At 73.2% G+C, this 54,352-nt stretch carries 34 protein-coding genes; 32 read left to right on the plus strand and 2 right to left on the minus strand.

Features of this window, described 5'->3' with window-relative positions:
• Window positions 1-173 precede the first annotated feature (173 nt).
• The gene (locus AC060K_RS18865) at window positions 174-902 is read left to right on the plus strand and encodes a GNAT family N-acetyltransferase (RefSeq protein ID WP_483766887.1); all 729 of its coding nucleotides are present in this window, start codon (window positions 174-176) and stop codon (window positions 900-902) included.
• Window positions 903-911: 9 nt separating this feature from the next.
• On the opposite strand, the gene AC060K_RS18870 is transcribed toward AC060K_RS18865, so the two are convergent.
• Window positions 912-1,601, minus strand: a complete 690-nt coding sequence (locus AC060K_RS18870) for a TetR/AcrR family transcriptional regulator (RefSeq protein ID WP_483766888.1) — start codon at window positions 1,599-1,601, stop codon at window positions 912-914.
• Between the two features lie 126 nt (window positions 1,602-1,727).
• Between AC060K_RS18870 and AC060K_RS18875 the strand changes: the two genes are divergently transcribed.
• Both AC060K_RS18875 and AC060K_RS18880 read left to right on the plus strand, forming a co-directional pair.
• Window positions 1,728-2,321, plus strand: a complete 594-nt coding sequence (locus AC060K_RS18875) for a DUF6230 family protein (RefSeq protein WP_483766889.1) — start codon at window positions 1,728-1,730, stop codon at window positions 2,319-2,321.
• Window positions 2,312-3,943: a DUF6114 domain-containing protein gene (locus tag AC060K_RS18880; RefSeq protein WP_483766890.1), complete on the plus strand. Its 1,632-nt coding sequence runs from the start codon at window positions 2,312-2,314 to the stop codon at window positions 3,941-3,943. Before AC060K_RS18875 ends, AC060K_RS18880 begins: the two co-directional genes overlap by 10 nt.
• Before the next feature lie 118 nt (window positions 3,944-4,061).
• Here the strand turns inward: AC060K_RS18880 and AC060K_RS18885 are convergent, their stop codons facing one another.
• Window positions 4,062-5,432: an isochorismate synthase gene (locus tag AC060K_RS18885; RefSeq protein ID WP_483766891.1), complete on the minus strand. Its 1,371-nt coding sequence runs from the start codon at window positions 5,430-5,432 to the stop codon at window positions 4,062-4,064.
• 110 nt (window positions 5,433-5,542) lie between these two features.
• Between AC060K_RS18885 and AC060K_RS18890 the strand changes: the two genes are divergently transcribed.
• The 29 genes from AC060K_RS18890 to AC060K_RS19030 form a co-directional block, all read left to right on the plus strand.
• Window positions 5,543-6,238 carry a demethylmenaquinone methyltransferase gene (locus AC060K_RS18890; RefSeq protein ID WP_483766892.1) on the plus strand — a complete coding sequence of 232 codons (696 nt, stop codon included), beginning with the start codon at window positions 5,543-5,545 and terminating at the stop codon, window positions 6,236-6,238.
• Between the two features lie 280 nt (window positions 6,239-6,518).
• Entirely contained in the window at window positions 6,519-7,826 is a 1,308-nt protein-coding gene (locus AC060K_RS18895) for a geranylgeranyl reductase family protein (protein WP_483766893.1), read from the plus strand.
• A gap of 13 nt (window positions 7,827-7,839) precedes the next feature.
• Window positions 7,840-8,202 carry an NADH-quinone oxidoreductase subunit A gene (locus AC060K_RS18900; protein ID WP_125773443.1) on the plus strand — a complete coding sequence of 121 codons (363 nt, stop codon included), beginning with the start codon at window positions 7,840-7,842 and terminating at the stop codon, window positions 8,200-8,202.
• Window positions 8,203-8,251: 49 nt separating this feature from the next.
• Entirely contained in the window at window positions 8,252-8,803 is a 552-nt protein-coding gene (locus tag AC060K_RS18905; RefSeq protein ID WP_483766894.1) for a NuoB/complex I 20 kDa subunit family protein, read from the plus strand.
• The gene (locus AC060K_RS18910) at window positions 8,800-9,564 is read left to right on the plus strand and encodes an NADH-quinone oxidoreductase subunit C (RefSeq protein ID WP_483766895.1); all 765 of its coding nucleotides are present in this window, start codon (window positions 8,800-8,802) and stop codon (window positions 9,562-9,564) included. The genes AC060K_RS18905 and AC060K_RS18910 overlap by 4 nt, the downstream gene beginning before the upstream one ends.
• Window positions 9,561-10,913, plus strand: a complete 1,353-nt coding sequence (locus AC060K_RS18915) for an NADH-quinone oxidoreductase subunit D (protein ID WP_483766896.1) — start codon at window positions 9,561-9,563, stop codon at window positions 10,911-10,913. The genes AC060K_RS18910 and AC060K_RS18915 overlap by 4 nt, the downstream gene beginning before the upstream one ends.
• Complete coding sequence (gene nuoE / locus AC060K_RS18920) at window positions 10,910-11,824, plus strand: NADH-quinone oxidoreductase subunit NuoE (RefSeq protein ID WP_483766897.1); 915 nt, start codon at window positions 10,910-10,912, stop codon at window positions 11,822-11,824. The genes AC060K_RS18915 and nuoE overlap by 4 nt, the downstream gene beginning before the upstream one ends.
• A complete protein-coding gene (nuoF, locus tag AC060K_RS18925) occupies window positions 11,821-13,158 on the plus strand; it encodes an NADH-quinone oxidoreductase subunit NuoF (RefSeq protein ID WP_483766898.1) in 1,338 nt (445 codons plus the stop codon). The genes nuoE and nuoF overlap by 4 nt, the downstream gene beginning before the upstream one ends.
• On the plus strand, window positions 13,155-15,746 hold the full coding sequence (locus tag AC060K_RS18930) for an NADH-quinone oxidoreductase subunit G (protein ID WP_483766899.1): 2,592 nt from the start codon (window positions 13,155-13,157) through the stop codon (window positions 15,744-15,746). Before nuoF ends, AC060K_RS18930 begins: the two co-directional genes overlap by 4 nt.
• Window positions 15,743-17,068 carry an NADH-quinone oxidoreductase subunit NuoH gene (gene nuoH / locus AC060K_RS18935; RefSeq protein WP_483766900.1) on the plus strand — a complete coding sequence of 442 codons (1,326 nt, stop codon included), beginning with the start codon at window positions 15,743-15,745 and terminating at the stop codon, window positions 17,066-17,068. Before AC060K_RS18930 ends, nuoH begins: the two co-directional genes overlap by 4 nt.
• Window positions 17,061-17,846 (plus strand): NADH-quinone oxidoreductase subunit NuoI, encoded by a 786-nt coding sequence (gene nuoI / locus AC060K_RS18940; protein WP_483766901.1) that lies wholly within the window; start codon window positions 17,061-17,063, stop codon window positions 17,844-17,846. Before nuoH ends, nuoI begins: the two co-directional genes overlap by 8 nt.
• Window positions 17,843-18,715: an NADH-quinone oxidoreductase subunit J gene (locus tag AC060K_RS18945; RefSeq protein WP_483766902.1), complete on the plus strand. Its 873-nt coding sequence runs from the start codon at window positions 17,843-17,845 to the stop codon at window positions 18,713-18,715. The genes nuoI and AC060K_RS18945 overlap by 4 nt, the downstream gene beginning before the upstream one ends.
• Window position 18,716: 1 nt before the next feature.
• A complete protein-coding gene (gene nuoK / locus AC060K_RS18950) occupies window positions 18,717-19,016 on the plus strand; it encodes an NADH-quinone oxidoreductase subunit NuoK (RefSeq protein WP_483766903.1) in 300 nt (99 codons plus the stop codon).
• A gap of 6 nt (window positions 19,017-19,022) precedes the next feature.
• On the plus strand, window positions 19,023-20,939 hold the full coding sequence (gene nuoL, locus AC060K_RS18955) for an NADH-quinone oxidoreductase subunit L (RefSeq protein WP_483766904.1): 1,917 nt from the start codon (window positions 19,023-19,025) through the stop codon (window positions 20,937-20,939).
• A gap of 11 nt (window positions 20,940-20,950) precedes the next feature.
• Complete coding sequence (locus AC060K_RS18960) at window positions 20,951-22,486, plus strand: NADH-quinone oxidoreductase subunit M (RefSeq protein ID WP_483766905.1); 1,536 nt, start codon at window positions 20,951-20,953, stop codon at window positions 22,484-22,486.
• Window positions 22,486-24,324, plus strand: a complete 1,839-nt coding sequence (nuoN, locus tag AC060K_RS18965; RefSeq protein WP_483766920.1) for an NADH-quinone oxidoreductase subunit NuoN — start codon at window positions 22,486-22,488, stop codon at window positions 24,322-24,324. The genes AC060K_RS18960 and nuoN overlap by 1 nt, the downstream gene beginning before the upstream one ends.
• Window positions 24,325-24,341: 17 nt before the next feature.
• Window positions 24,342-25,376: a polyprenyl synthetase family protein gene (locus AC060K_RS18970; RefSeq protein ID WP_483766921.1), complete on the plus strand. Its 1,035-nt coding sequence runs from the start codon at window positions 24,342-24,344 to the stop codon at window positions 25,374-25,376.
• 318 nt (window positions 25,377-25,694) lie between these two features.
• Entirely contained in the window at window positions 25,695-31,739 is a 6,045-nt protein-coding gene (locus AC060K_RS18975) for an Ig-like domain-containing protein (RefSeq protein WP_483766906.1), read from the plus strand.
• A 162-nt stretch (window positions 31,740-31,901) separates the two neighbouring features.
• Window positions 31,902-37,952, plus strand: coding sequence for an Ig-like domain-containing protein (locus AC060K_RS18980; RefSeq protein ID WP_483766907.1), 6,051 nt, complete (start codon window positions 31,902-31,904; stop codon window positions 37,950-37,952).
• 52 nt (window positions 37,953-38,004) lie between these two features.
• Window positions 38,005-38,979, plus strand: a complete 975-nt coding sequence (locus AC060K_RS18985; protein WP_483766908.1) for an AAA family ATPase — start codon at window positions 38,005-38,007, stop codon at window positions 38,977-38,979.
• A complete protein-coding gene (locus AC060K_RS18990) occupies window positions 38,976-40,313 on the plus strand; it encodes a DUF58 domain-containing protein (protein ID WP_483766909.1) in 1,338 nt (445 codons plus the stop codon). The genes AC060K_RS18985 and AC060K_RS18990 overlap by 4 nt, the downstream gene beginning before the upstream one ends.
• A complete protein-coding gene (locus tag AC060K_RS18995; RefSeq protein WP_483766910.1) occupies window positions 40,310-42,781 on the plus strand; it encodes a transglutaminase-like domain-containing protein in 2,472 nt (823 codons plus the stop codon). The genes AC060K_RS18990 and AC060K_RS18995 overlap by 4 nt, the downstream gene beginning before the upstream one ends.
• Window positions 42,778-44,430, plus strand: a complete 1,653-nt coding sequence (locus AC060K_RS19000) for an RDD family protein (protein ID WP_483766911.1) — start codon at window positions 42,778-42,780, stop codon at window positions 44,428-44,430. The genes AC060K_RS18995 and AC060K_RS19000 overlap by 4 nt, the downstream gene beginning before the upstream one ends.
• Entirely contained in the window at window positions 44,427-45,323 is an 897-nt protein-coding gene (locus AC060K_RS19005) for a PP2C family protein-serine/threonine phosphatase (protein ID WP_483766912.1), read from the plus strand. The genes AC060K_RS19000 and AC060K_RS19005 overlap by 4 nt, the downstream gene beginning before the upstream one ends.
• 10 nt (window positions 45,324-45,333) lie before the next feature.
• Complete coding sequence (locus AC060K_RS19010; RefSeq protein ID WP_483766913.1) at window positions 45,334-47,082, plus strand: FHA domain-containing protein; 1,749 nt, start codon at window positions 45,334-45,336, stop codon at window positions 47,080-47,082.
• Between the two features lie 22 nt (window positions 47,083-47,104).
• Complete coding sequence (locus tag AC060K_RS19015; RefSeq protein ID WP_483766914.1) at window positions 47,105-48,796, plus strand: serine/threonine-protein kinase; 1,692 nt, start codon at window positions 47,105-47,107, stop codon at window positions 48,794-48,796.
• A gap of 10 nt (window positions 48,797-48,806) precedes the next feature.
• Window positions 48,807-49,502: a hypothetical protein gene (locus AC060K_RS19020; RefSeq protein ID WP_483766915.1), complete on the plus strand. Its 696-nt coding sequence runs from the start codon at window positions 48,807-48,809 to the stop codon at window positions 49,500-49,502.
• A 1-nt stretch (window position 49,503) separates the two neighbouring features.
• The gene (locus AC060K_RS19025; protein WP_483766916.1) at window positions 49,504-54,027 is read left to right on the plus strand and encodes an FtsK/SpoIIIE domain-containing protein; all 4,524 of its coding nucleotides are present in this window, start codon (window positions 49,504-49,506) and stop codon (window positions 54,025-54,027) included.
• Window positions 54,028-54,152: 125 nt separating this feature from the next.
• A partial coding sequence (locus AC060K_RS19030) for a WXG100 family type VII secretion target (protein WP_483766917.1) occupies window positions 54,153-54,352 on the plus strand: 200 nt, incomplete at its 3' end.

Genomic DNA, 54,352 nt, shown 5'->3' on the forward strand with positions numbered 1-54,352 from the left:
GGGGTGGGGCCCAACTCCCCCCGCTTTCTGCCCCCCCACCCCAACCCCCCCACGGCTTGGGGAGGGGGCTGGGCGACACGCGCGGCGCGCGCCACTCCGGGGAGAAAAACTACATTAGTGGCGAACCTCACCTTCACTCGGTGAAGGCGTGATCGCGGGGATACGTTGTGCCCGTGACTGCGTCGTTCACTGTCGTGCGGACGCTCGGCCGGTCCGACGTCGCCCATGACATCCTCGCCGAGCTGCCGGAGTGGTTCGGCTCGGAGAAGTACACGCACGAGTACGTGGAGGCGGCCGACCGGTACGTCAACTACGTCGCGGCCGCCTCCCTGCCGGGCGGGTCCGGGCATGCGGGGCCGCAGGTGGCTGCCGCTGTCCCCGCGCCCGAGGCCACCCGCGCCGTGAAGCCCTCGACGGCCGGCCGCGGGCACGTGCCCGCGAGGCTCTCGGCCCCGCTCCCCGTGGCGCCGCTCGTCTCGTCGACGGCAGGAGCGGCGGTAGCCGCGCCCTCCCTGGTGGGTGCCCCGCTGCCGGTGGCGACGTCGGTGCCGCTGCTGGCTCCCGCGGTGCTCCCCGCCCCGCCCCTCGACGTGCACGACGCCCAGGGCATCCTGCTGCTGAACCACCGCTACCCGACGAGCGCCGAGGTGCACCTGCTCGCCGTCCGGCGGGCCCGGCACCGCACGGGGATCGGTCGTGCGCTCCTGGCCCAGGTCGAGGAGGACCTGCGTGCGCAGGGCGTGCGGCTGCTCAGCGTGAAGACGCTCGGCCCGTCCCGCCCGGATCCTGAGGGGTACGACCACACCCGGGCGTTCTACCAGGCGTGCGGTTTCGTCCCCGTCGAGGAGTTCCCCGACCTGTGGCCGGACAACCCCTGCCTGCTCCTCGTGAAGGTGCTGTAGGGCGGGCGTTCAGGCGCGGCTGGGCAGCTCGACGGCAGGTGCAGCGCCGAGCGCCTCGTCGCGCGAGGCTCCGCCGGCGACGGCGGCCTCGACGAGCGCCGCGGCCGACCCGGGCTCTGCTGCGCCGACGACGGCCAGCAGGCTGTGCTCGAGATAGCGCACCAGGTCCTCAGCGGGCAGGTCGGTGCCGATGCCGCCGTCGACGAGGGTCTGCTCGGCGAGGGCGACCCACGACCGCACGGCGATGCGCACAAGCGGCGTGTCGGGTGCGCCGAGCTGGAGCATCCCCGTGAGCGCACGCTCGGTCTGCTCGCGCCGGGCGTCCTCGATGACGGCCCGCACCTCCTCGTCGCCGCTCGCGGCACCGCGCACCAGGGAGTAGAAGGTGGGCCCGTGCTCGCGCACGTACCGGACCAGCCGCGTGAGGGTGTCGCGCAGGCGGGGGACAGGCGGGAGGTCGTCGCGCGGCTCCGACGCGTGCAGCATCGAGTCGCGGGCCCGGCGGACGATCTCCTGGTGGAGGCCGTTCTTCGAGCCGAAGTAGTAGTAGACGAGCCCGGTCGAGACGCCTGCCTCGGCGGCGATCTCCTCGACCGTCACGTCGGCGAGGGCGCGGTCGGCCAGGGTCGCCACGCCGAGCGCGACGAGCTGGTTGCGTCGCTCCTCGGGGCGGAGGCGGGTGCGCCGGCCGGTTGCCATGGGGCGAGCATATCGGGCAGGTCGCAGAGGAGCGCCGCGCGGACAATTGACGCTGAGTCAGTAATTGCCTAGGGTCTCGCGTGGACGACAAGGCTGTCGTTCCCGTTGCGTCCGAGGGGATCCCCTATGAAGCTCAGCAAGCTCACGGCGTCACGCAAGGGACGTGTCGCTCTCGCCGTCGTACCGGTCGTCGTCGCGTCGACGGTGCTCCTGGGCGGTGTCGCCCAGGGAGCCGTGCCCGTGGCGTTCACCGTGTCGGGTAGCCAGTTCAAGATCTCCGCCGACTACCTCGAGGGCGTCGGCTTCTCCCAGTACGCAGGCCTGGCGACCGGCCAGGACGGTGTGGAGCACCCCACCGCCATCGCGAACATCCGCGAGGCCAAGCTGACGAACCTCTGCCAGTCGATGGTTCAGGACACGCCGCTGGGCAAGGTCGGCGTGCTGATCAGCGCGGGCGCGGGCGACGTCCCCGCGAGCGCCACCGACCTGCAGATCGGCATGAACGACCTCCAGGGCACGGCCGTCTTCAACAACATCCGGATCGGCGTGGACGCGTCCACCGTCACCACCGACGCCAAGGGCGCGGCAGGCGACTTCGCCATGGACTCCGACACCATCACGATCGACGGTCTCAAGCAGGTCGCGTGGAGCACGCAGGCAGCGGTGTTCCAGCTCACCGACCTGAGCCTCAAGGTCACGGACGGTCAGGAGTGCTTCTGAGCCCGGGCGACGGCTCGGCGGGCGGCGGGCTCCGGGGCAGGGTCCGCGCGCTCGGCGCAGCCGCGCGCTCCACCGTCGCGATGCCTCGGGGCTTCCGTGCCTGGCGGAGGGAGCGGCCGTTCGTCGGCGGGCTCCTGACGATCCTCGCCGGCGTGGAGCTCCTGCTCTCCGGGCCCATCGACCTGGAGCACATGTCCGTCGCGTTCGGCGTCCAGGGTGCCCAGGCCACGCTCCTCCCGCTGGTCCTGATGGTGGTGGGCGTGCTGGCGGTGCTGCAGCCCGTCCAGCACGTGTTCTACGGCGTGGTGGCCCTGCTGATCTCCGTGTACACGCTCGTGGGCGTGAACCTGGGGGGCTTCTTCGTGGGCTTCCTGCTGGGCGTCGCGGGCGGCGTGACGATCGTGTCGTGGCTCGCGCCGAAGGTGGGTCACGACGCGGCAGCCGGTCCGGCTGCGGGCGACGCGGCCCCCGCCGAGGCGCCCGCCGCGGAGGCGGCGGACGAGTCGGCCTTGGCCGACCAGGCGTCGGCCGCGGAGGCGGCCAACCAGCCCGGCCCCGTGCCTGCCGTGACGCCCGAGCCGGAGGCGGCCGAGGCGCCGTCGGGCAGCCGGGCGGGAATCCCCCTGCCGCCCGCGCCGCCCGCGCCGCCCGCGGTGGACGCGGGCCGACGACGGGCCGCGGGCGAGCGCTCCGCCGCCGTGGTGCTGGCGGGTGTGCTGGCGACCGGCGGGCTGTCGGCGGCGCCGCTGCCGGCGGCCGCCGACTGCTGGGACCCCGTGCCGTGGCTCCCGATCGTCACGTGCCCGACGCCGTCCCCCACGCCCACCCCGTCCCCGTCCGCCTCGCCCAGCGGCGACGGCAACCCGGTCGACGACGTCGTGGACGGCGTCGGCGACGCAGCCGGCGGCGTGGTCGACGGGGTCGGGGACGCCGTCGACGGCGATCCCCCGGGCGAGCCTGTGGAGGGCGAGCCCGTGGAGGGTCCCGACGGGGCGGTCGCCGCGGCCCAGGAGGACGGCGAGATCCAGCCCGAGGAGGCGGAGGCGATCGTCGCGGAGGCGGTCGAGCTCGAGCTGGGCGAGTGCGTCGAGCTGGTGCTCGGCGGCGAGTTCGACGTGAACCTCCAGCTGCCCGGCGACTGCGGCTCGCCCGCCGACGGGAACCTGTTCTCCCTGCCCGGTGACCTCGAGAGCCGCGACCTGCACCCTCTGACCGGGCTCACGGGGATCGGCCTCGTGAACGTGCCGGTCACGGGCGGTGACCCCAACGGGAACGGGCGCCGGGACGTGATCCGGCTGTCGGCGAGCGAGCTCACCGTCGACGGCTTCTGGCTCAGGACGTACGCCTACGACGACCGGCCCGGCCATTCCGGCACGGTCGCCGGGACGGAGACCAACGCGGGATCGGTGGAGCTGCGGGGGAACGTCCAGATGTACGTGTCGTCCATCCACGCGAACCTGCCCGACGGGTCCGACCTGGTCGAGGTGGCCACCCGGGTGGCCGACGGCGCCTCGTTCGTGGAGATCCTGCTCGGCCTGGTGGACGCCCGGATGGGGCTGGTCGGCGCGACGTCGGACGTCCAGGTCTGGAACGGCTTCCGCGAGCAGGTCTGGAGCAGCTGAGAGCGATGTGCGTCGCCGAGAGAGGCGTCCGGACGCGGGGACAGGCCCTCCGGACGCCTCTCTCGGCGACGCCACAACCCCCCGGCGGCGGGACCGAACCGGAGAGCCACCCGCGCCCTCAGGCGCCCAGCGCGTGGCGCATCGGCTCCAGCTTGGCCTCGGACTCGGCCAGCTCCGCCTGCGGGTCGGACGCCGCGACGATGCCGCAGCCCGCGAACAGCCGGACCTGCCGGGGGTCGCGCGCCGACAGCTCCGCCGAGCGCAGCGCGATGCCCCACTCGCCGTCGCCGTCGGCGCCCAGCCAGCCCACCGGACCCGCGTAGCGCGCCCGGTCCAGGCCCTCGATCTCGCGGATCAGCGCGCGCGCAGCGAGCGTCGGGGTGCCGCACACGGCGGCGCTGGGGTGCAGCGCGGCCGCGAGGGAGAGGGACGACGGCGCCTCGTCGCCGGCCTGGTCGAGCACGCCCGTGACGTCGGTGGCCAGGTGCATGACGTTGGGCAGGTGCAGCACGAACGGCGCCTCCGGCACGTTCATCGACGTGCAGAAGGGGTCGAGCGCGGCGGCGACGGACGCCACGGCGTACTCGTGCTCCTCCAGGTCCTTGGACGACCGCGCGAGCTGGGCGGCCCGCAGCAGGTCGGCGTCGCCCTCCGGGCCGCCAGCCACCGCCGACCGGCCGATGGTGCCGGCCAGCACCCGCGAGGTGACCAGGCCCTTCTCGCTCCGCACGAGCAGCTCCGGCGTGGCGCCCACCATCCCGGCCACGCTGAACGTCCAGCACGCCTCGTAGGCGGTGGCGAGGCGCCCCAGCAGGAACCGCGGGTCGACGGGCCGCTCGGCACGTGCCAGCACGTCCCGCGCGAGCACCACCTTCTCGAGCTCGCCGGCCTTGATCCGGGCCACCCCCTCCGCGACGACCTCGGGCCAGTCGGAGGCGGCCACGGCGCCGTCGGACACCGTGACGCGGCCGGGCGAGGTGACGGGAGAGCGTGGCGTGGCCGCGAGGAGGGCGGCGCCCGGCGCGGGGGCGGCGTCGTCCAGGCGGGAGACGACAGTGAGCCAGGCCACCGTGCCGCGACGGCCCACCACCACCTCGGGAACGACGAGGACGCCGCCGGGGCGCGCGGGGTCCTCGTCCTCGTCGCCGGGCTCGGTGTCGTCGAACGCGAACGAGCCGAACGCGACCGGGCCGGTGCCGGGGAGGCCCACGTCGTCCACCACGACGGCCCGGGCGAGGACCGTGCGCCAGGCGTCCTCGGCGTCCGCGAACCGGCCGGGGCCCAGCGTCTCCAGCCGCAGCACCTCGCCCCAGCCCACCAGGCCGTCGCCACGGCGGACCCAGGCGAGCGGCTGGGTGTCGGGCAGCAGGTCGGTCAGGGCGGTGAGCCCGTCGCCGAGGTCGATCGGGACGGTGCGGACCACGAGCGTGGCGTCCACGGGGGACGTGTCGAGGTGCGGCGTGCTCACGCCGGCGGGCAGTGCGGTCATCACTCCTCAGGATAGGTCGGCCGGGAGGGCTCGCCGGACGGCCGTGGCAGGCCTCACACACGGCACGGGCCGCGCAGCCGCCGAGGCCCCGTCCGTGGAAAGATCGGGCCATGTCCCGAGCAAGCCTGGAGAAGAAGCCCGACGAGGTCGCGTCGATGTTCGACGGCATCGCCCGCCGGTACGACCTGACCAACGACCTGATCTCCCTGGGCCAGGATCGTCGCTGGCGCAGGCTCACCGTCGACGCCGTCGCCGCGATGCCCGGCGAGCGCGTGCTCGACCTGGCCGCCGGCACCGGCACCAGCTCGGAGCCGTTCGCGGACGGCGGCGCGTACGTGGTGCCGTCGGACTTCTCGCTCGGCATGCTCCGGGTCGGCAAGGAGCGGCGGCCCGACCTGCCGTTCGTCGCGGGTGACGCCACCCGCCTGCCGTTCGCCGACGCCAGCTTCGACGCCGTGACCATCAGCTTCGGGCTGCGGAACGTCGTGGACACCAGCGCCGCGCTCCGCGAGATGCTGCGGGTGGTGCGGCCCGGCGGGCGCGTGGTCATCGCGGAGTTCTCCACGCCTACCTGGGCGCCGTTCCGCCTGGCGTACCACGAGGGCTTCCTGCGGGTGCTGCCGGTGCTGGCCCGGACGGTCAGCACCGACCGCAGCTCCTACGAGTACCTCACCGAGTCGATCCGCGAGTGGCCCGACCAGGAGGCCCTCGCCCGGCTGATGCTCGGCGCCGGCTGGGAGCGGGTCGCGTACCGGAACGTGTCCGGCGGGATCGTGGCGCTCCACCGAGGCTCGCGCCCGGCCTGACCTACCCGCCCGCACCCCGCGCGCGTACCCGCCCGCCCGCACCCCGCGTGATCGGTAGTTCGGGGCATGATCGGCAGTTCGAACTGCCGATCATGCCCCGTTTTGCCGATCACATGACCCTGCCGCCGCCGGGTCCGCGCAGTGCCCGAAAAGTCCCAGCAAAAGGTTAGGACAGCCTTGCTGGTGAAACCCCCGTCTGTGTGGCTAGGGTGACGGTGTTGTGACAGGGTTCACAAGGCCCTGTCATCAAGCAGCGAGTTCACGACCTGGGGGTGAGCACGTGCGAGCAGCATCCCGCGACGACGCGGACGTCATCGTGGTGGGCGCCGGCCCCGCCGGCTCGTCCACCGCGCACTGGTGCGCGGCCGCGGGCCTGGACGTGCTGCTGCTGGAGAAGGGCGAGTTCCCCCGCGACAAGATCTGCGGCGACGGCCTGACGCCGCGCGCGGTCGCCGAGCTGGCCCGCATGGGCGTGGCCACCCGCGAGGAGGACGGCTGGATCCGCAACCGTGGCCTGCGGGTCCACGGCGGCGGCCGCAGCTACGAGCTCGACTGGCCCGACCTCACGAGCTACCCCGGGTACGGCATGGCCCGCTCCCGCATGACCCTGGACCACACCTTGGCGCAGCACGCGCAGGCGAGCGGCGCGAAGCTGCTCGAGCGCACCAAGGTCACGGGTCCGGTCCGCGACGAGCGGTCGGGCCGGGTCGCGGGCGTCGTCGTGCAGGGCCTGGACGCGGCCGGGCGGGCCGACGGCGAGCCGCGCGAGCTCCGCGCCCCCGTCGTGGTCGCGGCCGACGGCGTCAGCTCGCGCTTCGCCACGAGCCTGGGCATCACGCGCCGCGACGACCGCCCGATGGGCACGGCGGTGCGCGCCTACTACCGCACCCCGCGGCACGACGACCCGTTCATGGAGTCGCACCTGGAGCTGTGGTCGGGCGCGCCGGGCAAGAGCGACCTGCTCCCCGGCTACGGCTGGATCTTCCCGCTGGGCGACGGCACGGCGAACGTGGGGCTGGGCAGCGTCCACTCCACGCCCGCCCGCCAGTCCGCCGCGGGCATCGACTACCGCCGCCTCCAGGACACGTGGCTCCGCAACAGCGCCCCTGAGGGCTGGGAGCTCAGCCCCGAGGCCGCCACGGGCCCGGTCCGCGGTGCCGCGCTCCCGATGGGTTTCAACCGCGGCCCGCTGTACTCCGGCGGGGTGCTCCTCGCGGGCGACTCCGCGGGCATGGTGAGCCCGTTCAACGGCGAGGGCATCGCGTACGGGCTGCAGGCCGGCCGGGTCGCGGCGGACGCGATCGTCCAGGCCCGGGTCAAGAACACCGGAGCGGCCCGCGAGGCCGCCCTCGCCACGTACGCCGACCGCATGCGTGCGGACCTCGGCGGCTACTACACGCTGGGCCGCTGGTTCGTGCGGCTCATCGAGCACCCCGAGGTGATGCGGGTGTGCGTCCGGTACGGCCTTCCGCGCAAGGTCGTCATGCAGTTCACGCTCAAGCTCTTGTCCGACTGTTACGAGCCCCGCGGCGGCGACTGGATCGACCGCGTCATCGCCGGGCTCACCAGGGTGGTGCCTCGTTCATGAGGGAGATCCGAGCATGACCAACCCCTATGTCCCCGTCCTGGTCCTGATGGCCGTGGCGGCAGTCCTCGCGCTGGGCGGTGTCGCGGCGAGCGCCGTGATCGGGCCCAAGCGCTACAACCGCGCCAAGCTCGATGCGTACGAGTGCGGCATCGAGCCCACGCCCCACGCAACGGGCGGCGGGCGCCTGCCGATCAAGTACTACCTGGTCGCGATGACGTTCATCGTCTTCGACATCGAGGTGGTGTTCCTCTATCCGTGGGCGGTCGACTTCACGACCCTCGCGACGTTCGGGCTCGTGGCGATGCTGGGCTTCCTGGCCCTCATCACCGTCCCGTTCGTCTACGAGTGGCGCCGCGGCGGTTTCGACTGGGTGTGACGTCTGACTAGTGCGGCGCCCACGGGGGCCCCGCGAGTAAGGAAGCGCAATGGGTGTCGAAGAAGCTCCATCAGGTTTCCTGCTGACGACGATCGAGGATCTCGCCGGCTATCTCCGCAAGGCCTCGCTGTGGCCGGTGACGTTCGGCCTGGCGTGCTGTGCCATCGAGATGATGGCCGCCGGCGCGCCGCGGTACGACCTGTCCCGGTTCGGCATGGAGGTCTTCCGCGCGTCGCCGCGCCAGGCCGACCTGATGATCGTGGCGGGCCGCGTGAGCCAGAAGATGGCGCCCGTGGTGCGCCAGGTCTACGACCAGATGAGCGAGCCCAAGTGGGTGCTCTCCATGGGCGTGTGCGCGAGCAGCGGCGGCATGTTCAACAACTACGCGATCGTGCAGGGCGTGGACCACATCCTGCCGGTCGACATCTACCTGCCCGGCTGCCCGCCGCGCCCGGAGATGCTGATCAACGCGATCCTCGCGCTCCATGACCAGATCCAGCAGTCGCCGCTGGGCGTGAACCGGCGCGAGGCCGCGGCCGCGGCCGAGGCCGCCGCGCTGGAGGCCACCCCCACGTTCGAGATGAAGGGGCTCCTGCGATGAGCGGCGCCATGCTGCCCGACGGCGGCGGCCCGGGCGGCGACGTGGTCGCCCCTCCCGCCGGGGCCACGCAGCTCGAGGTCGTCGAGGTCCGCAAGGGCATGTTCGGCGTGGGCGACGCCGGCGACACGTCCGGCTACGGCGGGCTGGTGGCACCCGTGGTCATGCCGGGCCCGTCGGCGCGTCCTTACGGCAGCTGGTTCGACGAGGTTGTCGACGTCCTGGCGGAGGTCCTGGCCGAGGGCGGCCTGGCGTACGACGACGCGGTCGAGAAGGTCGTGGTGGACCGGCACGGCGCCGCGACGGCCGACGCGCCGCAGGTGGAGCTCACGCTGTACGTGCGCCGCGAGCACCTGGTACCCGTGTGCCAGGCGCTGCGCGACGACCAGGACCTGCGCTTCGAGATGTCGCTCGGGGTGTCGGGCGTGCACTACCCGCACGAGACGGGCCGCGAGCTGCACGCGGTGTACCACCTGGTGTCGATCACGCACGGGCGCCGGCTGCGCCTGGAGGTGGCCGCCCCGGACGCGGACCCGCACGTGCCGTCGACGGTGAGCGTGTACCCGACGAACGACTGGCACGAGCGCGAGACGTACGACTTCTTCGGCCTCATCTTCGACGGCCACCCCGCGCTGACCCGCATCGAGATGCCCGACGACTGGGTGGGGCACCCGCAGCGCAAGGACTACCCCCTCGGCGGCATCCCCGTCGAGTACAAGGGGGCCACCGTGCCCCCGCCGGACACGAGGAGGTCGTACTCATGAGTGCGCCTACCGCAACCCCCCGCGCCACGCGCTCCGCCGACGACGACCTGGCCTCCACCGTCCGCGCCTTCGAGGCGTTCGGCGACGGCGACTGGGACGAGATCGCCCGCGAGGCGGTGGGCGAGGAGCGCATCGTCGTCAACATGGGCCCGCAGCACCCGTCCACGCACGGGGTGCTGCGCCTGATGCTCGAGATCGACGGCGAGACGGTCACCGAGGCCCGGGCGGGCATCGGCTACCTGCACACGGGCATCGAGAAGAACATGGAGTTCCGGACGTGGACGCAGGGCACCACGTTCTGCACCCGCATGGACTACGTGGCGCCCCTGTTCCAGGAGGCGGCGTTCTGCCTGGCCACCGAGCGTCTGCTCGGCATCACGGACGACGTGCCCGAGCGGGCCTCGGAGATCCGGGTGCTGATGATGGAGCTCAACCGGATCTCGTCCCACCTGATCTGTCTGGGTACGGGCGGCAACGAGATGGGCGCCACCACGGTGATGACCGTCGCGTTCACCGCCCGTGAGGAGATCCTGCGGCTGTTCGAGGCCGTGACGGGGCTGCGCATGAACCACGCGTACATCCGCCCGGGCGGCGTCGCCCTGGACGTGCCCGAGGACTTCACGGCGCAGGCGCGGTCGGCGATGGAGCGGGTCCGCGGCTACATGGGCCAGCTGGCCGACCTCATGGTCGCCAACCCCATCTTCAAGGCCCGCCTCACCGACGTGGGCGCGCTGAACCTCGCGGGCTGCATGGCGCTCGGCATCACCGGCCCGGTGCTCCGGTCCACCGGTCTGCCGTACGACGTGCGCAAGCAGGCGCCGTACTGCGGCTACGAGACGTACGACTTCGACGTCCCGACGGACACCGCCGCCGACTGCTACTCCCGCGCGGTGCTCCGCATCGAGGAGTGCTACCAGTCGATGCGGCTCGTGGAGCAGGCCCTCGGCCGCCTCGACGCCTCGGCCGGCTCGCCGGTGATGGTCGCCGACAAGAAGATCGCCTGGCCCGCCCAGCTCGCGATCGGCGGCGACGGCCAGGGCAACTCCCTGGAGCACATCCGGAAGATCATGGGCACCTCGATGGAGGCCCTGATCCACCACTTCAAGCTGGTCACCGAGGGCTTCCGGGTCCCGGCCGGCCAGGCCTGGCAGACCGTGGAGCACCCGCGCGGCGAGCTCGGGGTGCACCTCGTCTCCGACGGCGGCACGCGTCCCTACCGCGCGCACTTCCGCGACCCCTCGTTCAACAACCTCCAGGCCGTCTCGGTGATGTGCGAGGGCGGCCAGGTGGCCGACGTCGTCGTCGCCGTCGCGTCCCTGGACCCCGTGCTGGGAGGTGTGGACCGATGACGGCCGACCCGATGGTCGCAGGCCCGGGAGCGGCGAAGCCGACCCGGACGGGCTACGACCCAGAGACCCTCGCCCAGCTCGTCGCCGATGCCGAGGCGATCACGGCCCGCTATCCCGACCCGCGCTCCGGCCTGCTGCCGATGCTGCACCTGGTGCAGTCGGTGGACGGCTATGTGAGCCGCGACGGCATCCTGTTCTGCGCGGAGCGGCTGGGGATCAGCGCCGCGGAGGTCTCCGCGGTGGCGACGTTCTACACCCAGTACAAGCGCCACCCCAACGGGACGTACACCGTGGGCGTCTGCACCAACACGCTCTGCGCGGTGATGGGCGGCGACGCGATCTTCGACGAGCTGGCCGACCACCTCGGCGTGGGCCACGACGAGACCACCGACGACGGCGCGATCACCCTCGAGCGCATCGAGTGCAACGCGGCCTGCGACTACGCGCCGGTGGTGATGGTCAACTGGGAGTTCTTCGACAACCAGACGCCGGGCTCGGCCGTGGACCTCGCCGACCGGCTGCGCGCCGGCGAGGCGGTGGCCCCCACGCGGGGCGCGGCCTCCGTGTGCTCGTTCAAGCAGATGAGCCGGGTCCTGGCCGGGTTCTCCGACGGGCGAGCCGACGAGGACGCCGGCATCGGCGACCCGACCCTCGCGGGCCTGCGGATCGCCCGCGAGCGCGGCTGGACGGCGCCGGAAGCCGGCGCCGCGCCCGCCGCACAGGAGCCCGCCGCACAGGAGCCCGCCGCACAGGAGGAGGCGACGGCGCCGCCGTCGGCCACCTCGCCCAAGCCCGGCGACGAGGGCTCCAGCGCCGCCCGGACGCCCACCACGCCGTCCGACACGCAGCCCGAGGGCAAGCCCGGCACGCCCGAGGCCAAGCCCGACGCAGGCAAGGGAGGCCAGTCATGACGCTCACCCCGATCCTGACGGACACGTGGGACGCCGAGCGGTCCTGGAAGCTGAGCACGTACGAGGCGCACGGCGGCTACGACGGCCTGCGCGCCGCCCTGGCGATGGAGCCGGGCGCCGTGGTGCAGGCGGTCAAGGACTCCGGCCTGCGCGGCCGTGGCGGCGCCGGGTTCCCCACGGGCATGAAGTGGGGCTTCCTGCCTCCGCCCGACGGCGGCCCGCGGTACCTCGTGGTCAACGCCGACGAGTCCGAGCCGGGTACCTGCAAGGACATCCCGCTCATGCTCACCAGCCCGCAGCACCTGATCGAGGGCGTGATCATCACGAGCTACGCCATCGGGTGCCACCACGCGTTCATCTACGTGCGCGGCGAGGTGCTGCACGTGTACCGGCGCCTGCTGGCCGCGGTCGAGGAGGCGTACGCCGCCGGGTACCTCGGCAAGGACGTGCTCGGCAGCGGGTACGACCTGGAGGTCACGGTCCACGCGGGTGCGGGCGCGTACATCTGCGGCGAGGAGACCGCGCTGCTCGACTCGCTGGAGGGCCTGCGCGGGCAGCCGCGGCTCAAGCCGCCGTTCCCGGCGGTCGCCGGCCTGTACGCGCGCCCCACGGTGGTCAACAACGTGGAGTCGATCGCGAGCGTGCCGGGCATCATCAAGAACGGCGCCGACTGGTTCGCCGCCATGGGCACCGAGAAGTCGCAGGGCCACGGCCTGTTCTCCCTGTCGGGCCACGTGCAGCGCCCGGGGCAGTACGAGGCTCCGCTCGGCGTGACGCTGCGCGAGCTCCTCGACCTCGCGGGCGGCATGCGGGAGGGCCACGAGCTGAAGTTCTGGACGCCGGGCGGGTCGTCGACCCCCATCTTCACGGCGGACCAGCTCGACACCCCGCTCGACTACGAGTCGGTGGGTGCCGCCGGGTCGATGCTCGGCACGCGCGCGCTGCAGATCTTCGACGAGACGGTCTGCGTGGTGCGTGCGGTGAGCCGGTGGACCGACTTCTACGCGCACGAGTCGTGCGGCAAGTGCACGCCGTGCCGCGAGGGCACCTACTGGATGAAGCAGGTGCTCCACCGCCTCGAGACGGGCGAGGGCACCGACGGGGACATGGACCTGCTCCTGGACCTGTGCGACAACATCCTGGGCCGGGCGTTCTGCGCCCTGGGCGACGGCGCCACGTCGCCCGTCACCAGCTCGATCAAGCTCTTCCGGGACGAGTACCAGGCGCACGTCGACGGCCACGGCTGCCCGTTCGACCCGAGCGCCGCGGCACTCTTCCCGTACACCCCCAAGTCAGCGCAGCCGGTCCTCGCCGGCGCCGGAGGTCACCGATGACCGTCACCACCCCCAAGCCGGCCGCGGCCGAGCCGGGCCCGGTCCAGAAGCCGGACCTGGTCACGTTCACGATCGACGGCGTGGAGCTCGCGGTGCCCAAGGGCACCCTCGTGATCCGTGCCGCCGAGCAGGCCGGCATCCAGATCCCGCGGTTCTGCGACCACCCGCTGCTCGCGCCCGCGGGCGCCTGCCGCCAGTGCCTGGTCGAGGTCGCCACCCCCGACCGCGAGGGCAACGTGCGGCCCATGCCGAAGCCGCAGGCGTCGTGCACGCTCGAGGCCACGCCCGGCATGGTCGTCAAGACGCAGGTCACGTCGCCGGTCGCCGACAAGGCGCAGCAGGGGGTCATGGAGCTGCTGCTCATGAACCACCCGCTCGACTGCCCGGTCTGCGACAAGGGCGGCGAGTGCCCCCTGCAGAACCAGGCCATGTCGAACGGCCGGGCCGACTCCCGCTTCCAGGACGTGAAGCGCCGCTTCCCCAAGCCCGTGACCATCTCCACGCAGATCCTGCTCGACCGCGAGCGGTGCGTGCTGTGCCAGCGCTGCACCCGGTTCAGCGAGGAGATCGCGGGCGACACGTTCATCGCGCTGCAGCAGCGCGGGGCGCACCAGCAGATCGGCCGCTACGACGTCGAGGTGCTCGACGGCGGCGCGCGCGGCGGCACCGCTGTGGACCGTCCGGTGGGCGAGGCGTACCCCGACACGTCCGGGCAGCCGTTCTCCTCCTACTACTCGGGCAACACGGTGCAGATCTGCCCGGTGGGCGCCCTCACGAGCGCGGCGTACCGGTTCCGCTCGCGGCCGTTCGACCTCGTGTCGACGCCGGGGATCGGCGAGCACGACGCGTGCGGCTCGGCGATCCGCGTGGACCACCGCCGCGGCGTGGTGATGCGCCGCCTGTCGGGCGACGACCCCGTCGTCAACGAGGAGTGGATCACCGACAAGGACCGTTTCGCCTTCGCGTGGCAGTCCGCGCCCGACCGCGTGACCACCCCGCTGGTGCGCGACGTCGCCGCCGACGGGACCAAGGGCGAGCTGCGGCCCGCCTCCTGGGCCGAGGCGCTCGAGGTCGCCGCGAACGGTCTGGCCGCCGCGCGCGCGGCGGGCGGCGTGGGCGTGCTGCCCGGCGGGCGTCTCACCGTCGAGGACGCGTACGCCTGGTCCCGGTTCGCCCGCACGGTGCTCCGCACCAACGACGTGGACCAGCGGGTCCGCGTCCACTCCGCGGAGGAGGCCGCGTTCCTGGCCCACGCGGTGGCGGGCACGGGCGTCGGCGTGACCTTCGGTGACCTGGAGAAGGCGCCGGCGGTGCTGCTCGTGGGCCTGGAGGCCGAGGAGGAGGCCGGGGTCACGTTCCTCCGCCTCCGCAAGGGCGCCGAGCGCAACGGCGTCAAGGTGTTCTCCGTGGCGCCGTACGCCTCGCGCGGGCTCGACCGGATGCACGGCACGCTGCTGCCCGCGGCACCCGGCACCGAGGCCGAGTGGCTCGACGGGCTCCGTACCCGCCTCTCCGGCGGCCTGCTGCCGCCCGAGGCGGGCTCGGCCCTGCTCGGCCCCGAGATCGAGGCCCTCGCGCAGCCCGGCTCCGTGATCCTCGTGGGCGAGCGGCTCGCCGGTTCGCCCGGCGCGTACACGGCCGCCCTGGCCCTCGCGGACGCCACGGGCGCCCGGCTGGCGTGGATCCCGCGCCGCGCGGGGGAGCGCGGCGGCGTCGAGGCGGGTCTCCTGCCCAACCTGCTTCCCGGCGGACGCCCGGTCACGGATCCGGCTGCCCGCGCGGAGATCGCCGCAGCCTGGGGCGCCTCTGAGCTGCCCGCGGAGCCCGGCCTGGACACCTCCGGCATCCTCGACGCGCTGTCCGTGGGCACGCTCGGCGGCGTGCTCGTGGGCGGTGTCGAGCTCGCCGACCTTCCCGACCCGGCCCACGCGCGCCGCGCGCTGGAGGCGGCGGGATTCGTGGTGAGCCTGGAGGTGCGGGCCTCGGAGGCCACGCGGTACGCCGACGTGGTGCTCCCGGTCGCTCCGCCCGTGGAGCGTGCCGGCTCCTACTGGAACTGGGAGGGACGCGTCCGGTCCTTCCCCGCGGCCCTCGACTCGGCCGCCCTGCCCGACCACCGCGTCCTGGATGCCCTGGCCGCGCAGCTCGGTACCCCGCTCGGCGTCGCGACGCCGGCCCAGGCGCACCTCGCGGTCGCGGCTCCCGGCCCGTGGGAGGGCCTGCGCGCCCCCGCACCCGACGGCGAGGCGGGTGAGCCGCCCGTGGTGGCCCCCGGTCACGCGGTCCTCGCGTCCTGGCGCCTCATGCTCGACGACGGCCGCGGCCAGGACGGCGAGGCCTTCCTCGCCGGCACGGCCAAGCGCGCGGTCGCCCGCATGTCGGCGGCCACCGCCGCGTCGTTCGACGTGTACGACGGCGACACGGTCACCCTGGCCACCGACCGCGGCGCGGTCACCGTGCCGGTCGCGGTGGCCGACATGGTGGACGGCGTGGTCTGGGTCCCCCTGGCCTCCGCCGGCTGCCGCGTGCACGACACCCTGGGCGCCGTTCCCGGCGACCTGGTCCGCGTGGAGAGGAGCGAGGCATGATCCCCGGGGTCGCCGCGGACTTCTCGCAGGACAACATCTGGGTCTCGCTGGTCAAGGCCGTGCTCATCGTGGTCTTCCTGCTCACGAGCGTGCTGTTCGCGATCTGGTTCGAGCGCAAGGTCGTGGCCCGCATGCAGGTGCGGCCCGGCCCCAACTGGCACGGGCCGTTCGGTCTGCTCCAGTCGCTCGCCGACGCGATGAAGCTCCTGCTCAAGGAGGACGTCAACGTCACGCGGGCCGACCGCGTGACCTACCTCCTGGCGCCGATGATCTCGGTGTTCTGCGCGCTGCTGGTGTTCGCCGTCATCCCGTTCGGGCCCGAGGTGACGATCCCGTTCACGGACTTCACCACGCCCGTGCAGCTCACGGACTTCCCGGTCGCCGTGCTCTACGTGCTGGCGTGCGCCTCGCTCGGCGTCTACGGGATCGTGCTGGGCGGCTGGTCGTCCGGCTCCACCTACCCCCTGCTCGGTGCCGTGCGGTCCACGGCCCAGGTCATCTCGTACGAGCTGGCCATGGGCCTGTCGCTGGTGAGCGTCTTCATCATGGCGGGGTCGATGTCGACGTCGCAGATCGTGGAGTCGCAGACGCAGCTCTGGTGGTTCATCCCGCTCTTCCCGGCGTTCGTGGTCTACGTCATCTCGATGATCGGCGAGACCAACCGCCTTCCGTTCGACCTCCCGGAGGCCGAGGGCGAGCTGGTCTCCGGGTACATGACGGAGTACTCGTCGATGAAGTTCGCGTGGTTCTTCCTCGCGGAGTACATCAACATGCTCAACGTGTCGGCGGTCTGCGTCACCCTCTTCCTGGGCGGCTGGCGGGCTCCGTGGCCCCTGTCGGCGATCGGCGACGGCATGCTCAACGAGGGCTGGTGGCCCGTCCTCTGGTTCCTCGTGAAGCTGTGGGCCGTCATGTTCGTCTTCGTCTGGGTGCGCGGCACGCTGCTGCGCCTCCGGTACGACCAGTTCATGGTCTTCGGCTGGAAGGTCCTCATCCCGGTCGCGCTCGCGTTCGCCGTCGTCGTGGCCGTCATGCAGTGGGCCCGCCGGATCGCCGAGGTGCCGTTCCAGGGCACGTTGGTCGTCATCGCGGTGGTCTGCGGCGTCGCCTTCCTCGCGATCTGGCTGTGGCCCGAGCGCGCCAGACCCGCCAAGCCCGACGACTCGGCCGTGCTCGACGCGTTCGCGGACGGGTACCCCGTCCCGCCGCTGCCCGGCCAGAAGCTCCCGCCGTCCCCGCGTGGCCGCCGTGCCCCGCTGGAGCACCAGCCGGACCAGGAGCACCAGGACGACCTGCAGAAGGAAGGTGTCACCGGTGAGTGACTACGAACCCATCAGGCCCAAGGCGGGCCCGGTCAAGGAGCTGTTCGCGCCCGTCGCGGGCTTCGGGGTGACGCTGTCGTCGATGTTCAAGCCGGTCGTCACCGAGCAGTACCCCCGCGACAAGGTGGCGCCGCAGCGCCGCTTCCACGGCCGCCACCAGCTCAACCGCTACGCCGACGGCCTGGAGAAGTGCATCGGCTGCGAGCTGTGCGCCTGGGCCTGCCCGGCCGACGCCATCTACGTGGAGGGCGCCGACAACGCCGACGTGCCGCAGGACGGCTCGCCCGTGCCCGTGCACATCAGCCCGGGCGAGCGCTACGGCCGCGTCTACCAGATCAACTACCTGCGCTGCATCTTCTGCGGCCTGTGCATCGAGGCGTGCCCCACGCGCGCGCTCACGATGACCAACGACTACGAGCTGGCGGGCAACAGCCGCGCGGGGATGATCTACGAGAAGCAGGACCTCCTCGCGCCCCTCGCGGAGGGCATGCTCGCGGCTCCCCACCCCATGGCCGAGGGCACGGCCGCCACGGAGTACTACCGCGGGGACGTCGTCGGCCCGACGGCGGCGCAGGTCGCCTGGGTGCGCGAGCACCGGCCCGACGACCCCACGGTGGACGCCGCGGACGCCGTCGCCTCCGGGAAGGCGCCCCTCCCGACGCCGCTGCAGCACGAGCTGCGACCCGACCACGGCCCGGGTGCCGCCGAGCGCGCGGCCGGTGCGGCCGCGATCGGCTCGGTCCGGAGCCCGAACGAGACGCGCGAGGTGACGGCATGACCCCGGGTCTGGAGGTGTCCGGCGGTGAGACCGCCCTGTTCTGGGTGCTGGCACCGCTGATGGTGCTGGCGGCGCTCGGGCTGCTGTTCGTGCGCCGCGCCGTCCACGCCGCGATGTGCGTGGTGTTCGTGATGATCAGCCTGGCGATCATGTACGTCGCGCAGGAGGCGCCGTTCCTCGGCGTCGTGCAGGTCGTGGTCTACACGGGCGCCGTGATGATGCTGTTCCTCTTCGTGCTGATGCTGGTGGGGGTCGACGCGTCGGACTCGCTGACCGAGACCATCAAGGGCCAGCGCTGGATCGGCGTGCTCCTCGGCCTCGGCTTCGGCGTGGTCCTCACCGGGGTCGTCGCGCAGGCCGTGTTCCCGCCCGCCGTCGGGCTGGAGCAGGCCAACGCGGTGAGCAACCCCGTGGGGCTGGCGCGCGTCCTGTTCGGCGACTACGTGCTCGCCATGGAGGCCGTGGGCGTCCTCCTGGTCACGGCGGCGACGGGTGCGCTGGTGCTCACCCACCGCCGTCGGCTCACCACGCGCCGCACGCAGCGCACCACCGCCGACGCGCGCGTCCGCGCCCTCACCGAGGGCGTGTCGCTGACGCCGCTCCCGGCGCCGGGCGTCTACGCGCAGAACAACGCGATGGACACCCCCGCGCTCGACCCGGCCGGCCGGCCGGTGCCCGAGTCCGTCCCCCGCGTGCTGCGGATCCGCGGTCAGGAGCGGTCGGCGACCGACCTGCTCGACGCCGAGGCCGCCATCGTGGGCAGCGACACGAGCGGAGACGCCGGCACCGCCGTCGGCCCGGCCGCCGGTCGCCCCGCCGGGACCGACACGAGCGACAGCACGCCGACCCAGCCGGCCCGGGAGGCCTGACGTGGAGATCACCAACTACGCCGTCCTGGCGTGCATCCTCTTCGCGATCGGCGCCACGACGGTGCTGCTGCGCCGCAACGCCATCGTGGTGTTCATGGGCGTGGAGCTCATGCTCAACGCCACGAACCTCGCGTTCGTCACGTTCGCCCGTCTCCACGGCGACCTGACGGGCCAGGTGCTCGCGTTCTTCGTCATGGTCGTCGCGGCCGCAGAGGTCGTCGTCGGCCTCGCGATCATCGTGACGATCTTCCGTACCCGCCGCTCGGCCTCGGTCGACGACGTCAACCTCCTCAAGGGCTGAGGCCACATGGACAACGTGATAGGGCTCGCGCCCTGGCTCGTGGGGTTCCCCCTGCTCGGCGCGGCCATCCTCCTGCTCGGCGGCCGGGCCACCGACCGCTGGGGCCACTGGCTCGGCGTGGTCGCCTCGGCGGCGTCCGCCGTGACGGGCTTCGTGCTGCTGTTCGCGATGATCGGCACCCCCGCCGAGGAGCGCGTCGTCGACCACCACCTGTGGACGTGGCTGTCTGCGGGCGGGCTCGACGTGGACCTCGGGCTGCGTCTCGACCCGCTGTCGATGACGTTCGTGATGCTCGTGACCTTCGTGGGCACGCTCATCCACGTCTACTCGGTGGCGTACATGGCGCACGACGCGCACCGCCGCCGGTTCTTCGCCTACCTCAACCTGTTCGTCGCGGCGATGCTCACGCTCGTCCTCGCGGACTCCTACCTGCTGCTGTTCGTGGGCTGGGAGGGCGTGGGCCTGGCGTCGTACCTGCTGATCGGGTTCTGGGACCACAAGCGGCCCAACGCGGTGGCGGCCAAGAAGGCGTTCGTCATGAACCGCGTGGGCGACATGGGGCTCATCGCGGCGATGGCGCTGCTGTTCGCGAACGTGGGCTCGGTCCAGTTCGCTGAGGTGCTGCCGGCCGCCGGCGAGGCGGGCGACGTGAGCACGGCGACGTGGACGGCGATCGCCCTCTGCCTCCTCCTCGCGGCCTGCGGCAAGTCCGCGCAGTTCCCGCTGCAGGCCTGGCTCGGTGACGCGATGGCGGGCCCCACGCCGGTCTCCGCCCTGATCCACGCGGCCACCATGGTCACGGCGGGCGTCTACCTCATGGTGCGCAGCGCGCCCGTCCTGGAGGCGGCACCCACGGCGCAGCTCGTGGTGGTGTGCGTCGGAGCGGTGACCCTGCTCTTCGGGGCGATCGTGGGCTGCGCCAAGGACGACATCAAGAAGGCGCTCGCCGCGTCCACGATGTCGCAGATCGGGTACATGATGCTCGCCGCCGGGCTCGGCCCTGTCGGGTACGGCTTCGCGATCTTCCACCTGCTCACGCACGGCTTCTTCAAGGCGGGCCTGTTCCTCGGCGCCGGCTCGGTGATGCACGGCATGGACGACGAGGTGGACATGCGCCGCTTCGGCGGGCTGTCGCGGTTCCTGCCGGTCACGTGGATCACGATGGGCCTCGGCTGGCTCGCGATCCTCGGCGTGTTCCCCTTCTCCGGCTTCTGGAGCAAGGACGGCATCATCGAGACGGCGTTCGTCCCGGTGGACGGCCAGCCCTGGCGGGCGTGGCTGTTCGGCTCGGTGGCCCTGGTGGGCGCCGCGATCACCGCCTTCTACATGTCGCGCCTGTTCTTCATGACGTTCGGCGGCCAGCGCCGCTGGGACGACGACCATCACCCGCACGAGTCCCCGGCGCTGATGACGGTGCCGATGATCATCCTGGCGGTCGGTTCGGTCGCCCTGGGCGGCCTGCTCGCCATCGGCGGCACGTTCACCACCTGGCTCGAGCCCGTGACGGGGCACGCCGAGCACGGCGAGCCGGTCATCCCGTTCTGGCCGCTCGTGATCCTCACGCACGTCCTGGTGATCGGCGCGGCCCTGCTCGCCTTCCGCCAGTACGCGGTGTCCCGGGTCCCGGTCACCCCGCCCGTCGGCAGCCCGCTGACGCGCGCGGCCCGCCGCGACCTGTTCCAGGACGCCACCAACGAGACGCTCGTGATGCTCCCCGGCCAGGTCCTGACCCGCTCGCTCGTCTACGGCGACAAGGCCGTGGTCGACGGCGGCTGGCTCGGCCTGGCCGGGACCGTCACCCGGGTGGGCGAGAAGGTGCGCGGCATGCAGAACGGCTACGCCCGCTCGTACGCCGCCATGATCCTGACCGGCGTGCTGGTGATCGCGGGCGTCGCCGGCATCGCCGCGGCGGTGACCCAGTGAACGGAGGAGACATGTTCCCGTGGCTGACCGCGCTCATCGCGTGGCCGCTCGTCGCCGCGGCGGTGACCGCCGTGAGCGGGCGTACGCGCTCGGGCGCCCCGAGCCCCCGCCACGTCGCGCTCGTGGGCGCGCTGGTCGAGGTGGGGCTCCTGGTCGGGGCCATCCGGCAGTTCGACGAGGGCCGCGCCGCAGACCACCAGCTGGACCAGACGGTCCCGTGGATCCCGCAGATCGGTGCGTCCTACGCGGTCGGCGTGGACGGCGTCGGCCTCCTGCTCGTGGCGCTCTCGGTGGGCCTGGTGCCGCTCGTGATCCTCGCCGCCTGGCGCGAGCAGGGCGGCGACGACCGCCGCCTGCGCCGCTACCTGGTGCTGATCCTCGTCCTCGAGGCCTTCATGGTGGCCGTGTTCAGCGCGCGGGACGTCTTCCTCTTCTACGTCCTGTTCGAGGCCATGCTCATCCCGGCCTACTTCATGATCGGGGCGTTCGGGCAGGGCCCGCAGCGCCGCTACGCCGCCGTGAAGTTCCTGATCTTCTCGCTCACGGGCGGGCTCATCATGCTGGCCGCGGTCATCGCCCTGTACTTCCAGGTGCCGGCAGACCCCGAGACCGGCCTGCGGCCCGAGAACGCGTTCCTCACCGAGAACCTCACCGGCCTGGGCCTCGACCCCACGGTGGAGCGGCTGATCTTCCTCGGCTTCTTCCTCGCCTTCGCGATCAAGGCGCCGCTCTTCCCGGTCCACACCTGGCTGCCCGACGTCGCGGAGAACGCCCCCGTGGGCACCTCCACGCTGCTCATCTGCGTGCTCGACAAGGTCGGCACCTTCGGGATGCTGACGCTCTGCCTGCCCCTCTTCCCCGGGGCCAGCCAGTGGGCGGCGCCGGTGATCGTGGTGCTCGCCGTGATCAGCGTGCTCTACGGCGCCGTGATGGCGATCGGGCAGGACGACCTGCTGCGCCTCGTCGGGTACACCTCGGTGTCCCACTTCGGCTTCATCATCCTGGGCATCTTCACGTTCACGCCGCTCGGCGTGGCCGGCTCGGGCTTCATGATGCTCAACCACGGCATCGCCACCGGCGCGCTGTTCCTGGTCGCGGGCTTCCTCATCGCCCGCCACCCGGCCCGGAGCCAGCTCATCGCCGACTACGGCGGCCTGCGCACCGTGACGCCGGTGCTCGCCGGCGTGTTCCTCGTGTCCGGCCTCGCGACCTTGTCGCTGCCCGGGCTGGCCACGTTCGTCAGCGAGATCATGGTCCTGATCGGTGCGTTCGGAGGCTCGCCCGTCGCCGCGCTCGTCGCGATCCTGGGCGTCGTGCTCGCCGCCGTGTACGTGCTCCTCACGTACCAGCGGATCTTCACCGGGGCCCCGGCCGCGGGCCTGGAGACCCTGCCCGACCTCACACGCCGTGAGCGCCTCGTCGCCGTCCCCCTGGTGGTGGCGCTCCTGGTGCTCGGGCTCGTGCCGCAGCTCGCGCTCACGTATGTGGACGCCCCCGCCGACCAGTCTGTGGTCGCGGTCCTCGAGAACGAAGGGAGCGAGCAGTGATCCCCGACTTCACCGCCCCGCTCATCGACTGGGCGGCGCTGGCGCCGCTCCTGGTGGTCCTCGGCGCGGGGGTGGTGGGCGTCCTCGTGGAGGCCTTCGTGCCCGACGCCGTCCGCCGCGCCACCCAGATCACGCTCACCCTGGCGGCGCTGGCCGCCACGGTGGTGCTGATCGCGCTCCGCTGGGACCGGATCACGGGCTGGCCCGAGGACCTGGACGCCGTCTCCGACGTCCTCGTGGGCGGCACGGTCATGGTCACGCCCTTCGCGCTGGCGCTGCAGGGCACCATCGTGGTGCTGGCGTTCCTCGGCGCCCTCGTGGTTGCCGACCGGACGTCGAGCGGCCAGGATGCGTTCGCGCCCACGGCGGCCGCCGTGCCGGGCACCGCGTACGAGGACCTGGCCCGGCGGGCCGGCCTCCAGCAGACCGAGGTCTACCCGCTCCTGCTGTTCGCCACGGGCGGCATGATGCTGTTCGTCGCGACCGACGACCTGCTGATGATGTTCGTGGCGCTCGAGGTGCTGTCGCTGCCCCTGTACGTGCTGTGCGCCACGGCCCGCCGCCGGCGTCTGCTCTCGCAGGAGGCCGCGGCCAAGTACTTCCTGCTGGGCGCGTTCGCCTCGGCGCTGTTCATCTTCGGCGTGGCGCTGATCTACGGGTTCGCGGGCACCGTGCGGCTCGTCGGCACCCAGGAGGCTCCGGGGGTGGCGCAGCTCCTGTACGGCGGCGTCACGCTCGACGGCATGACGGTCCTCGTCGTGGCGGGCATCCTCCTCGTGATGGTCGGCCTGCTCTTCAAGCTCGGGGCCGTGCCCTTCCACGCGTGGACTCCCGACGTCTACACCGGCGCCCCCACCCCGGTCACCGGCTTCATGGCGGCGTGCACCAAGGTGGCGGCCGTCGGCGCGCTGGTCAAGGTGCTCTACACGCTCGCGATCGGCCTGCCGCCCGAGGTGGTGGACCAGGTCCGCACGGTCGTCGTGGTGGTCGCGGTGCTCACCATGGCCGTGGGCACCGTCGTGGGTGCCGTGCAGACGGACGTCAAGCGGCTGCTCGCCTACTCGTCGATCGCGCACGCCGGCTTCCTGCTGGTCGCCGTCTCGGCCTTCGACCTGGCAGGCACCGCCTGGACCGAGGCCGTCCGTGCGGTGCTCTTCTACATGGTCGCCTACGGCGTCGCGACGGTGGGTGCCTTCGGGGTGGTGACGCTCGTGCGCGAGCGCACGATCGTCCCCGGCCGCGCCACGGCCGAGGACGGGCCCGACGGCGACGACGACGGCGTGGTGCTGGGAGAAGCTACCCACCTGTCGCAGTGGGCCGGCCTCGGTCGGCGCGCGCCCTGGCTCACGGCGGCGTTCGCGCTGTTCCTGCTCTCCATGGCGGGGATCCCGCTCACCGCGGGCTTCGTGGCCAAGTTCGGCGCGTTCGGTGCGGCCGTCGCGGGCGGGCTGTGGTGGCTCGCGGTGGTCGGCGTGCTCGCGTCCGTCGTCGCGGTCTTCTTCTACGTCCGTGTGATCGTCCTCATGGTGTTCACGCCCCCGGCGGAGGAGCAGCTGCTCGCCGGGGCGGAGGCCCGGGCCCGGGAGGCCGAGGCGGACGGCGACGTCCAGGCCGGCGAGGCCGGCGCGTCGTCGGGCACCGAAGGGTCCGAACCGGCTGGTGGGGGCGTCGCGACCGCGACGCGTACGGAGGTCACCCGCACCGTGGTGACCGTCGTGGGCTCGCGCGGACCGGCCGCCGTGGCGATCGTGGTCTGCGCCGTGGCGACCCTCCTCCTGGGCGTTTTTCCCGGTCCGGTTCTCGAACTTGCCGGTGAGGCTATTAAGTTCGTGCCGTGACCTCTGGACAGCAGCCCATCGCCCACCCGGGGCCGGCGACGTCGTCGTCGCCGGCCCTCGGCATCCCCGTGACCGACCCGGCGCTCGCGGGCCGTCTCGCGGACCGCCTGGACGAGGTCGACGCGGCGCTCGCGGAGGCCGTGGCGAGCGCCGACACGCTTGCCGACGACGCGTCGCGCCACCTCGTCGCGGCGGGCGGCAAGCGGTTCCGGCCGCTGCTGACCCTGCTCACGGGCGAGCTCGGTGACGGGTCACGGCCGGAGCTGATCGACGCGGCGGTCGTGGTCGAGCTGACGCAGGTCGCGTCGCTGTACCACGACGACGTGATGGACTCCGCGCCGCTGCGCCGCGGGGCGCCGTCGGTCCACACCGTGTGGGGCAACTCGGTGGCGATCCTCGTGGGCGACATGCTGTTCGCCCGGGCGTCCGCGCGCGTGGCGACGCTGGGGCCCGAGGCGGTCATCCTGCAGTCCCGCACGTTCGAGCGCATGTGCCTGGGGCAGCTGCACGAGACCACCGGCCCGCGCGACGGCGAGGACCCGGTGACGCACTACCTGCAGGTGCTGTCCGACAAGACGGCGTCGCTCCTGGCCACGTCCGCCCGGCTGGGCGCGATGTTCGGCGGGGCGCCGTCCGACGTGGTCGAGGCGGTGACCGAGTACGGCGAGAAGGTGGGCGTCGCGTTCCAGCTCGCCGACGACGTGCTGGACGTCGCGTCGCCGTCGGCGTCGTCGGGCAAGACGCCGGGGACCGACCTGCGGGAGCACGTGCCCACCATGCCGGTGCTGCTCCTGCGGCGCCGGGTCGCGTCGCCCGAGGCCACAGCGGCGGACCGGGAGCTGCTCGAGCTCCTCGACTCCGACCTGACCTCCGACGAGGCGCTCGGCCGGGCGCTCGCCGGGCTGCGCGGGCACCAGGTGCTCGCGGAGACGCGGGAGCTGGCCACGCGCTGGGCGGCGGAGGCGGAGGCCGAGCTGGCGCCGTTGCCGGCCGGGCCGGTCAAGGAGGCGCTGGCGTCGTTCGCGCAGGCGCTGGCGGACCGCGCGGTCTGACCGGCCCCTCCCGCGCACATCACTTCGGGCGGCGGCATCACCGGGCGCGCCCCACCTCCCGCGCGCCCCACCTCCCGCGCACATCACTTCGGCAGTTCGTCGGGGGGGGGGGGGGGGGCCCCGCCCCCACCCCCCCCCCCCCGCCGAACTGCCGAAGCAATGTGCGCGCCAGCGGGCTGGAGGCCTGTCTCGCGGGACGGCCTGTGGACGAGCGCGCCCGCGACCGCCGGGATCTCGGTAGGGTTCCTCCGGGCGGGGGCGCGGTGGCTCGCACCGGTGCCGTGGCCTGCGGGGACGGGCTCAACAGGGGGAATCGACGTGGACGTGGTCTCGGGACTGCGGCGGCGGTGGCGTGTCGTCGCGTCGTCGGCCGTCGTGGCGGTCTTCTCCGTCTCTGCGGTTGGTCTGGCACTGGCCCACGACGGCCGTCCCACGGCGGACCTCGACCTCGACGACTCGGGCGTGTGGGTCACCAAGACGTCGGCCGGCCTCCTGGGCCGCTTCAACTACGAGGCCCGCGCTCTGGACGGCACCCTGCTCGCCGGGAGCTCGAGCTTCGACGTGCAGCAGGCTGCGCAGCGGGTCCTCCTCACCGCCGGTGCGGACGGGTCCGAGGGATCGGCGGCCACCGCCTCCCCGGTGGACCCCGCCCACCTCGTCCTCGACGGCACGCTGCGCGCGCCGGCCGGCGCTCTCGTCGCCTCGGGCGGGGCCACGACCGCCGTCCTCGACACCACCACGGGCCGCCTGTGGGTGCTCCCGTTCGAGGGCGCCACCTCGTTCGACGAGGAGGAGACGGAGCCGACGGCGGAGCTCGGCCCGGGCGGCGTCGTGGCGGTCTCGCAGGGCGGCACCGTCCTGGTGGCGGTACCCGAGGACGGCGCGCTGTACACGGTGCGCACCACGGCTCAGGGCGCGCCGGGCGAGGTGGAGCGGTCCGACCTGCCCGTCTCCGCGGCCGCCGAGGTCGAGGTCAGCGCGGTGGGCGAGGATCCCGTGGTCCTGGACCGGTCGTCAGCGACGCTGGTGCTCCCCGGCGGGCGCACGGCCGAGGTCGCCGACGGTCGTGAGGCGCGGCTCCAGCAGCCGTCGGCGCCGGCGGACCAGGTGCTGGTCGCCACGCCGTCGGGCCTGGTGTCGCAGCCGCTGCGCGGTGGTGCGGCGACCGTCCGGCGGGCCCAGGGCTCGCCGGCAGCGCCGGTGCAGCTCGGCGGCTGCTCGTTCGGCGCGTGGTCGAGCAGCGGCCAGGTCCTGCGCGACTGCCCCGGCACGGACCGGGACAAGGACGAGCGGCTCGAGGGCCTCGACCCGTCGGCCGTGCTGGCCTACCGGGTGAACCGCCGGGTGATCGTCCTCAACGACCTGACGACGGGCGGGCTCTGGCTCGCCGCCGACCAGTTCGAGAAGGTGGACGACTGGGACCTGAAGGTGCCGGAGGACGCCGAGGGGGAGCGGGAGGAGTCGGAGCAGACCACCCCCGAGCAGGTGGACCAGTTCGTCGCGGACCGGCTCCAGCCCAACCGCCCGCCGCAGCCCGCGGACGACAGCCTCGGCGTCCGGCCCGGCCGCACCACCGTCCTCGACGTGCTGAGCAACGACGTGGACCCGGACGGCGACGTCATGACCGCGACGGTGAGCGAGCCCCCCGGCGGCCCGCTCCTGGTGGACCGGGTGCTCGACGGCGCGGCCCTGCAGGCCGCGGTCCCGCCCGACGCGAGCGGCACCACCTCCTTCACCTACACGGTGGACGACGGCCGCGGCGGGTCGGCGCCGGGGCGCGTGGACCTGCGGGTGGTCCCGCTCTCCGAGAACGAGGCACCGGTCCAGGCGGGCGAGCCCGTGCTCCGCGTGGCGCAGGGCGCGGTGGCGACCACGCGTGTGCTGCCGTCGTTCCGCGACCCCGACGGGGACGACGTCGTCCTGTCGTCGGCGGCGGCGTCGGTGGCCGGCGACGAGGTGCGCAGCCGCCCCGACGGCACGGTGGAGTTCCGCGACGGGGGCACCACGACAGGCCGCAAGATCGTGGCCCTCACGGTGACGGACGCGCTGGGCGCCACGACCGAGGGACGCCTGCTGATCGACGTCGTGGCCGCGGACCAGCCGCCCGTCGCGGTCTCCGACCACGTGGTGGTCCTGGCCGGGCAGCCGGTCACCGTGGAGCCGCTCGACAACGACACGGACCCGGACGGCGACACGCTCCGGCTCGTGGGCGTAGGGGAGCGCGCGCCCGCCGAGATCGTCCCGAACTACGCCGCCGGCTCGTTCCGCTTCACGAGCGCCGACCCGGGCAGCTACGACCTCACGTACCAGGTGAGCGACGGCCCGAACGCGGCCGTCGGCCTCGTCCGGGTGGACGTCCTGGCGCCGCCGGAGACCGAAGGCCCGCCCGTGGCAGTGCCTGACCTGGTGCTCGTCCCGGCGGGCGGCTCCGCCCTGGTGGACGTCCTGGCGAACGACACCGACCCGTCCGGCGGGGTCTTGGTGGTCCAGGGTGTGCGGACGCCCGACGACGCGCCGGTGAGCGTCGCGGTGCTGGCCCACCAGGTGCTGCGGGTCACCGAGACCCGCCGCCTCGACGGTCCGGTCACCCTGGAGTACACGGTGTCGAACGGGCGGGCGACCGCCACGGGCCAGGTCCGGGTGGTGCCCGTTCCCGCACCCGGGCGGCTGCGCCCGCCGGAGGCAGCGGCTGACGAGGCCCTCGTCCACGCGGGCGACGTGGTGACCGTCCCGGTGCTGGCGAACGACACCCATCCTGACGGGCTCGGGCTCACGCTCGCGGAGGAGCTCGTGGAGGCCCCGTCGGCGGGTCTCGCGTTCGTCTCGGAAGGGACCGTGCGCTTCCGGGCGCCGCGCGAGCCGGGCACCTACCACGCGGTGTACGAGGTGCGGGACCCGAACGGCCAGAAGGACTCCGCCCAGGTCACCATCACCGTGGCCGGGGGCGAGGACAACGCGGCGCCCCAGCCCCCGGAGGTCGAGGCCCGGGTCCTGAGCGGCGCGAGCGTGCGCATCGCCCTGCCCCTCGACGGCGTGGACCCCGACGGTGACCACGTGACGCTGTCGGCGGTCGCGTCGGCGCCCGCCAAGGGCACCGTCGAGGTGGTCGACGGGTTCCTCGACTATCACACGTCGGCGGGCGCCACGGGCGCGGACGCGTTCGCCTACCGGGTCGTCGACTCGCGGGGTGCCGTCGCGGAGGGTCTGGTCCGTGTCGGCATCGCGGCACCTCCCGCGGTGAACTCGCCGCCGGTCGCGGAGGCGGACCAGACCACCGTGCGGCCCGGCCGCACGGTCGGCGTGGACGCGCTGGCCAACGACTCCGACCCGGACGGCGACCAGGTCGCCCTCCGGGCCTCGGCGTTCGAGGGCGCCGACGCGCTCTCGCCGAGGGTGGCCGACGACGTCGTGGTGGTGACCACCCCGGACGAGGAGGGCACCACCAGCTTCTACTACGGCATCCAGGACTCGTTCGCGGCGCGCGCGGTCGGCTCGATCAGCGTGCTCGTCGCGCGCGACGCGCCCCTGCTTCGGCCGGTCGCGCGGGACGACGTCGTGCCGGCCGAGGCGGTGAAGGGCAGCAGCGTCACGGTCGACGTGCTGCGCAACGACGCCGACCCGGACGGGCTGACCGCCGACCTGGAGGTGGCGGTCGACGACCCGACGGCCACCGTGAGCGCCGACGGAGACGTGACCGTGGCGCTCACCGACTCGCCGCGGCTCCTCACCTACACGGTCACCGATCCGGACGGCCTGGTCGCCACCGCCTTCCTGCGCGTGCCTCCGGACGGCACCGCTCCGCACCTGCGCGCCGGGCTGGACCCGCTCGAGGTCGTCAGCGGTGAGCCGCTGACGATCGACCTCACCGAGCACGTGGTCGTGGCCGAGGGCCGCGCGCCGCGGATCACCGAGGAGGCGGCGGTGACGGCCGTCCAGGGGCGGCGCGAGGTCACGGGCCCGACGACCATCGTGTACACGTCGGCCGACGGCTACACGGGCCCTGCCGCGGTGACCTTCGAGGTGACGGACGGCAGCGGGCCGGACGACCCGGACGCGCGCACCGCCGTCCTCACCCTGGACATCGTGGTGGTGCCGCGCGAGAACCAGCCGCCCACCGTCACGGGCACGCCCGCGATCGAGGTCGCCGCCGGCGAGGAGGCGGTGCTGGACCTGAGCCGGTTCGTCACCGACCCGGACGGCGACCCGCTCACCGTCGAGGTCACTGGCGGGCCGGACGGCCTGAGCAGCGCCGTGTCGGGCACGGTCGTGACGGTCCGGGCCGAGCCGGGCCTCGCCAAGGGCTCGCGCCTCACGCTGCCGTTCACGGTGGCCGACGCCGGGCACCCGCCTGTGCCGGGCGAGGCGGCTGTGACGGTGGTCGCCTCGACACGGCCGCTCGCGACGGCGAACGACGACGCGGTCCCCGACGCGCACCAGGGTGAGCCCACGGCCGTCCGCGTGCTCGCCAACGACGTGAACCCGTTCCCGGCCGACCCGCTGACCGTGGTGGGGGCCGTGGTGGAGACCGGCCAGGGCACGGTGGCGACCGCGTCGGACGGGGTGACCGTGACGCCGGCGGACAGCTTCGTGGGCGTGATGGTGGTGCGCTACCGCGTGCAGGACGCCACCGGTGACCGCGACCGCGAGGTCGAGGGCCGTGTCCAGCTGACGGTGCTCGGCAAGCCGGAGGCGCCCACGGCGCCGCAGGTGGTGGAGGTGCGGTCGCAGACGGTGGTGCTCTCGTGGGAGCCGCCGAACAACAACGGTGCCGAGATCTCCGGGTACACGGTGCGGTCGAGCCGCGGGGACACGACCGCCTGCCCCACGACCACCTGCACGGTCACCGGGCTCGCCAACAACGTGGCCTACACGTTCACCGTCACGGCCACCAACGAGGTGGGGGACTCGCCGGCGTCGCCGCCGTCCGAGGAGGCGCGCCCGGACGAGAAGCCGGAGAAGCCCGCCCCGCCCACCCTCGTGTTCGGCGACGCGTCGCTGACCGTGACGTGGGTGAACAAGGCCTACACCGACCGCTCGCCGATCGAGTGCGTCAACCTGGAGATCTCGCCGGCCCCGGCCGACGGGCGCATCCAGAAGACGTGCGTCACGGGCGGCTCGCTCGTGTGGGAGGGGCTGCGCAACGGCACGTCGTACACGGTCCGGGTCCAGGCCGTGAACGCTGCGCCCGACCCCTCGGACTGGTCCGATCCGTCGGCTCCTGAGACGCCTGCAGCCCCTCCCGCCCAGCCCGCGGCACCCACCGCCGTCCGGTCGGAGGACGCGGCGGCCGGCGGCAAGGTCGTGGTCACGTGGACCGCTCCGGCAGCCAACGGCGACCCGGTCTCCGCCTACCACCTCGACGTGCTGCGCGACGGCGCCCGCGTGGAGACCCGGACCACGCCCGCGACCTCGCTGACGCTCACGGGGCTCGACACGAGCGCGTCGTACACCTTCGTGGTGACCGCCGAGAACAAGGCCGGGCGGTCGCCGGCGAGCGCGCCGTCGGCGCCGGTGGTGCCCTACGGGGTGCCGGACGCGCCGTCCGGGGCGCACGCGGCCCTCGGCAGCGACACCAACGGCCGCGCGGACGTGCGCTGGACCGCCGCGCAGCAGTTCCGCGGTCCCGGCCCGCGCTATGAGGTCCAGGCCAACAGCACCGGCACGCAGAACGCGGGGAACGCGACCTCCTACACGTACACCGGTCTCGCGAACGGCACCGCTTACACGTTCCGCGTGCGGGCCTGCAACCAGTACACGTGCTCCACCTGGGTGCAGGCGCCCGAGTCGGTGACGCCGTACACGGTCCCGGGAGCACCCGGCGTCTCGTACCTGCGCAGCGACGTGGACAAGGGTGCGTTCGCGATGTCGTTCCCCGGGAACGACGGCGGGGAGTCCGTGGACCGCCTCGAGTACGTCCAGAGCGGCGACTGGAGCGGCGGCGGCCAGGCGACGGCGCCGTACAGCGAGCTCGGGACGCCGGAGGCGTACAACCGCACCTACGTGCTCGACGTCCGGGCCTGCAACGCCGCCGGGTGCGGCCCGTACGCCCAGGCCACGGGCAAGACCGACCCGGTGCCGATCCGGGCGGTCCTGGTGCACCACGCCCCGGGGGCGACGTACCTCCAGCTCAACGTGCGGTACGCCGACCCGAACACCTCCTTCAGCGCCACCTGCTACGTGATGTCGGGCGGCAGCCGCGTGCCGATCTCCGGCGCGATCACGACGGGCGTGGACGGGGCGCCTCTCCGGACCGACGCCGAGGGCGACTACGGGGCCGCCTTCATCCCGTGCACGCCGTCGGCCGGGCAGGAGGTCTTCGTGGTGACGGACCGCTGGGGGGAGAGCAACCACCTGATCTGGTGACCGGGCCGCCGCTCCGTATAAAATGTGCCGTTTGCCGCCCTCATGGGGACTTCTCCCCATGGCGGGGTGGCGCGCTTCACCCGGTCGTTCGGTAGGGTGCATCCGGCGCAGGCGCTGCCGCAGAACTGCTCGCGCGGCGGCCGACCGTAACTTGGGGGACTAGTGGGTTTCTTGTCGCGTGTCTACGACAACCGGCGGAGCGTCGCCTCGACGGGCATCGTGACGCTGTTCTCCGGGGCAGTCGTCGGACTCGCGTTCGCCTACGACGGTCAGGCCACCGCCGACGTCGACCTCAACGACTCCGGCGTCTGGGTCACCAAGACCTCCGCCGGCCAGCTCGGCCGCTTCAACTACGAGTCGCAGGCCCTCGACGGCACGCTGCTCGCCGGGTCGTCGTCGTTCGACGTCCAGCAGGACGCGCAGAAGGTGCTGCTCGACGACCAGGGCACGTTCACCGCGAGCCCCGTGGACCCGGCGCACCTCGTCATCGACGGCACCGTGCGCATGCCGGCGGGCGCCGAGATCGCCTACGGCGGGAACACCACGGCGATCCTCGACCCGGAGAAGGGCCTGCTCTGGGTCCTGCCGTTCGACGGCGCCACCTCGTTCGACGCGGACGAGACCGACCCCACCGCCGAGCTGGGCAAGGGCGGCTCGGTGGTGGTCTCGCGTGACGGCACCGTGTTCGTCGCCGTCCCGTCCGACGGCAAGCTCTACACGGTGAAGACCGGCGCCACCGGCGCGGCTCTGAAGGAGGGCCTGTCGGAGGAGTCTCTTCCCGTCGGCGAGGGCGACGAGGTGGAGGTCAGCGCCGTCGGCGACAAGCCGGTCGTGCTCGACCGCACCTCGAACTCGCTGGTCCTGCCGGGCGGCGAGACGGTGGAGATCGCGGACGCCGCGGAGGCGCGCCTCCAGCAGCCGTCGGCCGAGTCCGACGTGGTCGTCGTGGCGACCACCTCCGGCCTCGTCTCGCAGCCCCTCGGCGGTGGCCAGGCCACCAACCGGCGGGCGTCCGGCGTGCCGGCCCAGCCCGTCCAGCTCGGCGGCTGCATCTACGGCGCCTGGTCCAGCTCCGCGGAGGTCATCCGCGAGTGCCCGGGCACCGACAACGACTTCGCGGAGACGCTCGAGGGCGTCGACGCGAGCGCGGTGCTCGCGTACCGCGTGAACCGCAACATCATCGTCCTCAACGATGTGGCGGCGGGTGGCCTCTGGCTGGCCGCCGACACGTTCGAGAAGGTGGACGACTGGGACCTCAAGATGCCCGAGGACGCCGAGGGCGAGAAGACCGAGTCGGAGACCACCACACCTGAGCAGGTGGACCAGTTCGTCGCCGACCGCAGCAAGGAGAACCGTCCGCCGCAGCCCCAGGACGACAACCTGGGCGTGCGGCCCGGCCGCACCACCGTGCTGCCCGTCCTGTCGAACGACATCGACCCGGACGGCGACGTGATGACCGCGTCGGTCGCCGAAGGGCCGGAGGGCGACGTCGTGGTGAACCAGGTGCTCGGCGGCGCCGCCCTCCAGGCGACGGTGCCGGAGACGGCGAGCGGGGCGGCGTCGTTCACCTACACCGTCTCCGACGGCCGCGGCGGGAACGTCGCCGCGAACGTGACCCTGCGCATCGTCCCCACGACCGAGAACGCCCAGCCCATCCAGACGGGCGAGCCGGTGCTGCGGGTGGAGCAGGGCGGCGTCGCCACCATCAAGGTGCTGCCGTACTTCCGCGACCCCGACGGCGACGACCTCTACCTCCAGACGGCCAGCCCGACGGCCGCGGGCGACGAGGTGCGCTTCCGGCCCGACGGCAGCATCGAGTTCCGGGACAGCGGCACGACGACGGGCCGCAAGATCGTCAACGTGACCGTCTCCGACGGGTTCGGTCTCGTGGCCGAGGGCCGTCTCCTCGTCGACGTCGTGGCCACGCAGGAGCCGCCGGTCGCCGTCCAGGACCACGTCGTGGTGCTCGCCGGCCAGCCGGTCACGGTCGACCCGCTCCGCAACGACTCCGACCCGAACGGCGACCGGCTGCGGCTCGTCAGCGTCACGGACCAGTCGCCCGCGGTCATCACGAAGAACTACACCGCCAGCACCTTCCGCTTCCAGAGCGAGAGCCCCGGCACCTACGACATCACGTACCAGGTCAGCGACGGCCCGAACGCCACCATGGGCCTGGTGCGGATCGACGTCATGAACGCGCCCGACCAGGCAGGGCCGCCCATCGTCGTCTCCGACCAGGTGCTCCTGCCCGCAGGCGGCTCCGCGCTGGTCGACGTGCTCGCGAACGACACCGACCCCGCGGGCGGCGTCCTGGTGGTGCGGTCGGTGACCGCCGCGGAGGACGCGTCGGTCATGGTCGCGGTGCTGTCCCACCGCGTGCTCCGGGTCACCGAGGCCAAGCGTCTCGACGGCCCCGTCACCGTGCGGTACACGGTGTCGAACGGCACGCAGAGCGCCGACGGCGAGGTCCGCATCGTGCCGATCCCCGCGCCCAGCGAGCTCCGCCCGCCGGAGGCCGGGCCCGACGAGGTCACCGTCCACGTGGGCGACGTGGTGACCATCCCCGTGCTCAAGAACGACAGCCACCCGGACGGGCTCGAGCTCACGCTCGACGACGAGCTGGTCGAGCCGGCAGACCCCGCGATGGGCGAGGCCTTCGTCTCCGAGGACACCGTGCGCTTCCGCGCGGGGAGCACGGCCGGGACGGCGTACGCCGTCTACGAGGTCGCTGACCCCAACGGCCAGAAGGACTCCGCGCAGGTCACCATCAACGTGGTGGACGGGGAGGCCAACGAGGCGCCCGCGCTGCCCGACATCGAGGAGCGCGTGCTCGCCGGCGGCACCGTGCGGATCACGCTCCCGCTGGACGGCGTGGACCCCGACGGCGACTACGTGATGCTCAGCGGCATCTCGTCGGCGCCCGCCAAGGGCTCGGTGAAGATCACCGAGGGGTACATCGACTACACGGCGGCCCGGTCGGCCTCCGGGATGGACACGTTCACGTACACGGCGGTCGACACCCGCGGCGCCGTCGCCGAGGGCACGATCCGGGTGGGCGTCGCCGTGCCGCCCGACGTGAACCAGTCCCCGGTCACCGTGGACGACGAGACGGCGGTTCGGCCCGGCCGCACGGTCGCCGTCGACGCGCTCGAGAACGACTCCGACCCGGACGGCGACCAGATCGGCCTCCTGGACGACGCCTTCGAGGGCGCCCCCGATCTGGCTCCGGAGGTGGCCGACGACCGGGTGGTCGTCACCGTCCCGGGGGCCGAGGGCACGCACAGCTTCTACTACGGCATCCAGGACGCCTTCGCGGCCCGCGCGGCAGGCTCGATCACGATCGACGTCGCCCAGGACGCGCCGCTGCTGCGTCCGATCGCCCGCGACGACGTGGTGCCGGCGGACGCGGTCAGCGGACCCACGGTCACGGTCGACGCGCTGCGCAACGACGCCGACCCCGACGGCGTGGCGAGCGACCTCGAGATCACCGTCGAGGCGCCCACCGCGACGGTCGGCGAGGACGGCCAGGTGGTGGTCGAGCTCACCGACGCGCCGCAGGTCATCGAGTACACGGTCACCGACATGGACGACCTGCAGGCCAAGGCCTACCTCCGCGTCCCCGGCGACCCGTCCCGCATGGGGCCGCACCTGCGCCCCGGGCTCGCGCCCCTCGAGGCGATCAGCGGCGAGCCGCTCGAGATCGACCTCACGCAGTACGTGGTCGTGGCGGAAGGGCTCACGCCGCGCATCACGGAGGACCGCAAGGTCAAGACGCCGGACGGTACGGCCACGGTCACCGGCCCGGCGAGCCTCACCTACACCTCGCGCGAGGACTTCTCCGGCGGTACGGCGGTGAGCTTCGAGGTGACGGACGGCGTGGGCGCGGACGACCCCGACGGTCGCAAGGCCGTGCTGAGCCTGCAGATCAACGTGGTGCCGCCCAAGAACATGCCGCCCGTGATCGACGGCACGCCCACCCTCGAGGTGGCGGCCGGCGAGGAGGCGGCGGCCGACCTCGGCCGGTACGTGACCGACCCCGAGGGCGACGCGCTGAAGTTCGCGGTGACCGGGGACGCCGACGGCGTCGCGACGGCGCTGTCCGGCTCCACGCTCGAGGCCCAGGCCAACCCCGACGTCCGCAAGGGCAGCACCTTCCCCCTGTCCTTCACCGTGACCGACGGCAACAACCCGCCGGTCTCGGGCACGGTGACGGTCAACGTCGTCGCCTCGATCCGCCCGCTCGTCCGCGCCAACGACGACACGGTCCCGGACGCCCACCAGGGCGACCAGGTCTCGGTGCCGGTCCTGGCGAACGACTCGAACCCGTTCCCCGAGACGCCGCTCGTGCTCACGGGCGGCAAGCCCATCATCGAGACGGGCCGGGGCGAGGCGGTGTACGCGGGCGACGAGGTCTCCGTCACGCCGGCGGAGGACTTCGTGGGCGTGATGGTGGTGCGGTACCGGGTCCAGGACGCGACGAAGGACCCCGACCGCGAGGTCGAGGGCCGGGTCCAGCTCACGGTGCTCGGCAAGCCGGACGCGCCCAACAAGCCTCAGGTGGTCGAGGTGCGGTCCAAGACGGTCGTGCTGTCCTGGGACCCGCCGAACAACAACGGCGCCGAGATCACCGGGTACACGGTGCGCTCGAACAACGGGTACACCAAGGAGTGCGCGACGACCACGTGCACCCTCGACGGCCTGACCAACAACGTGATCTACACGTTCACCGTCACCGCGACGAACGCGGTGGACGAGGGGCCGCCGTCGCCGCCGTCGGACGAGGCGCGCCCGGACGAGAAGCCGGAGAAGCCGGCTCCGCCCACCCTGGTGTTCGGCGACTCGTCGCTGACGGTGAGCTGGGTCAACAAGACGTACACCGACCGCTCGCCCATCGAGTGCGTCAACCTGGAGATCTCCCCCGCCCCGACGGACGGGCGCATCCAGAAGACCTGCGTCACGGGTAACTCGATCGTGTGGACCGGCCTGCGCAACGGCACCGCCTACACGGTCGCGGTGCAGGCCGTGAACGCCGCACCGGACCCGTCCGACTGGTCCGAGCGGTCCGCGCCGGAGACGCCGGCCGCCCCGCCGGCCCAGCCCGCCGCACCGTCGGCGTCCCGGGTGGACACCGCGGTGGGCGGCCAGGCCCGGGTGACCTGGGTGGCCCCGGCGAACAACGGTGACGCGGTCAAGTCGTACGCGCTCGCCGTGTTCCAGGACGGCGCGCTCGTCCGCACCATCCCGGGTATCACGGGCACGGCGCAGACGGTCGACGGCCTCAACGTGCGGCAGAGCTACACCTTCGCCGTGACCGCGACGAACAAGGCCGGCGAGTCCCCGCAGAGCCCGCGCTCCAACGCTGTGATCCCCTACGGCACGCCGGACACCCCGGCGGCGCCGCGGGCGTCGCTCGGCAGCAACACCAGCGGCCAGGCGAACGTGGCCTGGAACGCCATCGGTGACTTCCGGGGCACCGGACCGCGCTACGAGCTGAGTGCCAACGGCGGGGCCTGGCGCAACGTCGGCAACGTGACGTCGTACACCTGGACGGGGCTGAGCAACGGCTCCGACTACTCGTTCCGGGTGCGCGCCTGCAACGACCACGCGTGCTCGGCCGCGTCGGCGAACTCCGGCACCGTGCGTCCGTTCACGGTCCCGAGCGCCCCGAGCGTCACCTGGGCACGGGCCGGTACCAACAGCGGCGGGTTCACCGTGCGCGGCCCCGGCGACAACGGTGGCCGGGCCGTCCAGCGGATCGAGTGGGAGTTCACGCAGGGCGACAACCGCAGCGGCTCGCGGCAGGACTGGCCGTTCACGATCGACGTCGGGAACGACTACGACCACACGTACACGCTGCGCGCCCGGGCGTGCAACGAGGCGGGCTGCGGTCCCTACGCGAACGACACCGGGACCACGGCGCCCGCACCGAACCCCCGGGCCTGGGTCACGCACGGCGACAACGCCGTGGGCCAGCCGGGCTGCTCGGACCCGTCGTGCGCGTGGTTCTACGTGAACTACCGCGACTTCCCGGCCGGTAACCACACGGTGGAGTGCCAGGGCGACAACGGCGGCTGGCACAACATCACCGGCGGTACGTACTCCCACAACTTCGGTGGGGACGGCGGCTTCCAGACGTGGTGCTACTACGGCTACAGCAACAACAACGTGCGGGTCGTCATCGACGGCAAGGCGTACGAATCCAACGGCTGGTAGCGCCCGCGCGCCTGGCCACAGAGACCACTCGAACGAGCAAGGAAGACGACACATGACCACGATGACCCCCGAGCAGGCGGCCTGGTTCGCCCAGACCTTCGAGCGGCTCGTCGGCAACGTCGGGCAGGCCGTGCTGGGCAAGGCGGGCGTCGTCCGTCTGGCCCTGACCTGCATGCTCGCCGAGGGCCACCTCCTGCTGGAGGACGCACCGGGCACCGGCAAGACCTCGCTCGCCCGCGCCATCGCCGCGTCGGTCCAGGGCACGCAGAACCGCATCCAGTTCACGCCGGACCTGCTGCCGTCCGACGTGACGGGCGTGACGATCTACGACCAGAAGACCGGCAAGTTCGACTTCCACCCCGGCCCGGTCTTCGCGTCGATCGTGCTCGCCGACGAGATCAACCGTGCCTCGCCGAAGACGCAGTCGGCGCTCCTCGAGGTCATGGAGGAGTCGCGGATCACCGTCGACGGCGTGGCGCACGAGGTGGGCCGCCCGTTCATGGTGATCGCGACCCAGAACCCGATCGAGCAGGCCGGTACGTACCGCCTGCCCGAGGCCCAGCTGGACCGCTTCCTCATGAAGACCTCGGTGGGCTACCCGGACCACGCCTCGACGGTGGAGATCCTGTCGGGTTCCTCGGTCCGTGACCGCAGCCTGGCCCTCGCGCCCCTCATCACGACCAAGGCCGTGACCGAGATGGCCATCCTCGCGGCAGCGGTCCACACCGACACGGCGGTGCTCGAGTACATCTCCCGCCTCACGGAGGAGACCCGCAACGCCCCCGAGGTGCGTATCGGCGTCTCGGTCCGTGGCGCCCTGGCGCTCGTGCGCTGCGCGAAGGTCTGGGCCGCCGCCCACGGCCGCAACTACGTGCTGCCCGACGACGTCAAGGAGCTCGCCCACCCGGTGTGGGGCCACCGCTTCGTGCTCGACCCCGAGGCGGAGTTCGCGGGCGCCCGCTCCGACGTCGTGCTGTCCCGGATCCTGTCCGACGTGGCCGCGCCGCAGGAGCGTCGCACGGCATGAGCGGGTTCGCGGGGGCGACCGGGTCCGGGACCGGGTACGGCAAGCGGCAGGTGAACACCCGTGGCCTGGCCGGGGTGCGCCTGCGGGCGGAGGCTCTGGCCGCACGGGCGCGCCGTGGCGGGGTGTCCCTCGGGGCAGCCGTCCGGCCGCGGCTCGACGCGGTGGCGGAGGCGCTCGCCCCGGTCACCGACACCTTCAGCCGGTTCGGCCTCGGCGTGCTCGTCACGACGGTGGCGGCCTGGGCCGCCGGGCTGATGCTCTCGTGGATGGAGGTCGTGATCGCCGCCGTGCTGCTCACGGTGGTGCTGGTCGCGGCCATCGCGTTCGTGCTCGGCCGGTTCCGCTACGAGGTCGAGCTCGACCTGGCCCAGCGGCGGGTCACCGTCGGTGACCGGGCGGTGGGCCGGCTCGACGTGCGGAACGCCTCCGGCCGCATGCTCCTGCCCTCGGTGATGGAGCTGCCGGTCGGCTCCGGGACCGCCGCGTTCCCCGTGCCGCGGCTCCGCGCGGGCGCCTCGCACGAGGAGATCTTCACGATCCCGACCCACCGTCGCAGCGTCATCAGCGTGGGCCCGGTCAAGTCCGTCCGCGCCGACCCGCTGGGCCTCCTGCGCCGCGAGGTCACGTGGACCCAGGAGGAGGAGCTGTTCGTGCACCCGCGGGTGAAGAACCTCGCGGGCTCCTCCACCGGATTCCTCAAGGACCTCGAAGGCCGGGTCACCAACGACCTGTCCAACTCCGACGTGTCGTTCCACGCCCTGCGCGACTACGTGCCGGGCGACGACCGCCGGCACATCCACTGGAAGACCACCGCTCGCACGGGCCAGCTCATGGTGCGCCAGTTCGAGGAGACCCGGCGCTCCCACCTGGCGGTGCTCCTCTCGACGCGGGCCGAGGACTACGGCAGCGACGACGAGTTCGAGCTCGCGGTGAGCGTCTGTGGGTCGCTCGGCCTCCAGGCCATCAAGGAGGACCGCGGGGTCACCGTCCTCGTCAACGAGGGCTCCCTCCGTGGCGACCACCGCACCCGCCTCCTCGACGACCTCTCCCGGATCGAGCGCACGCCCGCGCGCAACAAGCTTGTGGACCTGGCCCGGGTGGCCGGCTCGACGGTCAGCGACGCGTCGGTGATCGCGTTCGTGGTGGGCGCCCTCGTCACGCCCACGGAGCTGCGCGCCGCCTCGGCGCGCGTCCCCGCGGGCGTGACGGTCATGGCCATGCAGTGCGTGCCGGGTGCCTCGCTGAGCCGCCACTCCATCGCCGAGCTGAGCGTCCTCACGCTCGGCCGGCTCAGCGACCTGCCCCTCGCACTCCGAAAGATGAGCGACGCATGAGTGCAGAGCACACAACGCGCGGAGGAAACCACCTCCGCACCGGGACGCCCGCGCCGCCGTCGGGCACCTGGACCGGGACCGGGCGCGGGACCACGCGCCGCAAGGGCTCCGACACCCCGCGCGCGCTCACGCGCGGCGGGGCGATCGACGCGCTGGCACTGGTCGTGATGCTCGCCGCCGTCGTGATCGGCTTCGGGCCCGTCTGGGGCTCCGCCGGCTACCTCCTGCCGGCCGTCGGCGGCGTCGTGGTGGGCCTGGGAGTCGCCTGGCTGTGCGCCTGGCGCCGCTGGCCGGCGGTCACCGTCCTGGCCGTCGCCGTCGTGGCGTACCTGCTGTTCGGTGGGGCGTTCGCGCTGCCGCACACCACGATCGCCGCGGTGGTGCCCTCCCTGGAGACCCTGCGCGAGCTGTTGCTCGGCGCGGTCCAGGGCTGGAAGGAGTTCGTCACCACCGTCCCGCCGATGCAGTCGTTCCCCGACCTGGCGGTCGTGCCGTTCCTCCTCCTGATGATCGTCTCGCTGGTGGCCGGCACCATCGCGTGGCGCGCCAAGCACGCGGCCTGGGCCATCGTCGTGGTGCTGGCCGGCCTGGTGAGCGTGATCCTGCTCGGCACCATCGAGCCCGCGCTGCCCGTGGTCCAGGGCCTCGTCGTCTCCGTGACGGCCCTCCTGTGGGGTTCTGCGCGCGTGACGGAGGCCCGTGTGGGCACGCACTCCATCGCCACGGAGTCGAGCGCCCAGGCCAACCGCCGGCTGCGCTGGTACCGCGTCCGCACGGGTGCCACGATCCTCGGCGTCGCGGCGGTCGCTGCCGGCTTCGCCGGGCCCGCGATCATGCCGGCCGAGCCCCGTACGGTGCTGCGCGAGACGGTGGTCCCTCCGTTCGACGTGCACCAGTACACGAGCCCGCTGGTCGCCTTCCGCAAGTATGCGAAGGACCTGCGCGAGACCGAGCTCTTCACCGTGGAGGGCCTGCCCGAGAACGGGCGCGTCCGGCTCGCGACGCTCGACACCTACGACGGCGTGGTCTTCGACGCGGCGGGCAAGGGCGGCGACACGGGCGTGTTCACGCGCGTGGGTGACGAGATCGCCACGTCGGCCACCGGCCGGCCCGCCACCGTCACGGTCACCGTGGGGGCGTACGACGGCGTCTGGGTGCCCGAGGTCGGCGACCTCACCGGCGTCACGTGGACGGGTGAGCGGGCCGAGGAGCAGCAGGACAGCACCTACTACAACACGACCACCGAGACCGCGATCACCACGGCGCGCGTACGCCAGGGCGACACGTACGTGCTGCGCACGCTGGTCAGCGCCGACCCCGGCGAGGACCAGCTCAAGGCCGGGCGGATCGACGAGGCCGAGCTGCCCGGCACCGACAAGCGGGCGCTGCCCGCCACCGTCCCGGGCAAGGCCGCGCAGTTCACGGGCGAGGAGACGGACCCCGTCACCAAGCTCTACCTGCTGCGCGACGCGCTCCAGGCGTCCGGCATCCTCTCGCACGGCCTCGACACGCAGCCGCCGTCGCGGCCGGGGCACGCCGCCGAGCGCATCGACACGCTCGTCGGCGAGGAGAAGATGATCGGCGACGACGAGCAGTTCGCCGTCGCCCTGGCGCTCATGGCGCGGCAGTCGGGCATCCCGGCGCGAGTCGTCATGGGCTTCTACCCCGACCCGGAGACGCCGCGCGAGGCGGGTGAGCCGTTCGTGGCGACCGGCGCGGACGTGCACGCCTGGGTCGAGGTGCCCTTCGAGGGCTACGGCTGGGTGCCGATCGACGTCAAGCCGGACGAGGACACGAAGATCCAGCCCGAGCCCAAGAGCGAGCAGGTGCCCAAGCCGCCGGTGCTCGAGGAGCCCGAGCCGCCGGAGGAGCCCGCCAAGGCGAAGGCCGGCAGCGTCGAGGACGAGTCCGAGGACGAGACCGAGAACCAGGGCTTCGACTGGGGCCGCCTGGGTCTCATCCTGCTCGCCGTGGGCATCCCGATCCTGCTGATCGTCGGTCCGATCGCCCTGATCCTGGCCTACAAGGCCCGGCGACGGGCTCTCCGCCGGAGCGCCGAGCGCCTGGCCGACCGGATCAGCGGCGGGTGGCACGAGGTCGTCGACCTCGCGACGGACCTCGGCACCACCGTGCCGGCGGCCGCCACGCGCCGGGAGAGCGCGGGTCTGATCGCCGGTGCGCACGGCGCGCCGGCCACGCTGACCCTCGCGCACCGGGCCGACGCGACGGTCTTCGGGCCGGTCGAGCCCACCGACGCAGAGGTCGCCGCGTTCTGGCGAGAGGTGGACGACCTGGTTGGCGGGTTACGCTCCAACGTCAGCGGGCGGCAGCGCCTGCGCGCAGCGTTGTCGCTGCGCTCCATCCGTGCCCGGATGCGCTCGGGCGGGGGGACGCGTGCTACCCGCTGGGTCCAGGAGGGTCTGGGTCAGGCGGGGGCCAAGAGACTGCGGAAGCGGGAGGCTCGATGACCGACGTCGTCTGTGCGGGGTGCGGTTCGCCGCAGACCGCCGGATCGCCCTATTGCTCCGTGTGCGGGCGGGAGTTCCCGCGCACCGGGCGGCCGGTGGTGGAGCCCGCCGCGCCTCCACGCGGCCAGGTCCAGGCCACCGCGGGAGGGGTCGGCGTGTCGCTCGGCGCGGGCAACCCCAACGGGCCCGTGTACCGGAACAGCGACCCGTCCGCCATGACGGATCCCGAGACGTACACCGCCACCCAGCGGGCCGTGCAGCCCATGGGTCGCGAGCAGGGCACGGTGGAGCCGTACGCGGGGATGGGCAAGCGATTCCTGGCGTGGCTCGTCGACGGGCTGATCGGCGGCGGGGTCCCCGGCATCGTGCTGCTCGTGGGCCTGCAGGTGATGGGCCTGGGCGGCCCCGTCGAGGAGGTCACGGCCGACGAGGCGTCGGCGCTGCTCGGCCGCCTGATGGGCCTCTACGCGCTGGTCGGCGCGCTGTCCCTCGCCTACTGGGTCGCGATGTGGATCTGGGAGGGGCGTACCGGCAAGACCGTCGGCAGCCTCGTCCTGGGCCTGCGCACCGTCGACGCCGAGACTCGCGGGCCCATCGGCTTCGGCCGGTCGTTCCTGCGCTACCTCATCGTCGCGGCGGGCACGATCGGCTGCGCCGTCGGCCAGTTCGTCATCTTCTTCAGCCCCGCCTGGGACGGTTCCGGCCGTAAGCAGGGCTGGCACGACAAGGCGGCGCGCAGTGTCGTGATCGACGTCAAGGGGTCCCCCACCCCCGCGCAGTGGGCCCCGCCGTCGGCGCACGAGCGCTCGGCGACCCCGGCGCAGCCGGTCGTCACGGCAGCCCCGGGCGCCTGGCCCACGGCGCAGCCGGCCGCAGGCCAGCCGGGTGCTGGTCAGCCCGCACAGGGTGGCGGTCCCCAGCAGCAGCTCCCCGACCCGTGGGCCTTCCCGGCCGACTCGGCGGCAGGCCGCCCGGGCCCGGCCGCGCCGTTCGGCACCACCGAGGGCGGCAGCATCATCACGGGCGTGCCGGGGGTCTCCGACCCGGGGCAGCAGCAGACGCCGTCCCAGCAGGCGCCCCAGCAGCCCACCTACCCGGTGAGCGCGCCCACGGCTTCGCAGCCACAGTTCCAGGCGCCCCAGCCGGCCGCGCAGCCCGCCCAGCCTGCCGCGCAGCAGCCCGCGCCGTACGAGCAGCTCGACTCCCGGCCCACGCGCCCGGCCGTGCACCCGGCCACGAGCGAGCAGCCGTCGTGGGACACCACGCGCATGCATGTGCCCACCACGGCGGGCAGCATGTCGCCCGCGCCGGTCTCCACCGTCGTGCTCGAGCTGGAGTCCGGCTCCCGGCACGTGGTGGACGGGGCGGCGCTGATCGGCCGCAACCCGCAGTCGCCGGACGGGTCCCCGTGGATCCTGGTCAAGATCGACGACCCCACGCGCTCGGTGTCCAAGACGCACGCGGAGATGGGCGTCGACTCGGCGGGTCTCTGGCTGACCGACCGTGGCTCGACCAACGGCACCGTCGTCTCCGCGCCGGGCCTGCCGCCGCGGGTCGCTGAGCCGGGCGCGCGCGTCCGCGTGCCGGTCGGGTCCACCATCCACCTGGGTGACCGTCGGGTCATGGTGCATCCCGAGGGAAACGCGTGACGGGCGACCGCGAGCTGACGATCGCCTGGGGTGCAGCGTCACACCGCGGCGTCCGCCGCGCGCTCAACGAGGACGGTTATCTGGCCGCCGGCGGGGTCTTCCTCGTCGCGGACGGCATGGGCGGGCACGACGCGGGCGAGGTGGCCAGCGCCACCGCGCTCGAGGCGCTCCGCCCGCTGACGGAGATGGGGCGCATCGAGCCGCACGACGTCGAGGCGCTGCTCGGCGTCGCCCAGGAGCGCGTGCGCTCGATCGACACGGGCACGCCCGGCCGCGGCGCGGGCACAACGCTCACCGGCGTGGTGGTGGCGTACCTCGAGGACGTGGCGTACTGGCTGTTCGTCAACGTGGGTGACTCGCGCACGTACCTGCTGTCCGGCGGCGACCTCGACCAGGTGAGCGTGGACCACTCGGAGGTCCAGGAGATGGTCGACGCCGGGGTGCTCACGCCCGACCAGGCGCGCACCCACCCTCGCCGCCACGTCATCACCCGGGCCCTCGGTTCGCACGACGAGCCCCGTGCGGACTTCCGCTACGTGCCCGTGGCGGCTCACGACCGGGTGCTGGTGTGCTCGGACGGCCTGACGGGCGAGGTGTCGGACGAGCGCATCGCCGAGCTCCTGCTCAGCCACCCCGACGCGGAGGAAGCGGCCGGCAAGCTGGTCGCCGAGGCCATCCTGGCTGGTGGCAGGGATAACATCACCGTCATCGTGGTGGACGCCACAGGGGTAGGGTCCCAGACGGGCTCCGACACGGCCCCCCGCGGCTGGGGAGCCGTGGACGAGGACACGCTGCCTCGCGACGAGCAGGAACGGACCGCGCCGGGTGGCGTGACCGTGGCCGCGACGGACGCAGGCGCAGCCCAGCGAGGCGTCGAGGCGCAGGCAGGATGAGGGGGACCGCATGACCGTGCACTACACCAGCGGGACCGCGCACGTCGTGGTCCGTGGCGACGCCGTGGTGGTGCTCCCGGACCCCGTCGCCGACGACGTCCTGGCGCGCCTCTGGGCCGACCTCGGTGCCCCGGGCGCAGGCGTGGCCGAGGCGCTCGGCGTCCTGACCTCCCTGGGCGGCGGCCTGAACGCCGTCCCGCCGTTCGCGGTGGTGACGGTCCGGTCGGACGACGACGGGCCGGGCTCGGCCCACGTGGCCGTCCGTGGCGGCGACGTCAGGGTGACCGTCGAGACCACGAGCGGCCCGGTCGCCGTGGACGGCTCCGACGTCATCTCGTGGTCGGAGCGCCTGCTCGACGGCGTCACGGCCTTCGAGGCGGTCGCGTCGGGGGCGTTCGCGCGCCCGGGCCTGCCCGTGGACACCGGCGTGATCCTCGCGGGCGCGGTGCGCCGCGACATCGTGGACGCCCCGGCAGCGCCGGCTCCCGCCACGGCCGCGAGCACCGGCGCACAGGCCTCTCCGGCCGCGGCGGCCTCCGCCGGCGCGGCGTCTTCTGCCGGCAGCGACTTCGGTACCACCACCAGCGGGATCCTCGACGCGCTCCCGCCGTTCTCCGCGACGGTCAGCGTGGCGTCCGAGGAGACCATCGCCCCCGGCCACGACCGGCCCGCGGACGCGGGTGGCTTCGCGCCCGCCGGTCAGGAGCCGGGCGACGTCCCGGTGGTCGAGGCGGTCGGCTCGCCGGCCACCGCGGGCCCGGAGCCCGCGTCGTCCGAACCCTCGGAGGCCACGCAGCTGGGCCTGGGCGAGGACGACTACATGCACCTCTGGGGCGCGACGGTGATGCGCCGCGTCGAGGACGCCGCCGTGCGCGTCGACGAGGAGGAGGACGAGGACCACGAGGAGGGCCACGCACCCTCCGAGCAGGCCCTGCCGCAGCCCGCGCCGGAGGAGGCGCTCGCCCCGGCGGCACCCGACGACGACGGCGCCGTCGACGGCGTGCCGAGCCTCATCGCAGGCGTCCCGCGCGAGTGGACCGGGGCCACGCCCGCGGCCGCGCACCGCGCCGCCCAGGTGGCCGCGGAGGAGGCGCGGGCCGAGCAGGCCCGCGCGGACCGTGCGCAGGCCCAGCTGGAGGCCGCCGGTGACGAGGGCGTGGACCACGACGGCAACACCGTCATGTCGTCGGCGATCGCCGACCTCCGGGCCGCGGCCGGGATGACGGCGCCGCCGCCGCAGTTCCAGGCGCCCCCCGCCCCGGGTGGGCAGCAGATCCTCGCCCTGTCCTGCCCGCAGGGGCACCCGAACCCGCCGTCGCGCGACGCGTGCCGCACGTGCGGCACGCCGCTCGAGGGCGACGCGCACCTCGCGCCGCGTCCGTCGCTGGGCCGGGTCGTCATCAGCGGCGGCACCGCGACGAGCGGGGCCGTGGGCTCCCGCGGCGGGCAGGTCGTGGAGCTGGACCGTCCGGTGGTGGTGGGCCGCAGGCCGCGGTCGAGCACCACGAGCGCGTCCGACATGCCGCGCCTCGTCACCGTGTCGAGCCCGCAGCAGGACATCTCGCGTTCGCACGTGCAGATCACGCTGGAGGACTGGCACGTCCTGGTGGCCGACCTCGCCACGACGAACGGCACCACGCTGATGCGTCCCGGCCAGCCGCCGCGCCGCCTGCACCCCAACGAGAAGGAGCTGGTCGCGGACGGCGACGTCGTCGACCTCGGCGACGGCGTCACGCTGACCTTCGAGGGCATCTGGTGAACCGGGTGCCGGAGGGAGACGAGTGAGCAGCAAGCGCGCGCCCTCAGCGCCGCCGCAGATCGAGGGTTTCGAGTACCGCAAGCTGATCGGCTCGGGTGGTTTCTCGGACGTCTTCCTGTACGAGCAGCAGCGTCCGCGACGCCAGATCGCCGTGAAGGTGCTGCTCAAGGAGTGGTCCAGCGACACGCAGCGGGCGGCGTTCGACGCCGAGGCCGACCTCATGGCCACGCTGTCGAACCACCCGTCGATCGTCACGATGTACGAGGCGGGCGTGGCGTCCGACGGGCGCCCGTACCTCGCGATGGAGTACTGCTCGCGCCCCAACCTGGGCTCGCGCTACCGGTCGGAGCGGTTCCCCGTCGCCGAGGCGCTCCGGATCACCATCCAGATCGCCGGCGCCGTGGAGACGGCGCACCGGCTCGGCATCCTGCACCGTGACATCAAGCCGGCCAACATCCTGGTCACCCAGTACGGCCACCCCGCGCTGACGGACTTCGGTATCTCGTCGACCGTCGACACCGCCTCCGCGGCCGAGGGCATGTCGATCCCGTGGTCGCCGCCGGAGTCGTTCGGCGACCCGCCCATGAGCGGCATCGCGACCGACGTGTGGGCCCTGGCCGCCACCTGCTACACCCTGCTCGCGGGCCGGTCGCCGTTCGAGGTGCCGGGCGGGTCCAACACCTCGGCCGACCTGGTGCAGCGCATCGAGACGGCGTCCCTGCCGCGGATCGGCCGCACGGACGTGCCGCCGGCGCTGGAGCGGGTCCTCGCGACCGCGATGGCCAAGTCGCCGAGCTCGCGCTACCCGACGATGCTCGCGTTCGCCCGCGCCCTCCAGCAGGTCCAGGTCGAGCTGGCGCGCGACGTGACCCCCATCGACATCCTCGACGAGACCGGCCACGTGCAGGAGGAGGAGCCGGCCGAGGACGGCACACGCCTGCGCCAGGTCGTCGCCATCGACCCCGGCGGGCGGCCTGCCGCTCCGGTCGCGCCGCCCGCCGTCACCGGCTCGTCCGCGACGTCGGCGCTCCACGGGCAGCCGGCTCCCCCGCAGTCGCGGCCTCTGACGGGGATCTCCGCGCCCCCGGTCCAGAACGGGCACCCCGCCACCGTCACCGGGACGGGCGCTGGAGCCGCCCCTGCGGCGAGCTGGAGCTCGTGGTCCTCCGACGTGCCGGTCGTCGGCTCGCAGGCCTGGCCGGGTGCCGCCGTCGAGGAGACGGTGCACCGTACCTCGCGGCCCGCCGAGCCCGAGACCGGGGCGACGTCCGAGGAGGAGGCGAGCGACCGCCGTCGGGCACTGTGGCCCCTGCTTGCGGGGGCCGCCGTGCTCGTCGTGGCGGGCATCGTGGTGTGGAACCTCGTGAGCAGCGCGGGCGGTGGCGAGCCGGGCGACGAGCCCACCTCGGCGCAGTCCGTCGAGGCGCCCCTCGACAACCTGGACGGGATCGTCCCGGGAGTGGTCGACCCGAAGGGCACCGTCCAGGGCGAGCAGGTGGTCTTCACCTGGACCGCGCCCGAGGGCATGGCCGAGGAGGACCAGTTCGCGTGGGCCATGGCCACCATCAACGGCGTCAAGGCGTGGACGGTCGTCGAGGAGCCCACGGTCACCGTCCCGCGTGACGGCAGCGGGACCACCTGCATCAAGGTGGTCGTGGTCAAGCCCAACAAGGCGCAGTCGCCCGAGCGGGACGCAGTCTGCGCCGAGGGGTAGGGGGAGTGCTGTGAGCGGTCTCGCGATCGAGTTCTGCGGTGAGTGGTTCCGTCCGGAGGAGGACGGCGAGTTCGACATCGGCCGGGAGGGCGACCTCGCGATCGACGACAACCCGTACCTGCACCGCCGGTTCCTCAAGGTGGTGCACGAGGAGGGGATCTGGTGGCTCGCCAACGTGGGCTCCCTGATCTCCGCGACGGTGTGCGACTCGGGCGGCGGGGTGCAGTCCTGGCTGCCGCCCGGCAACCGCCTGCCCCTGGTCTTCCCCACCACCTCCATCGTCTTCACCGCCGGGCCCACCACGTACGAGCTGATGGCCCAGCTCGACGACGCCCCGTACCACGAGATCCGTGCCGAGGACGACGGCTCGGGCGCCACGACGATCGGCATGATCAGCTTCACCACCAGCCAGAAGCAGCTCATCGTCGCGCTCGCGGAGCCCATGCTGCGCCGTGAGGGCACGGGCCTGAGCGAGATCCCGTCGTCGGCCGCCGCAGCGAAGCGGCTGGGCTGGGCCACCACCCGTTTCAACCGCAAGCTCGACAACGTCTGCGACAAGCTCGACCGGATCGGCGTGAAGGGCCTGCGCGGCGGGGTGGGCGCCCTGGCGACCAACCGCCGGGCCCGCCTCGTCGAGTACGCCGTGGCCTCGCGCCTGGTGACCGCCGCCGACCTGCCCCTCCTCGACCTGAAGGACGACGCCTGACGTGCGCATCAAGCTCACCCTGACCCGCCCCGACGCGACGGCGGCGAACGTGGCGGTCACTGCCGACGCCACCGCCTCCGTGCAGGACGTCGCCGAGGCGCTCTTCGCGGGCGACCCCGCGCGCGGCGGGGCCGCCCCGCCCCCCAACCTGACGCTGCAGATCACCGCTGACGGGCACGGCGCCTCGGGCGGCGGCGCGGGCCGCGTGCTGAGCCCGTCGAGCGACCTGGTGCAGGCCGGCCTGCGCTCCGGCTCCACCGTGTCGATCGTGCGCGTCTCCGAGCAGTTCGAGACGCCGGGCGCCGACCGCGGCGCGGCCGTGGCCGTGCTGCGCGTGCTCCAGGGCCCGGACGCCGGACGTGAGTTCCCGCTGCCGGTCGGCACGTCGTACCTGGGCCGCGACCGCGGCATGGACATCCGGCTCTCCGACCCGCTGGTGTCGAAGAGGCACGCGCGCATCACCGTGGGCGAGACCATCGAGATCGCCGACCTCGACTCGGCGAACGGCCTGGTCATGGGCGGCGAGCGGATGGCCCGGGCGATGATGACGTCGTCGGACACCGTGAACATCGGCGGGTCCGTCGTGTCGGTGGTGGCCCTGCACCGGTCCAGCAGCATGGCGCCCAGCACGCCCGTCGTGGAGTTCAACCGCTCCCCGCGCGTGGTCGCCCGGTTCCCCGACCGCAAGCTCAAGGCGCCCAAGCCGCCGGCGCCCCGCGAGTCGCAGCCGTTGCCGTGGCTCAGCATGGTCGCCCCGATCATCATGGGCGTGGTCCTCTACGCGGTCACCCAGAACGCCCTGACCCTCATCTTCGTGGCGCTGACTCCGCTGCTGATGATCGCGATGTACGTGGACACGCTCCGACACGAGAAGCGGCGCTTCAAGCACCAGGTGGAGCAGTTCCAGGCGTCGATCAAGGCGATGCACACCACCGTCGAGCGCGTGCACGCGGTGGAGCGGGCGGTCCGGCTCACGGAGACGCCGTCCCTCGCGGACGCGGTCGACGCGGTGCGCCGGCTGTCGGGCCTCATGTGGACCTACCGGCCGGAGCACACCGGGTTCCTCACGGTGCGGATGGGTGTCGGCTCGGCGCCGTCGCGCGTCCAGATCGAGGATCTCGGGGAGAACAACACGCTGCCCGAGTTCCTGGAGCAGGTCAACGAGCTGCAGGCCAAGTGCGCCACCGTCGACGGCGTGCCGATCGTGGGTCGGCTGCGCGTGGCCGGCGGCTTCGGCATCGCGGGCCCGCCGGGTGCTGTGGACGCCGTCGGGCGCGCGATGCTGCTCCAGCTCGTCGCCCTGCACTCCCCGGCAGAGCTCGTGGTCGCGGGGCTCACGTCGCAGCGCTCCCGCGGCGACTGGGAGTGGCTCGAGTGGCTGCCCCACACCGGCTCCCCGCACAGCCCGCTGGACGGGCCGCACCTCGCCGACAACCCCGGCGCGGCGCTGTCGCTCCTCTCCCGCCTCGAGGACCTCGTCGAGTCGCGCGGCGCGGACCTGGAGGAGCACGCGGTGCTGCGCGGCGACCTGGACCCGGTGAAGGAACGCGAGCAGTCGGCGCCGCCGCCCGTGCTGCCCACCGTCGTCGTGCTCATCGAGGACGACGCCCCGGTGGACCGGTCGCGGCTCACCCGCCTCGCGGAGCGCGGCGCGGACGCGGGCGTCCACGTCCTGTGGGTGGCCCCCACCGTCGAGCAGCTCCCGGCGGCCTGCCGCACCTTCGTCCTGCTCGGCTCCTCCTCGACGTCGGACGCCGGCACGCACCTGGGTGCACCGGGCGGCCCGGGCGGCGTGGGCGGCGCGACGACGGGCGAGGTGCGCTACGGGCGCCTCACGTTCCCGGTGGTGTGCGAGACGGTGGACCTCCCCGTCGCGCACGAGGTGGCGCGCATCCTGGCCCCGGTGGTCGACGTCGGTGCTCCCGTCGACGACGACTCCGACCTCCCGCGCTCGGTGTCCTACCTGGCCCTGACCGGCACCCAGCTCGCCCAGGACCCGAACGTGTTCGTGGACCGGTGGAAGGAGAACGGGTCGCTCACGCCCCGCGACGGGTCGCCGTGGGTGCGGCGCAAGAGCCCCACGAACCTCCGGGCGCTGGTGGGCCACTCCGGCGTCGAGCCGCTGTACCTCGACCTGCGCACCCAGGGCCCGCACGCGCTCGTGGGTGGCACCACCGGTGCCGGAAAGTCCGAGTTCCTGCAGGCGTGGGTGCTCGGCATGGCCTCGGCGCACAGCCCCGACCGGGTGACCTTCCTCTTCGTGGACTACAAGGGTGGCGCGGCCTTCGCGGACTGCGTCAAGCTGCCCCACACGGTGGGCCTCGTGACCGACCTGTCGCCCCACCTGGTGCGGCGCGCCCTCACGTCGCTGCGCGCGGAGCTGCGCTACCGCGAGCACCTGCTCAACCTCAAGAAGGCGAAGGACCTTGCCTCCCTGGAGCGCACCGGCGACCCGGACGCCCCGCCCTCGCTGCTGATCGTCGTGGACGAGTTCGCCGCCCTGGTCAGCGAGGTCCCCGAGTTCGTCGACGGCGTCGTGGACGTCGCCCAGCGTGGCCGGTCGCTCGGCCTGCACCTGATCCTCGCCACGCAGCGGCCGGCGGGCGTCATCAAGGACAACCTCCGTGCCAACACCAACCTGCGTGTTGCCCTGCGCATGGCCGACGAGGAGGACTCCAGCGACATCCTCGGCGTGCCGATGGCGGCGCACTTCGACCCGTCGATCCCGGGCCGCGGTGCCGTGAAGACCGGACCGGGGCGCATCCAGCCGTTCCAGACCGGCTACGCGGGCGGCTGGACCACCGACCGGCCCGACCGGCCGCCGATCGACGTGGAGGAGCTGGGCTTCGGTACCGGCACGCGCTGGGAGATCCCGGCGCCGCAGGTCGCCGAGGTCCAGGACCCCGGCCCGACCGACATCGCGCGCGTGGTCTCGACGATCTCGCAGGCCGCGTCCGTGGCCCGGGTGCCCGCTCCCCGCAAGCCGTGGCTCGAGGAGCTCGCCGCCACGTACGACCTGGCGCTGCTGCCGAACCCGCGCTCCGACGTGCAGCTCCTCCTCGGCGTGCTCGACGACCCGGCCGCCCAGGCGCAGCCCACCGTGTTCTACGAGCCCGACCGCGACGGCAACATGGCGATCTACGGCACGGGTGGCTCGGGCAAGAGCGCCACCCTGCGGACCATCGCCGTGTCGGCGGCGCTGACGGCGCGCGGTGGTCCCGTCCAGGTGTACGCCATCGACTGCGGGGCCAACGGCCTCCGGATGCTCGAGGACCTGCCGCACGTGGGCGCGGTCATCTCGGGCGAGGACGAGGAGCGCATCGCCCGCCTCATGCGCATGCTCCGCGAGCTGGTGGACGAGCGCGCGGTGCGGTACGCCGCCGTCAGCGCCGGCGACATCACGGAGTACCGCCGGCTGGCAGGTGCGCCCGACGAGCCGCGCATCCTGCTCCTGGTCGACGGCATCGGCGCCTTCCGGGAGACGTACGAGTACTCGACGTCGCCGGGGGCCAACGTCTTCGCGTCGTTCTCGCAGATCGCCACCGACGGCCGCCAGGTCGGCGTGCACGTCGTGGTGGCGGGCGACCGGGCCACGTCCGTGCCGGCCTCGCTGGGCTCCACCATCCAGAAGCGGCTCGTGCTGCGTCTCGCCCACGAGGACGACTACCTGACGCTGTCGGTGCCGCGTGACGTGCTCTCCGTGACGTCGCCCCCCGGGCGCGCCATCCTCGAGGACAACGAGGTGCAGGTCGCGGTCCTGGGCGGCGATGCCAACGTGGCCATCCAGGCCCGGGAGATCGGCAAGCTCCGCGACGCGATGCTCCGTCTCGGTATCAAGCCCGCCATGGGCGTGGAACGGCTGCCCGACCAGTTCTCGATCGACGGGCTCCCGGCGCGCGCGGCCGACGGCCGGCCGGCGTTCGGCCTCGACGACCTGGACATCGCCCCGGTCGGCCTGCCGGAGCGGGGCGCGATCATGCTGGCCGGCCCCCCGGCCGCCGGACGTACCACGGCCCTGGTCACGATCGCGAAGGCGTTGCGGCGAGCCGGCGGGACACGGGTGGTCTACCTGGCGCCGCGGCGGACGAACATCTCGGGCCTCGGCCTGTGGGACGCGTCCGCGACCGACCCGGACGCCGTGGTCGAGCTGCTCGACGACCTCGTGGCCGCGGTCGAGGCGGACAAGTTCCCGCCCGGCGGCCTCGCGGTGCTCATCGAGGCCGTCACGGACTTCACGAACGGCAGCGCCGAGAACGCCCTCGACCGGTTCATCCGGGCGGCGGTGCGGGCGGACCACCTGGTGATCGGCGAGTCGGAGACGTCGACGTGGAGCCAGGCCTGGACGCTGGCCCAGCCGTTCAAGACGAGCCGGTCGGGCATCCTGCTGACGCCCGGCGACCTCGACGGCGACACGCTCCTCGGCGTGGGTCTCGGCCGGATCCGGCGCAACGACTTCCCGGCCGGCCGTGGGTTCGTGATCGTCGGCGGCCGGCCGCGCAAGATGCACGTCGCGCTACCGGAGTAGGTGCGGTAGGCGAAACAGGACGAATGGGGAGTGCTCCCCATTTCGCACGGACCCGGCGTCTGGTTGAGTACGGGTCATGGAAGCCGGTCGCCCGCAGGGGGCGGCCCTGACTGAGGGAGTACATCATGGCTGATGGCGGCATGTGGGGTCTGAATGTCTCGCAGGTTCGTGAGCTGGGTCAGCGTCTGACCCAGAAGGCGGACGAGGTGGACCAGATCGTGAACCAGGTCTCCTCGCAGGTCGAGTCCGTCTCGTGGAAGGGCCCGGACGCGGAGCGCTTCAAGAACGAGTGGAACAGCCAGCACAAGGTGGCGCAGAAGACGGC

The organism is Antribacter sp. NEAU-D49 (genome assembly GCF_057158775.1).

Coding starts and splice junctions, on each gene's coding strand:
- AC060K_RS18960 (WP_483766905.1), top strand. CDS start 20,951: ATGTTCCCGTGGCTGACCGCGCTCATCGCGTGGCCGCTCGTCGCCGCG.
- AC060K_RS19000 (WP_483766911.1), top strand. CDS start 42,778: ATGACCGACGTCGTCTGTGCGGGGTGCGGTTCGCCGCAGACCGCCGGA.
- AC060K_RS18875 (WP_483766889.1), top strand. CDS start 1,728: ATGAAGCTCAGCAAGCTCACGGCGTCACGCAAGGGACGTGTCGCTCTC.
- nuoE (WP_483766897.1), top strand. CDS start 10,910: ATGACGGCCGACCCGATGGTCGCAGGCCCGGGAGCGGCGAAGCCGACC.
- AC060K_RS18905 (WP_483766894.1), top strand. CDS start 8,252: ATGGGTGTCGAAGAAGCTCCATCAGGTTTCCTGCTGACGACGATCGAG.
- AC060K_RS18930 (WP_483766899.1), top strand. CDS start 13,155: ATGACCGTCACCACCCCCAAGCCGGCCGCGGCCGAGCCGGGCCCGGTC.
- AC060K_RS18945 (WP_483766902.1), top strand. CDS start 17,843: ATGACCCCGGGTCTGGAGGTGTCCGGCGGTGAGACCGCCCTGTTCTGG.
- AC060K_RS19010 (WP_483766913.1), top strand. CDS start 45,334: ATGACCGTGCACTACACCAGCGGGACCGCGCACGTCGTGGTCCGTGGC.
- nuoL (WP_483766904.1), top strand. CDS start 19,023: ATGGACAACGTGATAGGGCTCGCGCCCTGGCTCGTGGGGTTCCCCCTG.
- nuoF (WP_483766898.1), top strand. CDS start 11,821: ATGACGCTCACCCCGATCCTGACGGACACGTGGGACGCCGAGCGGTCC.
- AC060K_RS18910 (WP_483766895.1), top strand. CDS start 8,800: ATGAGCGGCGCCATGCTGCCCGACGGCGGCGGCCCGGGCGGCGACGTG.
- AC060K_RS18885 (WP_483766891.1), bottom strand. CDS start 5,432: ATGACCGCACTGCCCGCCGGCGTGAGCACGCCGCACCTCGACACGTCC.
- AC060K_RS18985 (WP_483766908.1), top strand. CDS start 38,005: ATGACCACGATGACCCCCGAGCAGGCGGCCTGGTTCGCCCAGACCTTC.
- AC060K_RS18900 (WP_125773443.1), top strand. CDS start 7,840: ATGACCAACCCCTATGTCCCCGTCCTGGTCCTGATGGCCGTGGCGGCA.
- AC060K_RS18890 (WP_483766892.1), top strand. CDS start 5,543: ATGTCCCGAGCAAGCCTGGAGAAGAAGCCCGACGAGGTCGCGTCGATG.
- AC060K_RS18915 (WP_483766896.1), top strand. CDS start 9,561: ATGAGTGCGCCTACCGCAACCCCCCGCGCCACGCGCTCCGCCGACGAC.
- AC060K_RS18990 (WP_483766909.1), top strand. CDS start 38,976: ATGAGCGGGTTCGCGGGGGCGACCGGGTCCGGGACCGGGTACGGCAAG.
- AC060K_RS18870 (WP_483766888.1), bottom strand. CDS start 1,601: ATGGCAACCGGCCGGCGCACCCGCCTCCGCCCCGAGGAGCGACGCAAC.
- AC060K_RS18995 (WP_483766910.1), top strand. CDS start 40,310: ATGAGTGCAGAGCACACAACGCGCGGAGGAAACCACCTCCGCACCGGG.
- nuoH (WP_483766900.1), top strand. CDS start 15,743: ATGATCCCCGGGGTCGCCGCGGACTTCTCGCAGGACAACATCTGGGTC.